The sequence below is a fragment of the Actinomyces bovis genome, assembly GCF_900444995.1.
Taxonomy (GTDB): domain Bacteria; phylum Actinomycetota; class Actinomycetes; order Actinomycetales; family Actinomycetaceae; genus Actinomyces; species Actinomyces bovis.
In genome coordinates this window covers 230,687-288,357 of the sequence record NZ_UAPQ01000006.1, presented here as the reverse complement: position 1 = coordinate 288,357, position 57,671 = coordinate 230,687, and the positions used below count along the sequence as shown (strand labels likewise).

The 57,671-nt window shown below is 64.9% G+C and carries 48 protein-coding genes (2 of these 48 running past the window's edge); 20 read left to right on the top strand and 28 right to left on the bottom strand.

Annotated features, from left to right (window positions below; all coding sequences use genetic code 11):
• Window positions 1–1,078, bottom strand: partial view of a preprotein translocase subunit SecA gene (gene secA, locus DR039_RS04920; protein WP_111836282.1) — the 5' end (the start) only. It extends 1,709 nt beyond the left edge of the window; 1,078 of the gene's 2,787 nt are visible here — the first part of the coding sequence; it begins with the start codon at window positions 1,076–1,078; the stop codon falls past the left edge of the window.
• A 325-nt stretch (window positions 1,079–1,403) separates the two neighbouring features.
• Here secA and DR039_RS04915 point away from each other — a divergent pair, with 325 nt between their 5' ends.
• Window positions 1,404–2,096 (top strand): ComF family protein, encoded by a 693-nt coding sequence (locus tag DR039_RS04915; RefSeq protein WP_170166852.1) that lies wholly within the window; start codon window positions 1,404–1,406, stop codon window positions 2,094–2,096.
• Between the two features lie 187 nt (window positions 2,097–2,283).
• Window positions 2,284–2,910 (top strand): ribosome hibernation-promoting factor, HPF/YfiA family, encoded by a 627-nt coding sequence (gene hpf, locus DR039_RS04910; protein WP_111836280.1) that lies wholly within the window; start codon window positions 2,284–2,286, stop codon window positions 2,908–2,910.
• Between the two features lie 86 nt (window positions 2,911–2,996).
• Here the strand turns inward: hpf and DR039_RS04905 are convergent, their stop codons facing one another.
• Genes DR039_RS04905 through mtrA form a run of 3 tightly spaced genes read right to left on the bottom strand, consistent with a single transcriptional unit; the run spans window position 2,997 to window position 7,450 of the window.
• Window positions 2,997–4,751, bottom strand: a complete 1,755-nt coding sequence (locus DR039_RS04905) for a GerMN domain-containing protein (RefSeq protein WP_170166851.1) — start codon at window positions 4,749–4,751, stop codon at window positions 2,997–2,999.
• Entirely contained in the window at window positions 4,738–6,741 is a 2,004-nt protein-coding gene (gene mtrB / locus DR039_RS04900; RefSeq protein WP_111836278.1) for an MtrAB system histidine kinase MtrB, read from the bottom strand. The genes DR039_RS04905 and mtrB overlap by 14 nt, the downstream gene beginning before the upstream one ends.
• Before the next feature lie 19 nt (window positions 6,742–6,760).
• The gene (mtrA, locus tag DR039_RS04895) at window positions 6,761–7,450 is read right to left on the bottom strand and encodes an MtrAB system response regulator MtrA (protein ID WP_111836277.1); all 690 of its coding nucleotides are present in this window, start codon (window positions 7,448–7,450) and stop codon (window positions 6,761–6,763) included.
• Between the two features lie 104 nt (window positions 7,451–7,554).
• On the opposite strand from mtrA, the gene DR039_RS04890 reads away from it, so the two are divergent.
• From DR039_RS04890 to DR039_RS04870, 5 genes are read left to right on the top strand one after another with little or no spacing between them, the layout of a single operon-like run.
• Entirely contained in the window at window positions 7,555–8,763 is a 1,209-nt protein-coding gene (locus DR039_RS04890) for a glycerophosphoryl diester phosphodiesterase membrane domain-containing protein (protein ID WP_126622191.1), read from the top strand.
• A 21-nt stretch (window positions 8,764–8,784) separates the two neighbouring features.
• Complete coding sequence (locus DR039_RS04885; protein WP_170166850.1) at window positions 8,785–9,480, top strand: DUF4129 domain-containing protein; 696 nt, start codon at window positions 8,785–8,787, stop codon at window positions 9,478–9,480.
• Complete coding sequence (locus tag DR039_RS04880) at window positions 9,477–10,742, top strand: DUF4350 domain-containing protein (RefSeq protein ID WP_111836274.1); 1,266 nt, start codon at window positions 9,477–9,479, stop codon at window positions 10,740–10,742. Before DR039_RS04885 ends, DR039_RS04880 begins: the two co-directional genes overlap by 4 nt.
• Window positions 10,739–11,710, top strand: coding sequence for an AAA family ATPase (locus DR039_RS04875; RefSeq protein ID WP_111836273.1), 972 nt, complete (start codon window positions 10,739–10,741; stop codon window positions 11,708–11,710). Before DR039_RS04880 ends, DR039_RS04875 begins: the two co-directional genes overlap by 4 nt.
• 27 nt (window positions 11,711–11,737) lie before the next feature.
• Entirely contained in the window at window positions 11,738–13,030 is a 1,293-nt protein-coding gene (locus DR039_RS04870) for a DUF58 domain-containing protein (protein ID WP_111836272.1), read from the top strand.
• Window positions 13,031–13,065: 35 nt separating this feature from the next.
• Here the strand turns inward: DR039_RS04870 and DR039_RS04865 are convergent, their stop codons facing one another.
• Complete coding sequence (locus tag DR039_RS04865) at window positions 13,066–14,073, bottom strand: stage II sporulation protein M (RefSeq protein ID WP_111836271.1); 1,008 nt, start codon at window positions 14,071–14,073, stop codon at window positions 13,066–13,068.
• A gap of 26 nt (window positions 14,074–14,099) precedes the next feature.
• Here DR039_RS04865 and DR039_RS04860 point away from each other — a divergent pair, with 26 nt between their 5' ends.
• Window positions 14,100–14,936, top strand: coding sequence for an RDD family protein (locus tag DR039_RS04860; protein ID WP_111836411.1), 837 nt, complete (start codon window positions 14,100–14,102; stop codon window positions 14,934–14,936).
• Here DR039_RS04860 and DR039_RS04855 read toward each other — a convergent pair.
• Window positions 14,902–15,192 (bottom strand): Trm112 family protein, encoded by a 291-nt coding sequence (locus DR039_RS04855; RefSeq protein WP_111836270.1) that lies wholly within the window; start codon window positions 15,190–15,192, stop codon window positions 14,902–14,904. The two genes, DR039_RS04860 and DR039_RS04855, sit on opposite strands and share 35 nt — an antisense overlap.
• On the bottom strand, window positions 15,179–15,619 hold the full coding sequence (locus DR039_RS04850; RefSeq protein WP_111836269.1) for a DUF3499 domain-containing protein: 441 nt from the start codon (window positions 15,617–15,619) through the stop codon (window positions 15,179–15,181). Before DR039_RS04850 ends, DR039_RS04855 begins: the two co-directional genes overlap by 14 nt.
• Before the next feature lie 57 nt (window positions 15,620–15,676).
• Between DR039_RS04850 and DR039_RS04845 the strand changes: the two genes are divergently transcribed.
• Window positions 15,677–16,114, top strand: coding sequence for a metallopeptidase family protein (locus tag DR039_RS04845; protein WP_229116809.1), 438 nt, complete (start codon window positions 15,677–15,679; stop codon window positions 16,112–16,114).
• A gap of 51 nt (window positions 16,115–16,165) precedes the next feature.
• Here the strand turns inward: DR039_RS04845 and DR039_RS04840 are convergent, their stop codons facing one another.
• From DR039_RS04840 to DR039_RS04830, 3 genes are read right to left on the bottom strand one after another with little or no spacing between them, the layout of a single operon-like run.
• Window positions 16,166–17,782 carry a DUF5719 family protein gene (locus tag DR039_RS04840; protein WP_111836268.1) on the bottom strand — a complete coding sequence of 539 codons (1,617 nt, stop codon included), beginning with the start codon at window positions 17,780–17,782 and terminating at the stop codon, window positions 16,166–16,168.
• Window positions 17,782–21,588 (bottom strand): glycosyltransferase, encoded by a 3,807-nt coding sequence (locus tag DR039_RS04835; RefSeq protein WP_111836267.1) that lies wholly within the window; start codon window positions 21,586–21,588, stop codon window positions 17,782–17,784. Before DR039_RS04835 ends, DR039_RS04840 begins: the two co-directional genes overlap by 1 nt.
• Complete coding sequence (locus tag DR039_RS04830) at window positions 21,585–21,899, bottom strand: WhiB family transcriptional regulator (protein WP_111836266.1); 315 nt, start codon at window positions 21,897–21,899, stop codon at window positions 21,585–21,587. The genes DR039_RS04835 and DR039_RS04830 overlap by 4 nt, the downstream gene beginning before the upstream one ends.
• A 242-nt stretch (window positions 21,900–22,141) precedes the next feature.
• On the opposite strand from DR039_RS04830, the gene DR039_RS04825 reads away from it, so the two are divergent.
• Window positions 22,142–22,867 carry a TIGR03089 family protein gene (locus DR039_RS04825; RefSeq protein WP_267489822.1) on the top strand — a complete coding sequence of 242 codons (726 nt, stop codon included), beginning with the start codon at window positions 22,142–22,144 and terminating at the stop codon, window positions 22,865–22,867.
• A gap of 55 nt (window positions 22,868–22,922) precedes the next feature.
• On the opposite strand, the gene manA is transcribed toward DR039_RS04825, so the two are convergent.
• Window positions 22,923–24,113, bottom strand: a complete 1,191-nt coding sequence (manA, locus tag DR039_RS04820) for a mannose-6-phosphate isomerase, class I (protein ID WP_111836264.1) — start codon at window positions 24,111–24,113, stop codon at window positions 22,923–22,925.
• A 116-nt stretch (window positions 24,114–24,229) separates the two neighbouring features.
• Between manA and rfbA the strand changes: the two genes are divergently transcribed.
• The 4 genes from rfbA to DR039_RS04800 all read left to right on the top strand — a co-directional run bounded on the left by rfbA (window position 24,230) and on the right by DR039_RS04800 (window position 27,283).
• A complete protein-coding gene (gene rfbA, locus DR039_RS04815) occupies window positions 24,230–25,102 on the top strand; it encodes a glucose-1-phosphate thymidylyltransferase RfbA (RefSeq protein ID WP_111836263.1) in 873 nt (290 codons plus the stop codon).
• Between the two features lie 120 nt (window positions 25,103–25,222).
• Window positions 25,223–25,984, top strand: coding sequence for a glycosyltransferase family 2 protein (locus DR039_RS04810; RefSeq protein ID WP_111836262.1), 762 nt, complete (start codon window positions 25,223–25,225; stop codon window positions 25,982–25,984).
• Window positions 25,978–26,409, top strand: coding sequence for a DUF2304 domain-containing protein (locus tag DR039_RS04805; RefSeq protein ID WP_111836261.1), 432 nt, complete (start codon window positions 25,978–25,980; stop codon window positions 26,407–26,409). The genes DR039_RS04810 and DR039_RS04805 overlap by 7 nt, the downstream gene beginning before the upstream one ends.
• Window positions 26,402–27,283, top strand: a complete 882-nt coding sequence (locus tag DR039_RS04800; RefSeq protein WP_111836260.1) for a glycosyltransferase family 2 protein — start codon at window positions 26,402–26,404, stop codon at window positions 27,281–27,283. Before DR039_RS04805 ends, DR039_RS04800 begins: the two co-directional genes overlap by 8 nt.
• On the opposite strand, the gene DR039_RS04795 is transcribed toward DR039_RS04800, so the two are convergent.
• Window positions 27,273–28,424 (bottom strand): acyltransferase family protein, encoded by a 1,152-nt coding sequence (locus DR039_RS04795; RefSeq protein WP_229116808.1) that lies wholly within the window; start codon window positions 28,422–28,424, stop codon window positions 27,273–27,275. The genes DR039_RS04800 and DR039_RS04795 overlap by 11 nt on opposite strands.
• A 239-nt stretch (window positions 28,425–28,663) precedes the next feature.
• Between DR039_RS04795 and DR039_RS04790 the strand changes: the two genes are divergently transcribed.
• Window positions 28,664–30,481, top strand: a complete 1,818-nt coding sequence (locus DR039_RS04790) for a hypothetical protein (protein WP_111836258.1) — start codon at window positions 28,664–28,666, stop codon at window positions 30,479–30,481.
• Between the two features lie 72 nt (window positions 30,482–30,553).
• Window positions 30,554–31,402, top strand: a complete 849-nt coding sequence (locus tag DR039_RS04785) for an NAD-dependent epimerase/dehydratase family protein (RefSeq protein WP_111836257.1) — start codon at window positions 30,554–30,556, stop codon at window positions 31,400–31,402.
• A gap of 94 nt (window positions 31,403–31,496) precedes the next feature.
• Here the strand turns inward: DR039_RS04785 and DR039_RS04780 are convergent, their stop codons facing one another.
• The 4 genes from DR039_RS04780 to DR039_RS04765 form a co-directional block, all read right to left on the bottom strand.
• Window positions 31,497–32,732 (bottom strand): lipopolysaccharide biosynthesis protein, encoded by a 1,236-nt coding sequence (locus DR039_RS04780; protein WP_111836256.1) that lies wholly within the window; start codon window positions 32,730–32,732, stop codon window positions 31,497–31,499.
• 5 nt (window positions 32,733–32,737) lie between these two features.
• The gene (locus DR039_RS04775) at window positions 32,738–33,616 is read right to left on the bottom strand and encodes a LicD family protein (protein ID WP_111836255.1); all 879 of its coding nucleotides are present in this window, start codon (window positions 33,614–33,616) and stop codon (window positions 32,738–32,740) included.
• A 117-nt stretch (window positions 33,617–33,733) separates the two neighbouring features.
• Window positions 33,734–34,672 carry a DMT family transporter gene (locus DR039_RS04770; RefSeq protein ID WP_111836254.1) on the bottom strand — a complete coding sequence of 313 codons (939 nt, stop codon included), beginning with the start codon at window positions 34,670–34,672 and terminating at the stop codon, window positions 33,734–33,736.
• Window positions 34,669–36,528, bottom strand: a complete 1,860-nt coding sequence (locus DR039_RS04765) for a phosphotransferase (RefSeq protein WP_407641273.1) — start codon at window positions 36,526–36,528, stop codon at window positions 34,669–34,671. Before DR039_RS04765 ends, DR039_RS04770 begins: the two co-directional genes overlap by 4 nt.
• Window positions 36,529–36,664: 136 nt before the next feature.
• On the opposite strand from DR039_RS04765, the gene DR039_RS04760 reads away from it, so the two are divergent.
• On the top strand, window positions 36,665–38,086 hold the full coding sequence (locus tag DR039_RS04760; protein WP_111836253.1) for a sugar nucleotide-binding protein: 1,422 nt from the start codon (window positions 36,665–36,667) through the stop codon (window positions 38,084–38,086).
• Between the two features lie 86 nt (window positions 38,087–38,172).
• On the opposite strand, the gene DR039_RS04755 is transcribed toward DR039_RS04760, so the two are convergent.
• Window positions 38,173–39,303: a glycosyltransferase family 4 protein gene (locus tag DR039_RS04755; RefSeq protein ID WP_111836252.1), complete on the bottom strand. Its 1,131-nt coding sequence runs from the start codon at window positions 39,301–39,303 to the stop codon at window positions 38,173–38,175.
• 70 nt (window positions 39,304–39,373) lie between these two features.
• Here DR039_RS04755 and DR039_RS04750 point away from each other — a divergent pair, with 70 nt between their 5' ends.
• The 3 genes from DR039_RS04750 to DR039_RS04740 are packed head-to-tail and all read left to right on the top strand — an operon-like array spanning window position 39,374 to window position 42,755.
• On the top strand, window positions 39,374–40,519 hold the full coding sequence (locus DR039_RS04750; RefSeq protein ID WP_111836251.1) for a glycosyltransferase family 4 protein: 1,146 nt from the start codon (window positions 39,374–39,376) through the stop codon (window positions 40,517–40,519).
• Window positions 40,516–41,544 carry a glycosyltransferase family 2 protein gene (locus DR039_RS04745; protein WP_229116807.1) on the top strand — a complete coding sequence of 343 codons (1,029 nt, stop codon included), beginning with the start codon at window positions 40,516–40,518 and terminating at the stop codon, window positions 41,542–41,544. Before DR039_RS04750 ends, DR039_RS04745 begins: the two co-directional genes overlap by 4 nt.
• A gap of 41 nt (window positions 41,545–41,585) precedes the next feature.
• Window positions 41,586–42,755, top strand: a complete 1,170-nt coding sequence (locus DR039_RS04740) for a glycosyltransferase family 2 protein (RefSeq protein ID WP_111836250.1) — start codon at window positions 41,586–41,588, stop codon at window positions 42,753–42,755.
• A gap of 30 nt (window positions 42,756–42,785) precedes the next feature.
• On the opposite strand, the gene DR039_RS04735 is transcribed toward DR039_RS04740, so the two are convergent.
• The 11 genes from DR039_RS04735 to DR039_RS04685 form a co-directional block, all read right to left on the bottom strand.
• The gene (locus tag DR039_RS04735; RefSeq protein WP_229116806.1) at window positions 42,786–44,048 is read right to left on the bottom strand and encodes an ABC transporter ATP-binding protein; all 1,263 of its coding nucleotides are present in this window, start codon (window positions 44,046–44,048) and stop codon (window positions 42,786–42,788) included.
• A 5-nt stretch (window positions 44,049–44,053) separates the two neighbouring features.
• Window positions 44,054–44,917 carry an ABC transporter permease gene (locus tag DR039_RS04730; protein ID WP_111836249.1) on the bottom strand — a complete coding sequence of 288 codons (864 nt, stop codon included), beginning with the start codon at window positions 44,915–44,917 and terminating at the stop codon, window positions 44,054–44,056.
• Window positions 44,907–45,977: an NAD-dependent epimerase/dehydratase family protein gene (locus tag DR039_RS04725; protein ID WP_111836248.1), complete on the bottom strand. Its 1,071-nt coding sequence runs from the start codon at window positions 45,975–45,977 to the stop codon at window positions 44,907–44,909. Before DR039_RS04725 ends, DR039_RS04730 begins: the two co-directional genes overlap by 11 nt.
• A gap of 66 nt (window positions 45,978–46,043) precedes the next feature.
• Window positions 46,044–47,132 carry an acyltransferase family protein gene (locus DR039_RS04720; RefSeq protein ID WP_111836247.1) on the bottom strand — a complete coding sequence of 363 codons (1,089 nt, stop codon included), beginning with the start codon at window positions 47,130–47,132 and terminating at the stop codon, window positions 46,044–46,046.
• Complete coding sequence (locus tag DR039_RS04715; RefSeq protein WP_111836246.1) at window positions 47,129–49,027, bottom strand: rhamnan synthesis F family protein; 1,899 nt, start codon at window positions 49,025–49,027, stop codon at window positions 47,129–47,131. The genes DR039_RS04720 and DR039_RS04715 overlap by 4 nt, the downstream gene beginning before the upstream one ends.
• A gap of 51 nt (window positions 49,028–49,078) precedes the next feature.
• Window positions 49,079–49,921 carry an NAD-dependent epimerase/dehydratase family protein gene (locus DR039_RS04710; RefSeq protein ID WP_111836245.1) on the bottom strand — a complete coding sequence of 281 codons (843 nt, stop codon included), beginning with the start codon at window positions 49,919–49,921 and terminating at the stop codon, window positions 49,079–49,081.
• Window positions 49,922–49,990: 69 nt separating this feature from the next.
• Window positions 49,991–52,027 carry a hypothetical protein gene (locus DR039_RS04705; RefSeq protein WP_229116805.1) on the bottom strand — a complete coding sequence of 679 codons (2,037 nt, stop codon included), beginning with the start codon at window positions 52,025–52,027 and terminating at the stop codon, window positions 49,991–49,993.
• A 10-nt stretch (window positions 52,028–52,037) separates the two neighbouring features.
• Window positions 52,038–52,460 (bottom strand): GtrA family protein, encoded by a 423-nt coding sequence (locus tag DR039_RS04700; RefSeq protein WP_111836244.1) that lies wholly within the window; start codon window positions 52,458–52,460, stop codon window positions 52,038–52,040.
• A gap of 3 nt (window positions 52,461–52,463) precedes the next feature.
• Window positions 52,464–53,519 carry a glycosyltransferase family 2 protein gene (locus tag DR039_RS04695; protein ID WP_111836243.1) on the bottom strand — a complete coding sequence of 352 codons (1,056 nt, stop codon included), beginning with the start codon at window positions 53,517–53,519 and terminating at the stop codon, window positions 52,464–52,466.
• Window positions 53,520–53,713: 194 nt separating this feature from the next.
• Window positions 53,714–57,130: an N-acetylmuramoyl-L-alanine amidase gene (locus tag DR039_RS04690; RefSeq protein WP_111836242.1), complete on the bottom strand. Its 3,417-nt coding sequence runs from the start codon at window positions 57,128–57,130 to the stop codon at window positions 53,714–53,716.
• A 313-nt stretch (window positions 57,131–57,443) separates the two neighbouring features.
• Window positions 57,444–57,671, bottom strand: the 3' portion of a protein-coding gene (locus DR039_RS04685) for a L,D-transpeptidase (protein WP_170166849.1). It continues 201 nt past the right edge of the window; only the last 228 of its 429 coding nucleotides appear in the window; the start codon falls outside the window, past its right edge; the stop codon is at window positions 57,444–57,446.

Genomic DNA, 57,671 nt, shown 5'->3' with positions numbered 1-57,671 from the left:
TCTGCAGGGTGATGGTGGCCAGGGTCTGGTTCTCAGCCTTGATCTCCACGCCCTCCTTGGCCTCAATGGCCTGGTGCATGCCTTCGTTGTAGCGTCGGCCGGGCAGTACGCGGCCCGTGTGCTCGTCCACGATCAGCACCTCGCCGTCGCGCACGATGTAGTCCTTGTCCAAGTGGAAGAGCTCTTTGGCGCGGATAGCGTTGTTTAGGAAGCCGATCAAGGGGGTGTTGGCGGACTCGTAGAGGTTGTCGATGCCCAGGTAGTCCTCAACGCGCTCGATACCAGAGGCCAGGATGCCGATGGTGCGTTTCTTCTCATCCACCTCGTAATCCGTGCCCGCCTCCAAGCGTTCAGCAATCTTGGAGAACTCCTGGTACCACTTATTGACGTCGCCGGTGGCGGGGCCGGAGATGATCAGCGGGGTACGAGCCTCGTCGATGAGGATGGAGTCCACCTCGTCCACGATCACAAAGGCGTGGCCACGCTGCACTAGGTCCTCGGGGCGCTGGGCCATATTGTCGCGCAGGTAGTCGAAGCCGAACTCGTTATTCGTGCCGTAAGTGATATCGCAGCCGTACTGCTTGCGACGCTCGGCAGGAGTCTGGCCCACCAGAATGCAGCCGGTGGACAGCCCCAGGAAGCGGTGTACGCGCCCCATGAGGTCAGACTGGTACTCGGCCAGGTAGTCGTTGACGGTAACGACGTGCACGCCCTGGCCGGTCAGGGCCCGCAGGTAGGAAGGCATGGTGGCTACCAGAGTCTTGCCCTCACCGGTTTTCATCTCGGCGATATTGCCTAGGTGCAGCGCGGCCCCGCCCATGATCTGCACGTGGTAAGGGCGCATGCCTAAGACGCGGTCGGCGGCCTCCGCGACGGCGGCGAAGGCTTCGGGGAGCAGCGCGTCCAGAGTCTCACCGTCGGCGTGACGTTGTTTGAGTTCGTCTGTGAGCTCGCGCAGCTCCTCGTCCGTGAACTCTTTGTAGGTGTCCGCAAGTGCTTCAACCTGGGTGGCCAGGGCATCGAGCTTCTTTAGTGTGCGCCCCTCACCGAGGCGAAGGATCCGGTCGACGATCGACAAGCTGTTTCTCCCTTAGACATCTGCATGGGCCCATACGGCCTAGACCTTGTTAATCGTAGACGAATCAGGGCCCGGTGCGGCCCGGCGGAGACGTATAGCACCGCACGCTCCACAGGACCGTTACCTGCTGGTCCATTTAGCTGACCTGGCCCGTGTGTGACAGACCACTTCCTCAGGCGGGCAAGCTAACTGCATGCGCCGCTTGTTACCCACGCTGACTCGACTGGCCTTGCCTGCCTGCTGTGCCGGCTGCAGGGCCTGGGACACGCTCCTGTGTGAGAACTGCCGCCTGGCGCTGCACCAGCCGCTGCGAAGGATTCCCGGGATGGGTGATTCGGTATGGGCGGGAGCTGATTACGCCGGGGCGGTGCGACACCTGGTGCTCGCGTGGAAAAACGGCGCGCGGGAGGATTTGCAGCCGGTGTTGGCTGAGCGGGGTCGGGAGCTGGGGGCGCTGTGGTGGGAGGCGGCCACAGCAGCGACCTGGGGATCTGAAGCCGCAGCTCTGGCTGCCGAAGGGCCGGAGGCAGCGGGAGCAGCTGCAGGGCAATCGCCACTGGCCAGGCGGGTGCTGCGGCCTCCTGCCCCAAGTAGAGCTGCTCCGCTGCTGGTGGTTCCGGCACCTTCTGGACTTGGGCGGCGTCTGCGCGGACGGCTGGTGACGGCCTCCTTGGCGGATGCGGTGGCGGCGGGCGTGGCGCAAGCAGCCGGGGGCGCATTGGCGGTGTGGTCGGCGGATTTGCTGCGACGCCGGGGCGGCAGCCAGCACCAGGCGGGGCTGGGGGCCGCTCAACGCAAGCACAACCGGAGCCTGCCGCCGCGGGTACTGGCGGAGGTGAGAGGCCTGCAAGTGCTACTGGTGGACGACGTCGTTACCACAGGAGCTACTTTGACTGCCTGCCGCCGGGCTTTGGAGTTGGCTGGAGCTGAGGTCCTAGGAGCAATCGCGGTGGCGGCGGCCCTCGCTCCAGGCAGTGCTCCCCGTTGCGGGCGACAGCCTGCACAATTGCCCACATAGGACTGAGCACATGGTGTATCTTCTGTGGCACAACACACAGATGCGTGGTGTCCTGTCATGGACGACGGGTAGCTAAGAGCATGAAGGAGGCGGTCAGTTCCTTCCAGAGCCCGCCGCGTAGTGCGACGGGTGCAGTCATCAACGCCCCAGTTGGGGCGCGCACTCCAGAGCCCAGAAAGGGTGAACCATGGACATCACCGTCGTTGGTCGCAACGCAGAGATCAGTTCGCGTTACCGGGACTACGTCGAGGAGAAAGTCACCAAGGTCGAGCAGTACGACCCGCGTGTGCAACGCGTGGAGATTGAGGTGACGCATGAGCGCAACCCGCGTCAAGCGGACACCGCCGAGCGGGTAGAACTCACCGTCATCTCCAAAGGTCCGACTATCCGGGCCGAGGCCTCCTCCTCTGACCGCTTCGCTGCTTTCGACATCGCCATGGGGAAGCTCACTGAGCGCCTGCGCCGAGTGCGTGACCGCAAGAAGGACCACCACCGCTACGCCGTCGTGGTGCCAGAGGAACCGCTTGAGACCACGCCCGTAGCCGAGGAGGAAGAGCCGGAGGAAATCAAGCCAACGGTCCCCACCACCAAGGGGGTGGCGGTGGAGTCCCAGCTAGGCGATTCCCCCGTGATCGTCCGCCAGAAGCTGCACGACGCCGTGCCGATGACCGTGGACGAGGCCCTGTACCAAATGGAGTTGGTAGGCCACCCCTTCTACCTGTTCATTGAGAAGGAAACCAAGCAGCCCTGCGCGGTCTACCACCGCCACGGTTGGACCTACGGTGTGATCCGCCTAGACGCTCAGGTCCTCTGAGCACTCGCTAACACAGACCGGTGCCGGTGGGATTCATAGACCCCACCGGCACCGTCATACCTGAGCTTTAACTCTCCTCATCCCCGCTAGGCGCCCGGCAGCGGGTAATAAGGATCGGAGCAAGCGGCGTCGATCTCATGCCAAGTAGCTCCGCTGCGACGCCACAGCACTGAGCGCGCGTCACAGGCCAGGATCGTGCCATTGGTACGCTCGCCAGCCAGCACCGTAGTGTCTTTGACGGCGGCTACATCCTCATAGGAACCGCCGACGACCTGCAGACGCAGCGTGCCTCCACCTGATTCCTCCGCCATCAGCACGGCCACGGTCATCAAGTCGGCCCAAGCCACCTTGGTGGCTCCAGGCGCCACCAAGTACTGCGGCTGTACGAGCGCAGCGGGGTGAGCGTCCTCGCCTTCACGCTTCACGGCACACACGGCCACGCGCACCCCCTGGTTCGTGGAGGCCACCACGGCCACCCGCCCACCTTCTGCAGACAGGTCAAAGGCAGTGATCTTGCCTACCAACCAGTCAGTCTTGAGGTTGTGAGCCGCTCCCTTGGCGTTTACCACGGAAAGCTGGCCATCACGCCCGGTCCAAACCCAGCCGTCGGCGTCGACTACGGGGGGCAAGAGCGAGTCGCTGCCGCCTTGGGGATTTGCCGTTGAGTAGATGACCGAGGCGGAGTTTGCGCCAGCGGCCAACCGCAGGAGGCTGCCACCGTTGAGGGCGTAGACGCTGTTGTCAGGCCCGACGGCGGGGGATCGCAGCTGTGAGCCGCCCAAGGAGGCGAGGTCGGCCAAGGCTACGCGCGTGCCACCCACACCCCGCACCACTGCGCTTGGGGTCAGCAATACCACCTGGCCGGAGCCCTTGAGTGGATTTGGCAGCTTGGAGTCAGCGGCCACCCGCTCTCCATTGACCACCACGTGGACCTCTGTAACGGTTTCCAACACGGACAGGCTCAAGGTGATTTGGGAGGCGAGCCTGGAGAGCAAGCCCGCTGGCTGGCGGTCTTGGGAACGCAGCCCCACGGTTACCAGCCCGTTGACGGCGGTAAGGCCCGCCTGGTCCTCCATCTCCATGCCTTCCAGAGCCAGCGCTGTAGCTACTCCCTTCAACCTGTCAGAGGGTCCGCCCAGGATGCGGCTGACCACGCGGCTGACGGCATTGCGTGAGGGAACCCAACGGGAGTCAGCCACCCAGTGAGTGCCATCTGGTCCTAGGAAAAACACTGGTAAACACTGGAAGTTAGAGCTGAATGAGGAGACTGGCAGCATCACGCCGTCAGGCACCGCGGCTATGCGCCACTCATTTCTGGCGTTGCGGGTCAGGGTGTAAGACACCTGAACCGGATTGTCTTCAGCCACCACCTCATAGTTGCCCTCCGCATCCAACTGCGCCTGCACCGGCACGCTAACCTGCACCGCGCCGCTTTGGTCTTGGACGATGCTTGTGGAGTCGAGGTGGGGGTAAACACGGACTGTGCGCTCTGGCCACCAGGAGGAGGCCACGGGCCCCACTAGGTAGCGGCGAGCGGCAGCAAAGTCGTCACTGGGGCCGGAGGCACAGGCGCGCAGGAAACCAGCCACGATCTCCGTGGGCTCAGCTCCCACCAAAGGAAAGTCTGCGGTCTGGATCAGCGAGTCTGGCCGCTGATCGCGAACGTCAGCGCGCTGCACCTTGCCGCTGCTGGGCAGAGTCACGCAACCGCTAAGCCCCGCAGTCCCCGCCGTTGCCAGGGCGAGCAGGAAGCTGCGGCGAGCCGGGCCGTATTCCGCTGCCCGGTTTGGCCCTGCCGCTCCTGCTGGCAGGCGTCGCTTATGAGCCTCAGCGCCGGTCACGGTGCACCTCCGGGTCTTCAGGGGTGGGGGCATACTGCAGTTCACGGGGCGCCTGGTTGGATGCGGGCACTGCAGTTACCCCGTGGCTGCGCACGGGCACGCGCAGGTGATCTGCCGAGCGGGCTTCTAGGCCAGCAGCTTTGAGCAAGCCTTCTACGGCAGCCAGGGTTTCATCTGTGTCGTCGATGGGCTCGGCGGTCACCACCACGGGTGGGTTGACTCCGGTGGCATCGGCGTAGCGGGTTACGGGGCCCCGTGACTGCTGGCGGGGCGGGGGCACGATCTCTGGACGCGGGTCGACAATCGGTTTCGCGGCTGCCTCACCATCCCGGGTGCTGCTGACTGCTTTGAAGGCCCGTTTGGTGCGCGCCTCCGCGAGAGCCTCAGCGGGAGCATCGTCTGGGATGAGTTCGAGGGGCCGCTTGTCGATGGGTTCCCCAGGAACGCGCGGCAGAGTGAGCAGGAAGGAAGAGCCTGCTCCCGGCCAGCCCCAGGCTGTCAGCTCACCACCGTGGAGGGTGGCGTCCTCCTGGGAGATGGACAGGCCCAGACCGGTGCCGCCGGTGGAGCGCTTGCGCGAGGGGTCAGCGCGGAAGAAGCGGTCAAAGACGTGAGCCACCACCTTCTCGCTCATGCCGATGCCGTGGTCGCGCACGCGCACTGCCACTGCCCCAGCGTTCTGGGCCACGGTGACATCCAGGGGTTTGCTTTCGCCATGCTCTAGGGCGTTAATGACCAGGTTGCGAACGATTCGCTCCACGCGGGTGCGGTCCAGGGCCACTCGCACGGGTCCGTCTGGCACGTGCAGACGCACATCCGTGTTCTTCTCTGCAGCCAGGGGTGCAGCCATGCCGAGCACGTCACGTACCACCTCAACCATGTCCACTTCTTTGAGATGGAGGGCGGAGGCGCCGGCGTCGATCCGCGAAATGGTGAGCAGATCCTCCAACATGGTTGCGAAGCGCTCTAGTTGCCCAAAGAGGATTACGGCGCTGCGCTTGAGCACCGGATCATCAAAGTCCTCTCGGGCTGCGAAGATCTGTTCGCCGGCCAGGCGGATGGTGGTCAACGGGGTGCGCAGTTCGTGGGAAACGTCGGAAACAAAGCGCCTTTGGAGTTGGGAGAGTTCGTCGTAACGGCTGATCTGCTCCTCAATATTGTCTGCCATGGTGTTGAAGGAGCGAGCTAGGACAGCTAGCTCATCGGCGCCGTGCACGTCTAGGCGTTCGGTCAGCAAGCCGCGGGCTAGGCGCTGGGCTGCCAGTGAGGTCTGGCGCACTGGCATCAGCACGCGCCAAGCCATGGTGGAGACCATGAGAATCAGCACCGTGGCAAAGCCAATGCTGGCCACGGTCATAGCGCGCGCAGTCACGGTAAGGACCCGCTGCTCTGGGGCCAAGGTGTAGATGAGGTAGAGATTGTGTTGCCCGGCCATGGGCAGGTTGATCTGGGTGCCTACTATCAGCCCCGGGTTGGTCTTCCCTGGGTTGGCCTTGTTGCTTGAGGGCACACTAATCGACTGCCAGTGCTCGACTCCTGGCCCGGAGGCCTCCACTTGGGCCGCCAACTCTGGCGTTACCAGCCCGGAGAGGTTCACATCAGTGGCCAGATCGTTGATGACCGTGCCGGAATCCTCATCAGCGGCTCGGTTGAGGACTACGCCGATTCCGCCAGCTGCAGCGAAGGAGTCCCTGATGCGGGAGATTTCCTTCTGTACGGTGACGGCGACGTCCTCGCCCGAGGAGATGGTTGCGGAGTCCAGATCCACCTGCGCCACCCGGGCGCGAGTGTGTGCGTCCTTCAGGACGGCATCGCGTTTGTTGTCAAAAATGTCGCTGCTGATGTGACTGGTGACCAGGACCAGCAGCAGCACGATCATCAGGCCACCGATTCCCACCGCCAGAACCGTCAGGCGCATGGTGACGGAGTGGCGCAGGGATTTGACGACCGAGAGGTTCCGCCAACCTCCCCGTTGTGCCTCAGGCGTCATTTTTGGATGCTGACCGCCGTCACCTCGAGCCACCGGCACGGTAACCAATACCGCGCACGGTCATAACAATCTCGGGGTGCTCCGGGTCGTGCTCGATTTTGGCGCGCAGGCGCTGAACATGGACGTTGACCAGCCGGGTGTCCGCCGTGTGGTGGTAACCCCAAACCTCAGCGAGCAGTTCTTCGCGGCTGAAGGCCTTCCACGGAGAACGGGCCAGGGTGACCAGCAGGTCAAACTCAAGCGGCGTAAGGGAGATGATCTGCTCACCACGGCGCACCTCGTGGCCAGCCACGTCGATCATGAGGTCGGCGACCTCCACGCGCTCAGCTCCGGCGGCCGCCGGGTCCAGAACTCGGCGCAGGCGAGTGCGCACGCGGGCCAGGAGCTCCTTGGAGCGGAAGGGTTTGGTGACATAGTCGTCAGCGCCCGCTTCCAAACCGGCGACGACGTCCTCAGTCTCCGTACGGGCGGTCAACATAATGATTGGCACGTCAGACTCGATACGAATCTGGCGACAGATTTCCACGCCGTCGACCCCGGGGAGCATGAGGTCGAGAAGTACTAGGTCTGGGGAAACCTTGCGGAACATGCTCATTGCCTGCGCTCCATCCGCGCAGAATGAAGGCACGTAGCCCTCAGACTCGAGCATGATGCCGATCATGTCAGCAAGGGCTGTGTCGTCGTCAACGACGAGTACGCGGGTATCCATGGGACCATCGTGCCACCTACTTGCCACGGCAGGCGACACTTGAAGGCAAATAACTCCTCCTGAAGGCGGAGGTGATTGCCACAATTGCCTGCAATGATTGGGATATGAGCACCGACCCAAATTCGGCATTTGATCCTCGGGACACGCCGCAGAGTTTCGGTGGCTGGCAGCCGCCTACAGCCAACCCTCAGCCACAGCCGCAATCCGCGCCAGAGCCACAGTTTGGTGCCTACGGTGCTCCCCCGGCAGGTAGTTATGGGCAGCCAGCGGTCGACGCTGGTAGCCAGCCTTGGCAGCAAGCTCAGCCGCAGTATCCCGGAGGCTTTGGGGCGCCTTTCACGGTGGCCCCGAAGCCGGGCATCATTCCGCTGCGCCCACTGACCTTCGGCGAGATCCTAGAAGGTTCGTTTCAAGCGCTGCGCGTGAATCCGAAGGCCATGTTTGTGCCAGCCCTGCTGGTCATGGCCGCCATTGGCGTGCTGGCCGCCGCAGTCAATGCCTTGGTCCTGCGGAACTTTGACCTAACGGCGATGTTCGACCCGAGCCGCGCCGAAACCATCAAGCCTGAAGACAGCCTCATGAGTTCTTTGGCCATGCAATCAGGCTCCCTGCTAACAGCATTCCTGAACCTATTTGCCACAGCAATTCTTTCCGGTCTCCTTATAGTCGCAGTCTCGCGCTCGGTGTTGGGGCGGGTGGCAGATCTCGGCGAGACTTGGCAGCGCACCAAGCGGCGTATCTGGGCGCTAATCGGCCAGACCCTACTAATTCAGCTAATCGTCATCGCCACGGTCTTGGTCTGCGCTCTGCTCGCAGTGGCGATCCTCACCGCAGGAGCCGGTGCCACCAGCGGTTTTGATAATCCCTCGGTTGCCACAATCATCGCGATCGGCCTGTCCATCATGGTGTTGGTCGTGGCTGTGATCGCAGCTGCGTTGTTCTTCCAGACCCGACTGCTGGTGGCACCTGCAGCTCTGATCCTGGAGGACGTCGGCGTCATCGATTCAATCAAGCGGTCCTGGCAGCTCACCAAGGGCTCCTTCTGGCGAGTGCTGGGCATGAACCTTGTGATCTCCATCCTCGTGTCCATTGTCAGCGGCACCCTGGGAGGGATTTTCGGCATGGCCGGGGGCCTCTCGATAGTCCTGTCACCCAAGGCATTCGCGCTGTTCTTGTCACTGACCACCTTCCTGACCTCCGTGGTAACCGGCCTGGTCTTGCCCTTCCAAGCTGCCGCCAACGCCTTGATCTACATTGACCTGCGGATGCGCAAAGAGGGTCTGGACGTGGACCTGCGCCGGTCCGCTGCCTGAGCTCGCAGAATGCTCCCACCCATGCTCCCGCACCTGCTGCTGCCCCTGAGCGGGGCGCCGGCCACGCCGGATGCAGACTCGGCCCGTCAGGCGGCGCAGGAAGAGCTAGCCAAGCCCGTTTATCACCCCCGTCCCAGCCTGCTCCAGCTGATCTGGCGGTGGTTCCGCAAGCAGATTGAGAACTACGACCTGCTCCCCGACAGCCTGCCCACCTGGGTGTCCATGCTCATCGTGCTCGCGGCGACGACGCTGCTCTTGGGCGTTCTGGTGATCCTGCTGAGCCGTTTTACGCGGGTACGCCGCAAACGCCGCTCGGAGGCCTTATTTGACGCAGACCTGCGAGACGCCGCCACACTGACCCGGGACGCAGATGCCGCGGCCCAGGCCAGCGACTTCGCCACCGCCGTGGTTGAGCGCTTCCGTGCCATCATCCGTTCCCTTGACGAGCGCGGCTTACTGGAGGACTACCCCGGCATGACGGCCCATGAGGCAGCCACGCTAGCCCGCGAGGCACTCACTAACGCGCGCTCCAAGCATGGGGCCCGCCTAGTGTTGGACCACCAACTCCAAGAGGCAGGCAACCTTTTTGACGCGGTGCGATACGGGGAGAGTGCGCCCACCAAACAGCAGGACCAGTGGATGCGTGACCTGGCAGCGCAGGTTGAGTCCTGCCAGGTGCCACAGCCCGCTGCCTACCATCTGGTGGTGCCCCAATGAGCAATCCCCAGGCAAGCACCCAAGCGCTGGCTGGGCCCCCCACAGACACGGTGGCGACGGCGTCGGCCCCACCTGCGGGCTCCGCTGCCTCGCAGTCAAACCAGCCGACCATACGCGAGCGGCTGCGACGCGCCCGTCCCGTTGTGCTCGCCCTGCTGCTCCTAGCGGTGGTAACGCTGATGACCAGCAGCTCCGTTGGCACTGGTTCCAAAGTGCCCCTGGCCCTAGACAACATCAAAGGCGACGGCGCCCGCGGCTTAGGCGAGGTACTGCGCAGCTACGGGATCCGTCCCTACTCCGTGCAGACCATTGAACAAGCCATGACGGCCGTGAGCTCTGACCCGCATAACACCACCCTGGCATTGGTCGGCGTCGGCTCCCTAACTGACGCTGACCGCGAGGTGCTGACCTTGCTGGGTGCAGACATCACGGTTGTGGGCACCACCTACCAGGACCTAACAGGTATGGGGCCACTGCAAGCTTCCGGCCAGTCCGCCCCCGCCGGCACAGCGCTCTCCCCCAGTTGCGACGACGCCGACGCGCAGGCCGCGCAGGCCCTCGATGGCAGCCGTGGTTCAGTGACCCTCCCCAAAGGCGCCACAGCCCCAGCACAGCTGCAGACCTGCTTCCCAGTGGGCACTGGCTTTGCCTACGCCTCCATGCACCTGCCCGCGGGCGGCACCTTGCGGCTGATTGGTGACGCCTCAATCGCCACCAATGCCAAATTAGCCCAGTCAGGCAACGCCGCCCTAATGGTGCGCGCCTTGGGGCACCACAAGCACGTGGTCTGGTTCGACGCCGAGCACCCCGGCACTCGCTCAGTCTGGGACGCAGTATTCCTGCCGCGCTGGGCACCCGTGCTGATGGCACTGTTGTGCGCCGCCGCCGGGGTGCTAGCCCTAGCCAAGGGACGCCGCATGGGCCGCCTGGTCCGCGAGGACCTGCCGGTGGAAGTGCCTGCCGCAGAGACGACCATCGGCCTGGGCCGCATGTACCAGCAAGCTAAGGACCGCGAGCATGCCGCGCGAGCCCTGCGCATCGGCGCCGCACTGCGACTAGGCCGCCGTCTGGGCTTGGCACCTTCGGCTGATGGCGCCGTGCTGCTAGACGAGCTAGCCCGCCGCTGCGGTACCCAGGAGGGGCCCGCCTTACGGGCCCGCGCTGACCTACTCCTTTACGGCCCACCCCCAAGCAACGACCAGGAGCTCACTGCCCTGGCCGATCAGCTCGACCAACTCGAGAGCGAGGTTCAACACCGATGAGCACCCCCACCACCCCCACGCCAGACCACCGTGCCCGCCTCGTAGATGTGCGCTCAGAGGTCGCTAAGGCCGTCGTCGGCCAAGACGCTGCCGTCACTGGTCTGATCCTGGCAGCTCTGGCTGGCGGGCACGTCCTGCTGGAGGGCGTGCCCGGTGTAGCCAAAACCTTGCTGGTGCGCTCCTTAGCCACAGCTCTAGACGTAGACACCAAACGCATCCAGTTCACGCCCGACCTCATGCCCGGCGATGTCACCGGTTCCTTGGTCTACGACTCCCGCACGGCCGAGTTTTCCTTCCGCGAAGGCCCCGTGTTTACCAACCTGCTCCTAGCGGATGAGATCAACCGCACGCCTCCTAAGACCCAGGCAGCCCTGCTAGAGGCCATGGAGGAGCGGCAGGTCTCAGTGGACGGGCAGCCCCGCCCCTTGCCGTACCCCTTCATGGTGATCGCCACCCAGAACCCGGTGGAGTATGAGGGCACCTATCCTCTGCCAGAGGCCCAGCTGGACCGTTTCCTGCTCAAGCTGGTGCTGCCGCTGCCAGAGCGCGCGGAGGAAGTCGAAGTGCTTTCCCGGCACGCCTCCGGCTTTGATCCGCGCAATCTGCCCGGCGCAGGTCTGCAAGCTGTAGCTAGCGGCCAGGACCTGGCGGAAGCGCGCGAGCAGGTGCGCACCGTCGGCACCTCCCCTGAGCTGCTGGCCTATGTGGTGGACCTAGTGCGCGCCACCCGTAGCGCGCCCAGTGTGGCCCTGGGGGTGTCGCCCCGTGGCGCCACCGCACTGCTGGCAACCTCCCGCGCCTGGGCTTGGTTGTCTGGCCGGTCTTTCGTTACCCCGGACGACGTCAAGGCTTTGGCGCTGCCGACTCTGCGCCACCGCATTCAACTGCGCCCCGAGTCGGAAATGGAGGGCGTCACCACCGAGTCGGTTATTACCGGCGTGCTGCGCTCCGTGCCGGTCCCCCGCTGAGCCGCCTAGTTTCCGGAAGGAGGCCCCGTGTATCTGTCCGAACGTGCTGCCGTGTTCATGCTGCTCGGGGTTGTCCCAGTGCTGATCTGGCCCCGTCCTTTGACGGTGGTGCTCTGGCTGCTGGCGCTTATGCTGCTGGCCTTATTGGACGTGGGGCTGGCAGCCTCCCCCTATTCCTTGCAGGCCGGGCGCAAAGTGGATCGCGCTGTGCGCTTAGATGAGACCACGACGGCGACCCTGACGATCTCAAACCAGGGAAAAAAGGTGGCTAAAGGCCTGGTGCGTGACGCGTGGGTGCCTTCTGCTGGCGCTAGCAACACCCGCCATCGGCTAAACCTGGGGCCAGGACGCCGCACTCGCTTGCACACTCAGCTGCGTCCCACCCGCCGCGGAGACCGCGTCGCGGACCTGGTTACCGTGCGTCTGGCGGGCCCTCTCGGGCTGGCAGGCCGCCAAGCCTCCCTGCAGGCTCCGGCCCGACTGCGAGTCCTGCCTGCCTTCACTTCACGCAAGCACCTGCCCAGCCGCCTGGCCCGCCTGCGGGAGATGGATGGGCGCAGCGCCGTCATGGTGCGCGGGGCGGGCACTGAGTTTGACTCCTTGCGCGAGTACGTGGTGGGCGACGACGTGCGCTCCATCGACTGGCGCTCCACTGCCCGTCGCGGCGGGGTGGTGGTGCGCACCTGGCGTCCCGAACGGGACCGGCGCGTGCTACTCATCCTGGACACCGGGCGACTGGCCTGTGCGCGGCTGGGGGACGCCACCCGCATGGATGCACAAATTGAGGCCGCTCTGCTCCTATCGGCCTTAGCCTCGCACGCCGGTGACCGGGTGGACGTCGTCGCCCTGGACGAGGAATTGCGCGCCCAGGTGCGGGGGCAGTCTGGCGCGGCGCTAATGGCAGAGCTGGCGGATAGCTTGGCCCCGGTGGAGCCGCGGCTGGTGGAGACCAGTTGGCAACTCATCACCCAGACGGTTGGGACCATGCTCTCCCAGCGCGCACTGGTGGTGGTGCTGACCGCCGTGGATCCGGGCGCCACTGACTCTGAGGCGCTGCGGCACCTAGCCTCATTGGCCCGGAAGCACACCGTGCTGTTGGCTTCAGCCACCGATCCGATGCTGGGGCAGCTGCGCCAAGAGCATGGGCAAAGCGACCAGACCTATGTGGCTGCGGCAGCCGAGCACACGCTGGCCCAAAATGAGACCGTGCGCGCCCGCCTGAGCCGCAGTGGCGTGGAGGTCGCTGAGTCTGAGCCAGACCGTCTGGCTCCCACGGTGGCCGACGCCTATCTGGCCCTCAAGGCAGCGGGGCGGCTATGACCGCCCGACGCCGTCGGTCCCTGGAGGCGCGCGGCTCAGCCAGCCACAGCTACCCGAGCGCCGGCATCCTCCGCCTCCAGGTCACCAACCAGAGCGTCACCGGTGGCACTGTCCTGCGCGCGGGCGCCAAGCACCAGTGTGTAGGCCAGGAACAGAGCCAGAGCCAAAACCCCCAGCGTGATCTTGAAGGCCCAGGGAATCGAGGCCCCGGTTACAAAGCCCTCGATCAGTCCGGCAACTCCCAACGAGATAGTCAGTGCCACGGCCACCGTGATAACGGTGCGTCCCTCCTCCGCCAGAGCGTCGGAACGACGCCGGTGCCCGGGCACCAGCAGGGTCCAGAAGAGTTTGAGGCCTGCCCCTCCAGCCACAAACACACTGGTGAGTTCCAGCAGGCCGTGAGGCAGAATCAGCGCAAAGAACTCCCAGGTCAGGCCGTGGTCGATAAGCACCGCGGCGCTCTGCCCCAAGACCATAGAGTTGCTGAGCATTACCCAGGCGGGGATCACTCCGGTAATGCCGCTGGCCACGCATATCGCAGCGATGCGGGCGTTGTTGGTCCACACCTGGCCGGAGAACTCCTGCGGCGCATAGGTGGTGTAGTAGGCGGCAAAAGCGTCATTGGCGTGGGAGTCAAGCTCCTTGGGCGTGCCCATGGCACTCATCGCGGCAGGGGTGCGCAGGGTCCACCAAGCCACCACAGCTGCCACCAACAAGCAGGCCACAGTGGTCCACCAGCTCCACCAGCGCACCCGGTACAGGGCAGCTGGCATAGTCGTAGTGACGTAGCGGCGCAGCACAGACCAGCCAGACCGGCTGGTTCCAGTGACCCGACTGCGGGCACTGGCTACCAGGGAGGAAAGCTCTGCCACGACTTGTGGGTCCGGGGCACTGGTGCGCACTCGCGACAAATGCCCGGCAGTCAAGCGGTAAAGGGACACCAGTTCATCGGCTTGCTTCCCCGTCAGGCGCCGGATGGCAGCCAACTCCCGCAGCCGATCCCACTGATGCTGGTGGGCGGCAACAAAGGCATCAATATCCACAACCCAACTTTGACACGGCGGTGACCATGGAGACCTCATCCGAGCGGAGGATCGAGCAGGAACGAATGGTGACGGGTGAGGCCGTCGTCTTGGACGTGGTGCCTGCGACTGTCGGCTCACGCCTGCTCAGTGGGGCGATTGACTACGGCATTATGGGCGCTGGTACCGCGCTGTCACTGGCCACATTTATATCGCTGGCGCCAGCGAACACTACTGTCGCCGCAGCCACGACCATCGCGGCCTTAATCATGGTGTTCTGGGCGGTGGCCGTGCCCGTGACGGTAGAGACCTTGAGCCGCGGCCGCAGCGCTGGCCGCCTGGTGGTCGGCACCCGGGTGGTGAGGGACGACGGCGGGGCAGTGCGCCTGCGCCACAGCCTGGTGCGGGCGCTGGTCGCGGTGGTGGAGGTGGCTTTAACCTCCGGCGTTCTGGCGATTTGTGCCTGTATTGTGGCGCGCCGAGGCAAGCGCCTGGGCGATCTGCTGGCAGGCACCTATGTGATTCACGAGCGGGCCACGGCCAAAAGCGCCCCGCCCCTGCTGATGCCACCTGAGTTGGCCGAATGGGCGCACGGCACAGACTTGCATGCGCTACCGGGGCACCTAGCACTTGTGACCCGTAGCTTCCTGCAGCGCACCACCACCCTGGACCCAGTGGCGCGGCAGCGAATCGCCACCTCGCTGGCGCAGCAGGTGCTGCCTTTGGTGGCACCGCCTCCGCCTGCTTCCACCCACCCTGAGCGCTTCTTGGCGGCAGTGCTGGTGGAGCGGCGCAATCGGGAGCTGGCTCTGGCGCAACGGGACCTGCAGTTCGAGGAGCGGCTGCGGGCTAGCGAGTCAGCGCCCGCTTATTCACTGCTCTGAGCAGTTTGGCGGGACGGCAGTAGCTTAGACCTTTCGCTTCATGCGGCAGGAGCACGGGCACGCCGTCACGCACGGGGTAGCTCAGGCCCGCACTGGGAGACAGCAGCACTGGAGCGCCGTCGGAGTCGATGCCGTCTGCCAGTTCCTCACCGGTGACGGGGCACCGCAACTGCTGGCGCAGCCAGGCGGGCAGCGCCGCAGGCCGGGACTCACAGCTTGCGGATTCAGCGTTCTGGCCGAGGTTAGGGCTGGTCATCATGCTCCTGATTCAGGTCCTTTTCCCCACGCAAGACGCGCAGGTGACCGCGACGGGTGATCTCTCCATCCCCGGGTGCGGCCAGCAGGGAGGCCGGATGTGGCAGGCTGCCAGCCCGGCTTAAGCGCTCCGCGGGCACCGGTGCGGGCCGGGGGGCGCGGGAAGCCTCCCGGACGGCGTCGGCCAAAGCAAGCAAATCGTCCTCGCTGGGAGCTGCCGGCTCGAACTCAACGTTCAGGCGAATCACCTGCCAGCCGCGCGGGGCGGTAAAGGAGGCGACGTGGTCGTCGCACAGGTCATAGGCTTCGGGTTGGGCTTCTGTCGCCAGAGGTCCCAAAACAATCGTCTGGTCCGCGTACACCGAGGTCAAGGTAGCCACGGCGGGGCGGAAGCACCCGGACCGGCGGCAGTGGCGGACTGTTCTCACGGGGTGAGGCTACCGCATCGTGGCCGCCTGCCTGTCTTGGCGTCTAGGCTGCCGCACGTGAGTTCTGTGCCTTCACCAGTCCCCCAGCCGACTCGCCGTCGTGACCGCCATGGCCGGGGTCTGCGCGGTCCGCTGTTGCCTGCGGCCCTGCCTGCCTGGCGCACTCCTTCGGAGCGTTTTGATGAGCTAGTTATCCGCGTGGTACAGGACTTGAGCCGACAAGTGCCGCAGGTGGAGTCGATCCAGTTTGCGGTGGAAGAGGTGCCGCCTTCAGACCCGGCGCCCTGGGAGCGAGGGATTGTGCTGGGGCGTGGTTTCGCTGCGGAGCCAAAGGCCGGTTTGCCCGCGCGAGTGGTGATTTACCGGCGTCCGGTCACCTCGCGTGCGGCTGATCGGGGGGAGCTGGTGGAGCTGGTGCATCGGGTGGTGGTGGAACAGGTAGCCACCATGCTGGGGCGGCGCCCGGAGGAGATCGACCCGCAATACCCGCTGTAACTGGGTATTGCAGCCAGGGCCCTGCGACTATAGGGCCCTGTGCCTGGGCGTCTAGTGCAGCAGTATGTTTCGGGCCGCCTGGGCTTGTGCGCCCGGGACGGCTGGCACTGCGGAGATTAGCGTGCCTGCTTCCTCACCGGTCACCTCCATGGTCACGACGGCGGCCGCGCTGCAGCCTTCGCCGTCGGCGCTGATCTGCAGGACCGAGAGGTCTTCCGGCAGGCCAGTAACAGTGGTGGTGGTGCCGGAAGCCAGGGTGACGTCCTGGGTCCAAGTGCCGTCGAGGCTGCGCAGGGTGACCACGCGGCTCGCCTCCGCAGAGTTACCTATAACCAGCTGCGATTCGGCACCCCAGTGTTTTGGCAGGGTCAGATTGCCGCCAAGCTCCAGGTTTGCGTTGGCGGCTTGGAGCCAGGTGCGGTCGTGCAGGAGGGCGCCGGAACGCTCGGGGAACTCACCGGCAGACCGGACCAGTTGAACGGCGGCACCCACCGGCATATCTGAGGTGGTGTGCAGGGTGTAGGTGCCGGGTTCCACCCCGGCCAGGGACACGTCAAAGACTGCACCGGGGTCCACGACGATGGCTTCCGCACCGGCCAGAACCTGTTCACCGGTAGCCCCCAGCAGGCTGACCTGCACTGTTGCGGAGGAGGTTGAGGGGTTCACCAGACGCACCAGGGGCTGGTCTGAGGATGCTGCTGAGCCAGTGCCCTGCCCCTGTTTCTCAGGCTCTACGAGGACCACGCCGGGCACCACCTGCTCGGTGGCTGGGTCTGCCCCAGGCACGATTACCTCCACGCCTGCAGGGGTCTCACCGTCCAGGGTCTCTTCAACTAGGTCCACCCCCACGGCCCCGCCTTCCGCGACGACCTGCACGGCCAGTCGGCCATCCGCAGTCACCGAGTCAGAGGTGCCCAGGTAGACGGATTCTGTCTTTCCGGGAGCAATAACCGCCTGTCCCCCACCGGGGAGGTCCACGAGCCCGGTAGCGCCGTAGGCGGTAACTGAGGCGGACACAGTGGTGGTTCCCGGGTTGGTCAATCGCAGTTCGGTGTAGGCGCCGGGACGCGAAGCCCCAGCCACGATCCAAGCGGCAGTTCTGGGTGCCGTGCAGGGCGCTATAGCCAGGCCCCTTAGGTCACCGGATTCAAAGAGAGTGGCGGTGTGGCCAGTGCCTTCGGCTAGGGCGGTGCCGCTCTGGGCAATGCTCAGCAGGCCGCCTTCGGCGCTGTCTAGCTCGTAAAAGCTGCCGCTTTCCAGCGCCTCTTCCCGGTAGCTGGCTTTTGCTCCGGGGACGACCGCCACTGCGGTGGCCTGCTTGGCGGCGTCGTAGTTAGCCACCTCTAGGCCGTTGCTGGCGGCCTGTGGGCAGATCAACTGGTGGTCTTGCTTGGGCGCAGCCAGGGGCTGGGAGTGGACCGGGCGGACCGGATCCACAGGAACTGCTGGGTTGATTAGAGCAAGCCCACCCAGGCCGGCCAGCATGGCCAGGCCCGTGACGGGGCCTAGCGCTGCTTTGAGGGTTTTGGGTGCCGCCTGCCGCAAGGAGCCGCGTGTGTCCTTCCAGATCTTGCCGATGCTGGGGCGCTGTGAGCCTGGGCGAGAGCGGCCCGTGCGGATGCGTTCGCTGCGGGTGCGTGAGGTGCGGTATTTGCGGGGCTCTGCCATCAGTCGTTCCTGGGACGTCGCAGGGGCAGGGCAGCCAAGGCGGTGATGCCGCAGACCACCCAGATCGAGAGGGTGAGCAGGCGGGAGACCAGGCTGGTGTGGCCGAGTTCAAGCTGTCCGCCGGTGGCGGGGAGTTCGAAGGCCTGGCGCCAGCCCGCAGGGTCGGCGATGGGCTTGAGTGGCTGGCCATCTAGGGTGGCGCGCCAACCGGGGTCGGAGCGCTCCGCCAGATAGAGGGTGCGCTTGGCCCCGTCGGAAGCGGCGGGTAGCTCCGCGCTCAGGTGCTGAGAGTTCCAGGGCAGGAATTGCGCAGCGCTTTGGTCGCGTCCCTGGATCAGTGCGCCGGATACCTCTGCACCGTTGCCCAGGCTAACCCGCCAGGCTTTACCCACTTTGGTACTGGCCAACTGCTCTAGGCCCGGGGTGGCGGCGATGCCTGCGGCAGCTTCGGTGGTGCGGGAGGATAGATCAGTTAGCAGCACCACGGCAACGCCGTGCCGCGCCAAACCGGCGGCCGCATTGTCTTGCTGGCCGGCGGTCAGACCGACGACGAGTTGGGCTAGATCCTGGGTGGCGGCGTCCGAGTTGAGGGTGACGGCGGGGCCAGCCTGGCGAGCTCCGCGCAGCAGCCCGGTATTTGACTTGGTTTGGGTCACAGTGGTGCCAGTCTCTTTGAGTCGGGCTGCGTCAGCGGAGGTAGCGGCGGGAAGCACATCCGCCAGCATCACGCCGTCGCCCCGCCATAGGGATGCAGTCAGGCCTTGAGCATCAGTCCCAATCGCCAGGACCCGCCCACCAGTGGTCCGCTGCGTCTCGGCGGCGATGGCGGGCACCGAGCGGCTACCGCTGTGCAGCATCATGAGGGGGCCGCCGGAGCCCGCATGGGTGCTCCAAGACCAGGTGCCCAACAGGCAGGCGGCGAGCAGCAACGCTAGGCCGTTGAAGAAGCCCACCGCCAGGTGCCTCCAGTCAAAGGTGTGTCGCACCAGTTGACTGTGGAAGCGGTCAAGCAGCACCACTGCGGATAGCAGCAGCCCGGCCTGCATCAGGCTCACCCCGGCGCCAGCCCAACCGGGGACGGTCACCAGTTGGCCGGAGCCCGCACCGGTGGCATCAGTGCCGATGCCGGTGGTAGCTCGCAGGGAGAGCATGGCGCAGCACACTCCGCCCAGCGCCAGGACTAGGCCCACGCGGGCACGGCGGCCGTGCCGCCCAAGCAAGGGCAGGGACAGTGCCACCAGCAGGGGCAGGAACAGCAGACAGGCCCGCGTGATGGAGGTGGCAATAGTTCCGAGTCCCAGGCTGTGGGGGTCTGCCGGAATGCCTAGCAGCAGGTCCAGCGAGCTGGGTGCCGTCACGGCAACCGGCGCGCCGGTGACGGTTGCCAACGTGTGCGCGGCCTGTGCGAGGGCGCGAGTCGAGAACAGGGAGCCCGTGCCTCGGGCGGCCTCGAAGGCGGCCCACCAGGTGGGCGTCAGCAGGGCGACGGTGGGCACGGCAGCGAACAGGAGCCGTGCGTTTAGGTGGCGAGTGCGCAGGAAGCCAAAAACAATTGCTCCCAAGAGCAACAGCGCCACCATGGAGCCCACGCCGGCGTCTGCGGAAGCGATCACCGCTAACAACAGCCCGGCGGCGGCAGCCGCAGTGGTTGACCCAGGGCCGTATTGCTCGGTGGCGGCAGCGCGGATGCGGGCACCGCGCCTAGTGGAGGCTGAAACGACGACGCCGGTGGCGTCATCCATAACCGGTGTAGCGGGGTCGTCGTCTACCGGGCCGCGCGGCTGGCCGGTCTTGAGGCTGGCAGCTTTGCCGGTGGGCTCAGCGTCTCGGGATTGTGCCCCGGAGCGAGCCAACTTGGCTAGCTCAGCGCTGCGCTCCGCCTCGAAGGGCTTGGACTTGCCGCGGTCGGCGCTGGAGAGCCGTTGCGCACCAACCATGCCGGAAAGGATCACGTCGCGGCGGTCAGCACCCAGCGCACGGGCTAGAGCCAGCATGGCCCACGGCAGGGTCAGGTGAACGATGACGGCGGGCAGGCGCCCCTGCCCCACCCCCAGGAGCAGTGCCGGTGCAGCGGCCCAGCTAATCGCGGCCCAGGCACGTACTGCGGGCCGACGGCTGATCGCTCCGGCGGCATACCAGGCACCGAGCGCTGCCAGAGGGACAGCCAGATGTAGGAGCAGGCTGATAAGCGTTTCCGCCTCAATCCCTAGGGGGCTGAGCCCGGCCAGCGCCACTGCCAAGACGGCTAGGAGCGGGTTGGGGGCGGTGGGCACGCCGTCGCCGGTAAAGGCCCAGGTGCTCCAGGCGGCAGACCAAGCTTGCTGCCAGTCCAGGCCTAAGGCGGTCAGTGCGCCTCCGGCCAGATTGCGGGTGACCAGCACTCGTGACAGGGCAATGCCGCCGGCCACTGCTGCCAGAACCAGAACCAGGCCAAGCACAATCCGCCGGGTGGTCTTGATGGCCGCTAGCTCGCGTACCTCAAGTTCGCTGGGGGCGGCGGCGCGGGCTGCGCGTTCACGCTGCTGGCGGTTGTGGTCGCGGCGCTGCGCTTGGATGCGGTAGGGGGTGGTGTAGAGCTCGGAGAGGAGGGCGCCGTTGGCGGTGCCGATTCCTGCCAGCCGACTGCGTTCTGCGGCGATAGCTTCCCGACGGTCAAGCACCGCGCGGGCGGCCTTGAGTTCGTCCATGGCCAGACCAGGATCTTTAGCCAGCAGGCGCCACAGGGCCCGCGCTCCCGCTAGCACCAGGAAGTACGCCAGCAGCAGGCCTAGGGGCTTGCTGGAGAAGGAGGCCCAGGAGCTGAGCTGTGCGGTGCGGCGGGCGCGGAAGGAACGATCGGCGTTAGGCTCAGCGGGCCTTGTGGGGGTCGCGGTTCCCTGTGGGGCCTCAGTTGTTAGCGTCCTTGGTGGGCGCAGGCCCAGGTAGCTGGCGCGGCGGTGGCGCAGGCGCGCCTGTGGGGCGACGACGACGCGGTGCCCGGCAAGTCTGACGGCCCGCGAGAGTTCCAGGCCGTCCCCGAAGATCGGGAACATTGGGCTGGGGCCGCCGAGCTTCTCCCAGACGTCGCGGTCGATCAGGGCGCCAGCGCTGCCGACGGCGAGCACGTCCGAGCGGTCGTCCAGCTGCCCCTGGTCAATCTCTCCTTCAGCAATGTCATTGGCACGCCGGGCCGATGCGGTGGTCACCAGGCCGACTTCTAGGAGTTGCTCTGGGTGATCCCAGTCCACCTGCTTGGGCCCAGCTAGGGCCACAGAGCGGGAGGTAACGATGGCCTCTACCAGTTCCTCTAGGCAGTTGGGCTCGGGGGCGCAGTCGTCGTGGAGCAGCCAAAGGCGGGAGTGATCCACGCCGACGGCGGGCACGGCGCTTTGGGCTACCTGTACGCGCTCTTCTTCGGTGATTGGGGACATGGCGCCGGTGGGACCGCTGAGTGTGCCTTGGACGCCGATGCTGGTGGAGGCTCCGGCACGTTTGCGCCAGCGGTTGCCTGAGGCAACCAAGGTCGCATAGGCCTCCAGACCTTGGCTGACGGCTTCGCGGAAGCCGCGTGCCTGGGGGCAGCGAACGATGCGAACGAGTGTGGCTTGGTCGAGTTCGGCGGCTTCGACCACTTCTTCTACTGGGGTGCCGTCACCTAGACCGTTCTCCCGTGAAGCAATATCCACTAGGAGTACGACGTCTGGCGCCAGGGTCTGTGCAGCTAGGGCACGCAGAGATTTAGGCAGGTAGGGCGTTACCCCGGCGCAGACGAGGACCGCGATAGTCCCAGTCCGCGGCAGCGATCCTTGCTCGACGGAGCTACTCATACCGCCCGGCGCTTGAGCTTGCGGCGCTCGCGCTCGGACAGTCCACCCCAGATACCAAAGCGCTCGTCATTGGCTAGGGCGTACTCGAGGCAGTCCTGACTGACAGGGCAGTTGTGGCAGACTTGCTTCGCTTCGCGGGTGGAGCCACCCTTCTCCGGGAAGAATGCTTCAGGGTCGGTCTGGGCGCACAGCGCCCGCTCCTGCCAGGCCAGGGGGCCATCGTCCTCGGCACCGAAGATCGACAACAGCTCGGCGTCGTCATCGACAGTGCTAGGACCGTTGATCGGCCCTTCGCCGAAGATGTTCCACATGACGCCTCCCTGGCGAATCACTCATATCTGACTCTGCAAATTACACGTGTGTCGTCCGGCCCAGTCAAGCCCAAAAGTGGTAGCTAACTTACATAGACACCAGACCGGCAAGCCGCTTGCTAGCAGCATCCTAACGAGAGGTTCCACAAGACTCCGCCGCAACAGCCTTGCAAAATCGCCAAAACCTTAAAGCCGTCAACCGATCCACATCTTACAGCTAAGCCTCAAGAGGAAGGTGAGAATTGTTAGGGAATCGCAATCTTAATGCGATCCTAGAATCTGCATATTCTAGGAAGGCAGCCGCGCTGACTTGGTATGACCCGGTGGAAAGAATCGAACTGAGCGGGCCAGTGCTGGGGAAATGGCTTTCGAAGGTCGCTGCCATGGTCACCATTGAGGCGGGAAACGGTAACGATTTCGGCCTGCCGGTGGTTCATCTTGCACTCCCGGTCCACTGGCGAATGATCGTGTGGGCCTGCGGCACCTGGCGAGCCGGCGGCACAGTGGAGCTAGGCACTCCCGCCAGCGACGCCGTCGGACTCTCAGTGGCCTCCGCCCCTGAACACCTCTTACCTAGCGCTGCAGCGCAGGTGCTGCTCCCCTTGCCGTCCCTGGCCCTGCGCTGGCCGGGAGAACTTCCCCCGCTGGTCCTAGATGGCGCCGCCGACCTCATGACCTACCCCGATCAGTTTCCTGCCGTAACCGCTCCCCCACAGGCCTCCGCCCTGGTCACTAACAGCCCGGAGTCGGCCACCTGGACTTGGCAAGAACTATTAGAGGCAGTACAAACCGCTCTTCCCACCGCCTCCCACACTCCCCTGCTGGTACATGAGTCCACGTCGCAAGCAGCACTGTTGGGTTGCCTGCGGGCCTGGGAAAGCGGACGCCGCGCAGTGCTGGTCTCGCCCGATGCCGATGAGGCAATCCTGGAGGTAGCCCGGAGACAGGAAGGCGCCACCCTGACTTAGGGAAGCTCCGCAGCAGATGCTCCGGCGCAGGCCCATCGGCCCGCGCCACCTGTGTTCAAGGCACATCCACCTGCAACAAGGTGCCCGCACCCTCGACCCGCAGGCCCTTCTCATCAGCACCCGCGAAGGCACCCTGGCCACGTTCTAAGCGCAGCGACCCTGCGGAGGTGGCCACCGTCATACTGCCCTCGACCACCAGCAGCAGACGAGCACCACCACCGGGCACCGGCAAAACACCATCCTCCGCAAGCAGCTGGGTCACCAGCAGTTCAAAGTCATCGACCGGCGCGTAATAGGCGCGAGTTGCCCGGGACAAGTACTCAGGGGCAGGCCGTACCGGTGGCGCAGCCACGTAATCCACACAGGAGAGCATGGTGGGCACATCCACATGCTTGCTGGTGAGGCCCGCCCGCAGCACATTGTCCGAGGAAGCCATGACCTCCGCGCCCAGGCCCGAGATATAAGCATGCACTGAGCCAGCCGGAATGAACAGCGCCTCCCCAGGCCGCAGGGTGACAGGGTTGAGGAGCAGCGCGGCGGCCACCCCCGGGTCCCCAGGAAAGTCACGGGCCATGGCCACAGCCGTCCGGTAAGCATGAGCCGAGGTGGCTGTGCCCTGCTCTAGGCGCCAACCCATCTCCTGCACGAGTTCCTTAAGCTCCGCAGCAGACGGACGGGTCTCAGCGGAGACCAGCTCAGTAAAAGCGCTGCGGATGCCATAGCGAGTGGGGTTGAGTCGCAGTGTGCGCCGCATGCGCCGCGCTACTGGAGCCTCCAGCCCTGCCAGCACCTCAGCCGCACGACGGGGTGCCCGGAAGCCCGCCACAGCCTCAAACTCGGTGAGGGCCAGCACCATCTCGGGCTTGTGGTTGGTGTCGCGGAAGCATCGCTGCGGCGAGTCAAGTGGAACGCCGGCAGAGTCCTCTGCGGCGTACCCTGCCGCAGCCTGCTCCAGGCTGGGGTGGACCTGCAGGGACAGTGATCGATCCGGGGCAATTAGCTTGAGCAGGAAGGGCAGATGCGGGCCGAAACGCTGGACCACGTCAGCTCCCAAAAACCGCTCGGGTCCACTCTCAATAAGTGCACTCAGCGTGCGCCCGTCGGCGAGCTGCGTGGGTCCAGCCGGATGGGTGCCAAACCAGAGCTCAGCCCAGGGCTGCCCATCTGGCTCCACGCGCAACAACTCTGGCAATGAGGAGCGCGAACCCCAGTCATAGCTCTGCCTGGCAGCTACAAGGCGCTCCACGGGTGACTGTCCTCCTCGGTCCTAGGTGAGGGACTGCACCCAGGTGATGGTCTTACGTTACAGGCACAATCACGTTGCGCGCCCCATGAGGCGCCGGAATAGGTCAGACTGTGCCTATGCGAGGCATCATCCTGGCCGGAGGCTCCGGCACGCGACTCAACCCGATCACCCTGGGCACTTCCAAGCAGTTGGTGCCGGTGTATGACAAGCCGATGATCTACTACCCGCTGAGCACCCTTATGCTCGCGGGCATTCAGGACGTGCTGGTCATCACCACCCCCCACGACGCCCCCAGCTTCCACCGTCTGCTGGGTGACGGCTCCCAGCTCGGGGTGAATCTGTCCTACACCGTGCAGGAGCATCCCAACGGTCTGGCACAGGCCTTCGTGCTGGGCGCAGACTTCATTGGCACTGAGTCCGCTGCTCTGGTGCTGGGCGACAATATCTTCTATGGCCCCGGTATGGGCACGCAGTTGCGTCGCCACACCACCCCCGACGGCGGCGTGGTCTTCGCCTACCAGGTTGCCGACCCCACCGCCTACGGCGTTGTGGAGTTTGACCAGAACTTTAAGGCCATCTCCATTGAAGAGAAGCCTGCAAAACCCAAGTCGGATTACGCAGTGCCGGGCCTGTACTTCTATGACAACGACGTCGTAACCATCGCCCGGGACCTCAAGCCCTCCGCTCGCGGCGAATACGAGATCACCGATGTCAACCGCACCTACCTGGAGGCTGGCCGACTGACCGTAGAGGTCTTGCCGCGCGGCACCGCCTGGCTAGACACCGGCACCTTTGACTCGCTAGCTGACGCCACCGGCTTTGTGCGCACCATCCAGCACCGCCAAGGTCTGAACATCGGATGCCCCGAAGAGATCGCCTGGCGCATGGGCTTTATTGACGACGACGGCTTGCGTCAGCGCGCCGAGCCTCTGGTCAAATCCGGTTACGGTCAGTATCTGCTAGACCTGCTGGCCCGTGAGCGGCGCTGAGGCGCTTCTAAGCAGCTAGGTGAAGTGCAGCCAGCCCGCCTCCGCGCCCGGAGCTGGTCTGCATCTCATCTAGCCGTCCACTTAAGATGACTGCGACATCCATGCGCCCCAAGGAGACCCATGCCGAACGCTGCCCCTAGGACCCTGGTGATCATGCCAGCGTGGAATGAGCAGGAGGTTATCGGCTCCACCATTCACGAGTTGCGCAAGGTGGTCCCTGCATACGACCTGCTGGTAGTCAACGACGGTTCCCGCGACGACACCGCCGCGGCAGCGCGTGCTGCTGGGGCATTCGTCCTGGATCTGCCATACAACCTTGGTGTGGGCGGCGCGATTCGCGCCGGCTACAAATATGCGCGTCGCTTCGGCTACGACCGCGCCATCCAAGTTGACGCTGACGGTCAGCATGACCCCCGCGATATCGACAAGGTATTGGCCGGGCTGGAGCACACCAATATTTCCATCGGGGCGCGCTTTGCTGAGGCTGGCAGCTACAGCGTGCGCGGCCCACGTCGCTGGGCAATGGTCCTGCTAGCCGCCATTGTTGGCCGGATTAGTCGCACCAAATTGACGGATATCACCTCTGGGTTTCGCGCTGCAGATCAACGAGCTATCGAGCAGTACTGCGAGTACTACCCCGCCGAGTACCTGGGTGACACCATCGACTCCCTGGTTATTGCCGTTCGCTCAGGCCTGACGGTGAGCCAGGTGGGGGTCTCCATGCGCCCCAGGCAGGCCGGCATGCCCTCAAACAACCCTTGGAAAGCAGCGGTTTACCTGCTGCGTTCTATGTTCGCCTTGTTCATCTCCCTCACTCGTCGCCCCGTTGCCTCCAGGCCTAGCCACGCCACGCTCAGCAGTGAGGAGACCTCTCCATGCTGAATCAAATGTTCTTCGTCGTCATTGCCCTAGCGATGATGGTTTTCATTCTGTCCTTCCTACGCTCCCGGAAATTGCGGGAAAAGTACGCAGCCTTGTGGATCGTGGTTGGAACCGCCGTGCTGATTCTCGCGCTCGTGCCGCATTTACTGGAGATGCTGACGCAGCTAGTCGGCATACAAGTGCCCTCGAACCTGCTGTTCTTGCTGGCGATTCTGCTGCTGCTGGGGGTTTCTCTGCATCTTTCCCTGGCGATCAGCCACCTAGAGGAGGAGACCCGGGTGTTGGCTGAAAACGTCGCTATTCTCAACTCAATCGTGGTGGCCAATAAACTAGATGCAACCGTTGGCACTGCAACTCAGGATCAGACTGCTTCCAAAACTGTGCCGCAAGAACCGAATACTTCCTCGGAGCCCGACCATGCTTGACATCATGCTGCCCTTCTGGGGGGAGCCACACTATCTCTATGAGACCGTACAAGCTGTGCTGGGCCAAACTGACCCACGCTGGCGCCTCACCGTGGTGGACGACTGTTACCCGGACCCAGAGGTCGCTAAGTATTTTGAGGCGCTCGAAGACGAGCGGATCACCTATGTGCGCAACGAGTCCAACCTAGGGATCACGCAGAACTATCAGAAATGCCTTTCTCTAGCGAGCGAGGAACACCTGGTCTTCCTTGGCTGCGACGATGTTCCACACCCGGGCTACGTGGCGCGGGTTCATAAGTTGCTTGAGCACTTTCCCCAGGCGACCATCATCCAGCCAGGGGTACAGATCATTGACTCGAATGGCTCGGTGGTGCGCCCCCTGGCCGACGTGGTTAAGGAACTGGTGGCGCCGTCCGCTCGTAGCCCCAGGTTGCTTGGTGGCGAGTCTTTGGCGGTCTCGTTGCTGCACGCTGACTGGCTTTATTGGCCGTCCTTGGTGTTCCGCCGTGAGGTTTTGGAGCGCACGCCTTTCAGGCCCGGTTTCCCCATCATCCAGGACCTGGCCCTGGTGCTGGATATCGTGATCGCCGGCGGCACCTTGCTGCGGGATCCCGAAGTCACTTTCAGCTACCGCCGCCACTCAGGTTCAGCGTCTTCAGTAGCTCTGTTTGATGGCCGACGCTTTTCCGGTGAGCAGGAGTATTTTGCGCTGGCGCAGAAGCTGGTGCGCAAGAACGGGTGGAAACGCGCGGCCCGGGCCGCCAAGCTGCACTCCACCTCGCGTCTGCACGCATTGACGCTTCTGCCGACGGCGCTGCGTATGCGTGACCGTCAGGCTTTGGGCACGCTCAGCCGCCACGCATTCAAACCCTGAGTTCGGCACCGCGCCGAACAAGCGGTGCTGACAGGGCTAAGCGCTGACTAATGGGCGCTGCGCCGCGCCGCAGGTCCCCCCACGGTTTGCGGCCCCTGACCCAGCGCATGGCGGCGCGCTCGATCCCGAACCAGCTCGCCGTCGCCATGATGAGCGTGCAGAAGCTGGCCACCACTAGCAACAGCCAGAAACCATGCTTATGCAGTCCCAGCAGGATCAAGAACTGCACCACGGGGAAGTGGAAGATATAGACGCCGTATGAGACGTCGTGGATCTTGGTGAATCCAGGGGACGGCAGCACGGCCCCGAGCCAGAGGAAGATATAAGCCATCAGCGGCGAGGCAAGCTGCTTGCCGAAATCGGGGAAGGTGTGAATCAGCAGGAAGCTCCCGATTGCGCAAAGCACAGAGAGCCACAGCCGCATCGGCAGGTACTCCCGGCACTGATAAATGAGGGCCCCACCCATGAAGTAGGGGAGCATGAAGAGCAGCAGTCCCAGGGACGAGTTGCTCTGGATGTATGGGTTGAGCCAGTCGATTCCCGCATGCGCAGCAAAACTAGCTAGGAACAGCAAGGCAGTGGGCCAGATGCGTGCCCGCAGGTAGCCCCAGGAGAGGAATACACCGATGATGATGTAGCACCAGAACTCGTAGTAGAGGCTCCAGAGGGACCCGTTCCAAGCCTGCCCGTAAGGAGTGCCTGACAGGGTGGTGCCGATGGAGTAGCTGGAGATCTGTAGAAGACTGTTTCCCCAGAGGTAGTTGAGCGGGGTCACTGGGGTGGTCAGGTAGCCGTCGAGGCTCCCGGTCTCAATCCAGTGCGCTGCGGGGCCAAAGCCAAAAGCGACCACTACCAATGCCAGCAGGTAGCCCGGATAGATACGGGCCACGCGGTTAATCAGGTACTTTCCTGCACTTGAGCGCTCACGGGCACCGGTGATCAGGTATCCGGAGATCGTGAAGAAGCCCACGACCGCCCAGCTGCCAATGTGTTGCCCCTCCCAGACGACTCCGTTCCCCACGCCAGCCAGGATGTGGGTGTGTGAGAACACCACGAGCAATGCGAGCACGAGCCGGAGCAGGTTCAACGCGTTGTCTCGCGACCCCAGATCGCGCGGCTTGAAAATACTTAGAGACGGCACAGGGCAGAGCATAGCCACTGCCTCACGGCCCCTTGAACAGTGGTCGCTGGGCGGAATCAGTGTCATGCCCCACCTCTGCCAGGCCTTGCAGCTGGTCATTGTTCCGGCCCGCGCTGTCTGCGGTAGCATGCGAGCCGCATACCTCGACCGGCTTTGGTTGCCTGGTGAGCCTTATCTTGTTTCCCTGCCCACTCCTAACGGCACTCAGTCGTAGGGCCGATCTGAAAGCGTCTCCAGCCTTGACCTTCCTTTGTCTTCGCAATGCTGCGAAGGTAATCGCGTCCACCCTGCTCGCTCTGGTCGCCACCACAGTTCTGGCTCCCAGGCTGGGACTAGGGCGCCTAGGACTGGTCTTCTGGGCTGGTGTGCTGACCCCACTGGTCCTGGGCGGTCTGCTGGCCCGGCGCCGATTGCAACCTGCTAGCAAGGTAGACGGAGCGGCTGGCTCTGACGCAGCAGCTAGAGGTGCCACTGCCGAAAAGCACCTGTGGAACCGTGTGGCAAGCTGGCCCTGGCTGACCATCAGCGCCATCTTGGCACCAATTCTCGTGGGCACCGCGGATCTGTTTCTGGTGACACAAAGCTATGGCGTTCTGCCTTTACCTTTTATGCGCAATGACATGGTCATGAACACCATTGAGGGGCTGACTATTCACCTCAACGGAGGCCAAGGCACCGGAGACGAGATCAAACCGGTCTTCCTCACCGCTGCGATCGAATCTATCTTTTATGGGCCCGGCACCGGCAACCCCTCACTTCGCACCATGCTCATGGGCAATGTGGTCGCATTAGGGGTCATTTGCGCCACCGCTAGCGGGCTACTCACCTGGACCACCAGCGCCCTTATGGGCGGAGTCAAGACACCAGCCCGGGCAGTAGGACTGATAATCATCGGCTGGATTCCATACTCCGGGGCTTTGCTAGGTATCGCTGCACGCAATGGCTATATGAATATCGCCGCGATATTCCTGGTCCTGGTGACGACCTGGGTGCTGTACCGCACCCTTGAGTGTGGGGAGTCGCTGCCCTGGTTGTCTCTGATGATCCTGGTCTGCCTGGCCACCTGGTCAGTCGCTGCACTTATTCCTGGGATGCTGCTGCTGGCACAGCTCATGCGCCGTCTGCGCGCCCTGCCTAACGCACCGCTAACCAGCAGAGAAGTCCTGTTGACCGGGGCATCTTGGGCACTCCTGCTGCTCTACTGCATCTTTGTGGTGCTGCCGTCCATTCAGACCAGCGGCGACTACCTGACATCTGGACCAGCCTTCACCCGAAACTTCGTTGACGGAAACATCCTCGCTGGCATCGTCGTATTGTTCCTGCTATTGGCATTTACTCTCCTAGCTCCGCACGCAAACCGGTTCGTTGCGGTGGGCTTGGGCGGAGTTGCCTTTGGCGGCTGGGCCGCGATCGCGATCTTGTTGTTCCTACGCGACGCCAATGACAAGCAATGGGGCTACTACCCAGTCAAGATGCTGTTCATTGCTTCTATTACCACCGCTGCACTGCTTGCCTCCGAGGCTCTGAGCGCAGGCGCACGAAGTTCTCACGGTTTAGCGGCGAAGCAGAGCCGCTGGTTTCGGGCGCGTCAGGGCCTGACCGTAGCCTTGGCTGCCGCAGTTCTTGTGGGCGTCGTTCTGGAACCGGCGAACTCTGGCGCTTTGCGCCCTGCACTGGCACCGCTACACAAGATTGAGCGCTGGGATGTCACCCCAGAGAATCTGGACCGCCTGGCCTACCAAGAGTTGATCGAGGTCTATGACGCCAATCCCGGCGGGACTCAAGTCTTTATCCGCCAGTCTGAAAGCTTCGAGACCGACGCTGACCGCAACCGCTTCCTGATTCAATTCTCCGCACCCACCAGCCACAATGTGCGTAAGCACGCATACGCCAAGATTGACGCCCGCTACTACGAGCGTCTGCTATGCCCTTTGCTTGCCGACTGGCAGAAGGAGGCTACGGTCATCACCTCAAAGGCACATCTGGCCCAGGTCTCTCAGGAGGTGCAGGACTGCCAGCCCAAACACCAGGTCAATGTGATCGCTCTAGGTGACTGACTAGGAACCTTGCTTCCACGCCATCCCAGTGTGGAGGGCAGCCGGCCAAATGCCCTGGTAGCATCAGGTCCCATGGGCAAGAGCGTTGTCGTTACAGGAGCCGGTGGCTATATCGGCCGTCACGTTGTCTCAGCCCTCTTGGGCCGTGGGCTGGAGGTCAAGGCCCTAGATGTGCACTTGGAAGGCGTTGACAAACGCGCTGAGCGGCTGGATCTAGCCCTGTTCAGCGGAGATCCAGACATCTACGCACAGATGGGCCGTCCTGACGCTGTCATCCACCTGGCCTGGCGCGACGGATTCAAGCACAGTTCTTCCGCACATCTGGACGACCTCCCCAAGCACTATCACCTAGTGAATAACCTCTACGCAGGCGGTCTCAAGCAGCTGGCGGTGATGGGCTCCATGCACGAAGTCGGCTACTGGGAAGGTGCCATAGATGAGCATTCACCCTGTGCCCCGGCCTCACTGTACGGCATCTCCAAGAATGCTCTACGGGAGATTACTCGTTTGGCCGCTCAGGCTAATGACGCAGTGTTCCAGTGGATCAGGGCTTATTACATCGTCGGCGACGATAAGTTCGGCAGCTCAGTCTTTTCTAAGCTCCTGGCTGCGGCCCAGGAGGGCAAGCAGACCTTCCCCTTCACCTCAGGCAAGAACCGATACGACTTCATTTCTGTGGACCGCCTGGCAGCCCAGATCGCCGCGATCGTAGACCAGGACGCAGTCACCGGTGTGATCAACGCCTGCACGGGCGAGCCTATGAGCCTGGCAGAGCGCGTAGAGACCTACATCAAAGATAATCATCTCGACATCCGGCTCGAGTACGGGGCCTTCCCAGACCGCCCTTACGACTCCCCTGGGGTGTGGGGAGATCCAACTAAGATCCGCGCCATCATGGCTGCCGACCGTCTGAGCGACTAAACCGCAGTCTTGCTTCCCCGTGCCAGAGGCTGCCTTAGCAGCGCCATATCTTTACCGTGATCATCCCCAGACAAGACCCGAAGTAAACGCGCTGTCAGCGTCGTCCTTTGCGCGTATACCAAATACCAGTCAGGAAAGCGAACACCAGTGCAGCCATCGTTAAGGCGTACCCCATGCAGGCACCCATGAGCCCGCCAGCAGGCACCAGGAGCGCCATAGCCCCAGTAGACACTAAAGCGCAGACGACGTAGCCGATGAACACCAGCCGCTGGAGGCGCATAGTGGTCAGGGCGTAGTAGAGGATCACCGAGGCGGCATTCAGGGCACCACCTGCCACCAGCACCATGAGTTCAGGCACAAAGGCGGACACGTCTTTGCCAAAGACAGCCCCCAGCAGGGGGGCACCAATCAAATAGGTAACCACCGCCACCACCACGGAGGCCAGCCCAACCGTCAACAGCCCACGCCGGATGATCGCCTTGAAAGCTGTGAGGTCGCCACTGGTCCAGCGCTGCGCCATCGTGGTGAGCAGTGGCCGGAAAACCATCAGGGAGACCAGGTTGACCACCATCGCTGGCATGAACAAGATCAAGAAATAACCTTGCTGGGCCTCACCCAGGTACAGATCAATGGCGTACTTAGGGGCGTTAGCCAAATAGGTGGCAATAAAAGAGCCCAGGAAGAGTGGCAGGCAGTCGATTAACAGCCGCTTCATTTGACTCCGGGACCACTGCGGCCGCCAAGGCAGCACTCCACGCATAGCGGGGATGTAAAGCGCCAGAGTGGTCACAGCGGCAGTGAGCAGACCCGCAACCGCCCCGAGCCACAAGGAATGGCCTAGCGCGAGACCAGCGCAGAAAGCAACGGTGGTAAGCAGCATGCGCCAGAAGCAGGCGCGCGCCCCCACATGCAGCAGCCCTACCCGCTGGAACTCTGTGTAGATAACGTCCTCAAATGCTTCAAAGCATTTAAGCGAGGCGATGAGCACCACCACCAAGGCGCTACCCCTGGCGCTGGGTGAAGCCAGGACCGCCCCGAAGATGCCCAACAGCATGAGGGCGACCGTCAAGTATCGGGTGGACAGGTACACCCCGAAGGGCAGTCCATCGCGTAGGTCAGTAGCCTGGTAAGTGCGTACTTCGTAGGCCCCTAGGGTCTGGAACTGCTGGCCCATGGCTAGAGCCAGGGAGAACACGCCGGCAGCTTCCAAGGTGCCCATTCGGGCCACCGCCATGCCCATGATGACGGTGGCTGCCGCGTTCATCAGGGAGGAGGCCGTATTCCAGAGGTAGTCGCGTTTCAGGGAGGCCCTACGCGTCTCAGAAGCCATCTGCTCTAGGCCTCAGGCTGTGGGTCTAGGTAGGGGCCGAGCTGAACCTCTACGGGCTTGTGGTTTCGGCGCTGTTCCAGCGGCGGTAGCTCCATGTAGTCCCCGTAGGTGCGGCGCATCATGGCGTCGTAAGCGGGAGCGACCTGCACGGTGATGTTCTCAAAAGGCATATCCAGCGGGGGCTGAATCTCCTCTAAATCCACCGCCCAGTTCTCCGGGTCCCGCATGGAGAAGTCGGTGAAGCGCCCAGTGGGCTCCTGGTTGTGCCGGGTGGCCGCACGTTCCCACAGCTTTTGAAGCCGCCGGGGAGTGACCCGGGCGAGCCGCATCCCCCAGTAGGCCAAGGACGTGGCGGTGTAGATAGCCCAGCGCTTAGGGCCATGGGTGTTGATGAGCATCGGGGTGGGGGTGCCCGTGAGGAACAGTAGGCGGCCCCACAGCCAGGTGGCTCGGCTCTGGGAACGGAAGGCGGCCGGGTCTTTAGGCACCGTATCCAAAGGCAGAAGGTCCATGCTCACCGGCATGCGGTACTTGGCGTTGCGGGCAAACTCCGGAATCAGGAGGGTGTCAACCAGGCCGAGCTTGGTGAACATATAGGGGTATTCAGGCAGGGAGCGGGTGTTGTCAAAACGGTAGGAGCTTCCCATCACCGCGGGCGCCTCCCGCAGGAAGCGCTCGTAGTCCTCCCGGGTCATGAGCACGTCCACGTCGTCGTCCCAGGGAATGAATCCCTGATGTCGAATAGCGCCAATCATGGTGCCGCCGTAAACCGAGTAGGGGATGCCCAGCTGGCGGCAGGCGGCATCAAAGTCGCCCAGCATCTTGAGTAGCAGCTTGTGGATCTGCGCCAGCAGCTCTGGGTCATGCACAGCATCAGACGCCATTAGGGCACCCTCCTAGAGGTAAATGGGTTGGGTACGGGAACCAAAGGTGCCGCTGGCCCAGCAGGTCGCACGGCGTCGCCAATAAGGGTCATTCTGGCACAGGCTGTGCAGCCGACCTCAGGCCTGGCGGAACTGACGGCCGAGGCCCAGATCACGCCAATTGGGGGTGGCTGCCAGCACTGTGCCCACCAGGAGCACCACGCAGCCGCCCACCTGCAAGATCGTGGGAACACTGCCCTGAAGCAGGAAGGCGAACACCACCGCCCAAGCCGAGTAGGAGATATTCAAAGCCATGCCACGTGAGGCCCCAATTGTGCCCAGAGCCTTGTAGTAGAACAAGTATGAGGTTGAGCCTGCCAGGGCGGCCAACACTATGACGCCGGTGGCTGGGGTTAGGGCTGCTTGGAAGCTGAAGCCTAGGACCCCGGTCAAGGGGGCCACCACCACCAGATAAGCGAGCGCGGAGGTGGTCTGACGTATGTGCAGGGCCGTCTCATTGTCCACGGCGTCATCCCGCATGCCCCAGGTGAGCACCACGGCTTCAGAGCCCCAGCCCACCACGCAGGCCAGTGCTCCCGCGATACCCAGCCAGGCGTTGCCGTGGGTGGCATCGTTGGAGGAAGACCAGCCAATGGCGATTATGGCGCCCAGGGCCACCAGCAGCGCCACCACTTGGTGAGGACGCAGGCGTTCCTTGAGGAACACAAAGGCCAGGAAGGTGCCTACGGCTGGGTAGAAGGTGGAGATGATGGCGGTGTAGGCCGGGCCAATATTGTTGATGGCCACCAGATAGCCACTCATGCCCACTGGCCCGCCCAGCAGTGCCCCTAAGACCACCACTTTGCCACTGCGGGTGCGCAGGGCAGCCAGGCTGTGGGAGAGGCGCCCGCGCAGACCCATATAGGCCAAGAGGATCAGGGCACTAGCTAGGTCGTGCACCAGGGCGCTGGCCAGCGGTGCCTCAGAGGCTCCTAGGAAGGGGGCCAGGGCCACGGCCATGGCCAAAATGACGGTGTCAAGGCCCCAGGTGGCGCCGGAAAGGATGCCGTACCTCATGCCTGGACCTCCGTCTTGGAAGCGTTATCAGCCAAGTCCTGCGCCCGCTCGTAGCGGGTAAGTAGCTCGTCTAGGCCACCGGTGGCGTGCCGGTAGTAGACCAGCAGCCATTCGCCGACGTCGTCGCCCTCACGCTCTTTGAGCAAAGACCACACATACCAGCACCAGCCGGCAAAGATGACGTAGGCCCGGTAGTGGCGTTCTTCCACCGGAGTGGCTGGGCGTCCCAGGTAGGCGCGCAGGGCTCGCTCGGACAGTTCCTCGTTGAGTTCGGCACAGACCACCATGGTGCCGTAGTCACTGGCTTCATCAGACATGCCAGCGTATTCCCAGTCGATCAGGTCCAGCTTGCCGGTGGGGTCTACCAGGAAATTAAGTGGGAAAAAGTCGTTGTGGCTGGGTACGAGCGCCAGTCCGTCTGCGTCTGCTAGTTCCTTGAGCCGCAGCACCTTGGTCCGTAGCTCCTCATAGCCGGGTACGTCGATGGGGCCGTGCCCCTTAAGCAGGGATTCGTACCGCAGTCCCTCAGTCACAAAGTCGAAGCTCCGGGACAACTGCCTACCAGATTGGTGAACCTGGCGGCACATGCGCATGGCGTCCTCCAGTTCCTGGGCGTTGTTGGGGTCCAGGTTGCGGGCCTCGGGGATGAAGCGGGAGATCTTCCAGCCTTTGGTGGGATCACCGACGACGAAGGTGGAGTCCACTCCCAGTTCCGAGGCCAGCCCTAGGGCCTCAAACTCGGCCTGGCGGTCCACAATCTGTTCGGTGCCAGCCCCCGGGTGGCGGTAGACATACTCCTGGTCACCCACTGCGAAGTGGCAGGAGAGGTTGGTGATGCCCTGCTTGAGTGGGTAGAAGGCGGTGATCTCTTCCGGGGAGCAGCCCAGCGCCGTGGAGATATTGTCGAAGACCTCAGAATCCAGGTTCTCCAGGAAGTGGGGGTCGAAGGCTCGCAGTTCATCTAGGGAGTCAAACTCGTTTATGACCCCGTCAGGGTACTTGCGGATGACCATGTCGAGTTCTTTGATGTGGTCCAGGTAGATGGCTTCCCACAGTTTGGGAGCGGTCTGCGGCTGGTGATAGACGCGTTCCAGGATCTCGCGGAACTTGGTGGAGAAGGCGTGGTCGAAGTAGACGTGGCCGAGCATGGTCCAGGCGTCTGCCCCGCCTACGGTGGCGCCGGTGATCCGCCCGCCAGCGCCGGTGGTCAGGCACCACTCCTCGGTGGGGCCGGAGGCGTACTGGGCCGAGTAGTAGGCCTTGTACACGTGCGACTCGAAGGGGTTGACGGTGAAGTAGTCGTCTGAGGAGCACACGTAGGTGTTGCCCAGCTGCTCGCGCACCAGCCACAGGGAGCCGTTGTTGTTGCGTGAGGCGTACTCCCGGTTGACCACGAGCTTTGCCCCGTAGCGTTCGGCGAGCTGGAAGAAGTACTCCTTCTTGTAGCCGACGACGATGGTGACGTCGGTTATGCCCGCCTCCTGGAGCTGGCGCAGCTGGCGCTCCATCAGGACCTCGCCGCGCACCTTGAGGGTGCCTTTGGGGCGCTCGTAGGATATGGGGGCGAAGCGGCTGGACATACCCGCGGCCATGATGACGGCGTTCTCCACGCGGTAGGGCTCCAGGGCGGCCCGGCCTGCCGGGGTCAGCTGCCGGTCCCTGACGAGCCCGGTGGCCTCCAGCGCCCGCACCGTGGTGTTGACGGCTCCCAGGCTCATGCCGGTGGACTGGGCCAGCTGGCGCTGGGTGAGGGCGGCCTGGGTGCGGTGGAGCGCGTGCAGGACGTCGAACTGGCCTTGGCTCAGGTCATTGGGCAAGGAGAACCTCACGTTCAGGTGCGGCAGAGTCATCAGCATGTTCGAATATAGACCATGAACCAACATCCATGAACACCAGGTGGGTCATACCCCTGCGGAGCGCTCCCGGCTAGAATCACGGCGTTCCCCTGCGCCCGCGCACGGGCGCTAGCAGCAACCACCTGAGGACCAGCCAATGACCATGACCCCCAAGCCCCTGAGGATCGAGACCACGCCCATCCCTGGCTTCCTGCGTATCGACCTGACTGTCCACGGGGACAACCGGGGCTGGTTCAAGGAGAACTGGCAGCGCGAGAAGATGCTGGCGCTCGGCCTGCCGGACTTCGGGCCGGTCCAGAACAACATCTCCTTCAACGACGAGGTGGGCGTGACCCGCGGCATCCACGCCGAGCCCTGGGACAAGTTCGTCTCCGTGGCCACCGGCCGTGTGTTCGGCGCCTGGGTGGACCTGCGTGAGGGCCCTACCTTCGGTACGGTCTACACCTGTGAGATCGACCCCTCAGTAGCCGTGTACGTGCCCAAGGGCGTGGGCAACGCCTACCAGACCCTGGAGCCCAACACTGCCTACACCTACCTGGTGAACGACCACTGGTCCCCCGAGGCCCGGTATACCTTCCTGAACCTGGCTGACGAGACGGTGGCCGTGCCCTGGCCCATCCCCCTGGAGCAGGCGATCCTCTCTGACAAGGACAAGGCCCACCCGCGCCTGGAGCAGGTCACGCCCTTCCCCGCCCTGCCCGCCCGGGGACGCCGCGTGCTGGTCACGGGGGCCAAGGGCCAGCTGGGCCGCGAGCTGATGCGCCAGCTGCCCGCCGCCGGGTTCACGGCCACCGGCGTGGACCTGCCCGACTTCGACATCTCCGACCCCGCCACCGTGCAGGCGGTTGACTGGTCTGCCTACGACGTCGTGGTCAACGCGGCTGGCTGGACCGACGTCGACGGGGCGCAGAGCGCAGCCGGACGTAGCCAGGCATGGCAGGCCAACGCCACCGGCCCGGCCCACCTGGCCCGCGCCGCCAGCAGGCACGGCCTGACCCTGGTGCACGTCTCCAGCGAGTACGTCTTTGACGGCAGCGCCGAGACCCATCTGGAGGACGAGGCCCCCAGCCCGCTGGGTGTCTACGGGCAGTCGAAGGCCGGGGGCGACGCCGCTGCCACCGCCTGCCCCACGCACTACCTGGTGCGTACCAGCTGGGTCGTGGGCGAGGGCCGCAACTTCGTGCGGACCATGGCCGAGCTGGCCCGGCGGGGCACCAAGCCGCAGGTAGTCTGCGACCAGGTTGGGCGCCTGACCTTCACCAAGGACCTGGCTGCAGGCATCATCCACCTGCTGTCCACGCAGGCCCCCTACGGCACCTACAACCTCTCTGGCACGGGCCCGGCCGCCTCCTGGTACGAGGTTGCCAGGCTGGTCTACCAGCTCACCGGGCACAACCCGCAGGACGTCTCCCCTGTAACCACCGCGGAGTACTACGCAGGCCATGAGGGTATCTCCCCCCGCCCAGCCCACAGCACCCTGGACCTGAGCAAGCTGACGGCCACGGGCTTCACCCCCGAGAGCTGGACCGAGGGCCTGGAGCGGTACCTGGGCGAGTAGCAGGTCTGAAGACCTGCTGGCTGGCCCGAGGAGAAGATTCTTGGCATCCCCGGCCCGCCAGCCCAGCCACTGCACCGGGCGGCACCTCAGCCCCGGGCCAGTGCCTCCTGGTAGGCGGCAACGTGTGCCCGGGCTGAAGCACGCCAGCTGAACTGCTCGGAGCTGGCCCGTTCCTGGGCGGCACGCCTCAGCTCGGCCCTCCGGCCAGCGTCCACGTGCAGCTCCACCAGTGCCCGGCTGATAGAGGCCGCGTCCAGCCCGCAGTAGGCCACAGCCTGGCCTCCCACCTCCGGCAGGCTGGTCTCGCGCGTGGTCAGCACTGCCGCGCCGCAGGCCATGGCCTCCAGCACCGGCAGCCCGAAGCCCTCGGCGATAGAGGGGTAGGCCAGCACCTCGGAGCCGGACAGGAAGCCCGGAAGGTCCTCCAGCGGCAGGTAGCCCGGACGCAGAACGGTCATGTGCTTGGGCACGGCCGCGAGTGCTGGCTCCGCCTCCTGGTCCCACCCCTTGCCGCCTGCCAGCACCAGGGCCGGGGCCTGGGGGTCGTCATGGAAGGCCTGCACCCAGGCCCGCACCAGGTTGGGCACGTTCTTGCGTGGCTCCAGGGTGCCCAGGAAACCGATGTAGCTACGTTCTGCCAGTCCCAGCGCCCTGCGCACCCGCTCGCGCTCGGCGTCGTCCACCGGGTGGAAGACCTGCTGGTCCACCCCGTGGTAGGCGACGTGGAACCTGGATGCCTCACCCCCCACGTACTTCATGGTCTCGTCCCGGGTGGCGGCAGAAGGCACCACCAGGGCGTCCGCCCCGGCCACCGCCCGGCGGATCGCCGTGGTGAAGAAACGCTGTTTCAGACGCCCATGAGCCTGCGGGTGAGAGAAGAAGGTAGCGTCGTGCAGGGTCACCACCACCGGCACCTTGTGCAGGGAAGGAAAGGTGTAGTGCGGGCAGTGCAGCACGTCCGGCTGCAGACGCCGCACCAACGCCGGTAGCCCGACCTGCTCCCAGGCCAGGCGGGCAGCCCGGTTCTCCAGGACCGGTGGGACCGGGAACAGATGCGCGCGCGGCACCTTGGCCGAGAAGTGGGCCACGTCCCGCTCCTGCACCGCGAGCGCCAGGTTCACGCCCTCCTTAATGAGCTCAGGGACCAGGTCGTCCACGTAGCGGCCCACACCGCCCAGGTTCGCAGGGATGGCGGTGGCGTCAAGGAGTACCTTCATGCCCGCAGACTAGCCTCCCGACCCCCGCTCCGGGCCGATAAGCGGACTGCTGAGACCGTAACCTGGGTCCATGAGCAAGACCGCACCACTCCCTGACCGCTCCCCAAAGGTCGCCCTGGTGATCGAGCAGCTCTGGCAGCCGGTCCCGGGTGGCTCCGGCACCTACATCGTGGAGCTGGCGCAGGCGCTGCACGCCCAAGGTGCCCGGCTGGCGGGACTGGCCGCCAGGCACCAGCCCTCCCCCACCACCGTCGACCTGGGCCTGCCCCGGCTGCCGGTCAGGTACTCGCTCCTGCCCCGCACGGCCCTGTACGAGTCCTGGAACTGGCTCGGGCTGCCTAGGGCGGAGTCGGTGGTACCTGGTGCCCAGGTAGTGCACGCCACCACCTGGGCCGTGCCGGGGACCCGACTGCCCCTGGCCGTGACCGTGCACGACCTGGCCTTCCTGCGCTCCCCGGAGCACTTCACCCGTCGCGGCAACACCTACTTCAAGCGTTCCCTGGAGCGGACCCGCCAAGAGGCCCGGGTGGTTATCACCCCCTCCCGTGCCACTGCTGACGACTGCGTGCGGGAGGGCATCCCCGCCAGCCGCATCGAGGTGATCCCCCACGGTGTGCGTACCCTACCCGTCGAGGAGGCGGCAGTAGCCCGCTTCCGCGCCGCCCACGGCCTGCAGCGCGAGTACGTCCTGTGGACCGGCACCCGCGAGCCACGCAAGAACCTGCCGACGCTGCTGCGGGCATTTTCTCTGCTGTCCCCCCAGCACCCTGACCTGGACCTGGTGCTGGTGGGACCGCAGGGCTGGGGCAGCGACGCGCAGGAGCAGGAGCTGCTCAGGGAGCTGCCCGGGCGGGTGCACGTGCTGGGCCGTCTACCCCAGGAGGAGCTGGCCGCGGCGTACCGGGGAGCTCGCGTCTTCGCCTTCCCCTCGCTCTGGGAGGGCTTCGGACTGCCGGTGCTGGAGGCCATGGCCTACGGCACCCCGGTGGTCACGAGCGCAGGCACCTGCCTGGAAGAGGTCTGCGGGGAGGCAGGCCTGCTGGCTGCGCCGCAGGACCCTGCCGCCCTGGCCACCCAGCTGGATCGGGCCGCCGGGGCGGAGCATGACGCGCTGGCCCAGGCCGGGCTGGTGCGCGCGCAGGGCTTCACCTGGCAGGCCTCGGCAGCCGCCCACCTGGAGGTGTATCGCTCCTTGGCGGCGGGAGAGCGCCGGTGAGCGCCTTACAGGTGGAGGCCGCAGCGGGCGGGACGGCCCCTGATCGGCCCTCCGTGCGGGTGGTGGTCGTGAACTGGCGGCAGGCTGGGCTGACCATCCGGGCCTGCGAGTCCCTGCGGACGCAGCTGCGCCCCACCGATCGGCTGCTGGTGGTGGACAACGCCTCTGGGGACGGCTCTGCACAACGCCTGCGGCAGGCTGGGCTGGAGGTGGTCCAGTCCGGGCGGAACCTGGGTTTCGGAGCGGGGGTGAACCTCGGGGCGGCAGGGCTGGAGGAGGAGGTGCTGGTCCTGCTCAACAACGACGCCGTAGCCGCGCCTGGCTTCCTGGACGCCCTGACCTCTCCCCTGGTGGCGGCGGGGGCCCCGGACCTGGCGGCCACAACCGCCCTGATCCTGCTGGCTGGCCGGTGGCGTCCCGCCCACGGCGACGAGTCCGCCTTGACGGGCCTGGACGGACGCCGTTGGCACCGGGTCGGGCAGGCTGCTGAGTCCCGCGGGGAGGGGCTGGTGCTGATCAACTCCACCGGGAACCTGGTGGACGGCACCGGTAACGGTTATGACCGGGACTGGCTGAGCCGCGCCGACCGGCTCAGCGCCCCCCGGGAGGTGTTCGGGCTGTGCGGTGGGGCCTGTGCGATCCGTGCCGCCGTCTGGAAGAAGCTGGGTGGCTTCCGGGAGGACCTGTTCATGTACTACGAGGACACCGAGCTGTCCTGGCGCATCCGGGAGGCAGGCTGGCGGGTGGAGTTCGTGGAGTCCGCTGTGGTGCACCATGAGCACGCAGCCTCCTCAGGCCCCCAGTCCCCCATGTTCCTGCGGGTCAACACTCGCAACCGGCTCCTGGTCGCGGCGGTCCACGGCCCGCGCAGCCACTTCTGGCGCGGTCTGGCGCGCACCGTGCTGCGGGCGGCCCGCCACGGCTGCCGCGGCCCGGTGGCCCAGGGCCTGGGGCAGGCGGTGCGGGAGCTGCTGCGCCAGTCTGCGGCAGCTTCCCGGGACGGGCACCGATCACTGCAAGAATAGGTGCGGTAGACGGCCGCATCGCCGAGCGAAGGAGCCCCAGCATGACCGCACGCGTAACCATAGTCACCCGCACCCGCGACCGTGAGGTCCTACTAGCCCGCTCCTTGGCTTCGGTGCGGGAGCAGAGCCTGACGGACTATGAGCTGGTCGTCGTGAACGACGCCGGGGACCCGCAGGTGGTAGAGCGGCTGGTGGCAGAGCAGCCGGAGGTCTTCCGGGCCCGGATCAAGGTGGTCCACAACCTGCGCTCAGCAGGCAGGGAGGCCGCCCTGGAGTCTGGTCTGGCGGTCTCCCACGGCGAGTTCTTCGCCATCCACGACGACGACGACACCTGGGCCCCGGCCTTCCTGGAGCGTTGCGTCGCCACGCTGGACGCCCACCCGGAGTACGGGGCGGTGGCCACCCGCTGCGTGGTGGTCCACGAGCACCTGGAGGACGGCGTCCTGGTGGAAGACTCCCGGGAGGTGCTGGCGGCCACCACGCACAGCTGGTCCTTGCTGGACACGCTGGTGGCCAACTACGTCCCCCCGATCTCCCAGCTGGTGCGCCGGGACCTGGCTGATGAGATCGGACACTGGGACGGGACCCTGCAGACGCAGGCCGACTGGGACTTCAACATCCGGCTGCTCACTCGCACGGCAGCTGGCTTCCTGGCGGAGGAGCCGCTCGCCTTCTGGCACCAGCGGCCCCCGCAGGGCGGGACCTTGGGCAACTCCGTCGTGGATGACGCCCGGCAGCACCTGGTTGACAACACGACCATCCGGGACCGCTACGCCCGGCAGGAGGCAGCTGAGGGCGGTGTGGGCCACCTGCTAGTCTCAGCCGCCTACTTCCAGCGCCTGCACGACGAGCTGCAGCACCTGGCGGGGGACCTGGGACGCCTGGAGCAGCGGGTCAACAGCGTGGACGCCGCCGTCCACGCCCAGAACCCGGTCCTGGAGGCCCACACCCGGAGCATCGCGACCATTGAGCACGGCACCTTGGGCCTGAGCGAATCAGTCCGGAGCCTTCACGACTACCTGGGGAAGCTGCTGGAGTCCCTGCTGGCCGTGCACCAGGGCCTGGGTCAGAACCTGCAGAGCACTCAGGAGATCCACGACCAGCTGCGCTCTACGCCGGGGGCACTGATTGGCGGCCAGGTGCGCAAGGTAGCCAGGAAGGTGGACACCGTTACCGGGCTGCGTGCCCGCCTGCACCGCCGCCTGCGCTGAGCGGCTGGCTGGCCCGGGCCAGCGCATGGCTCACAGGGAGAGGTCTTCCACGGTGACCGGCTTGGCGGCCCGCACCGGCACCGCCACCATCTGCTGAGGCGGTTCCAGGTTGCCGAACTGGGCGTCCAGGGCCAGCACCCCCCCGGACTCCATGCGGGGCCCGGGAGCGATGTCAAAAGCAGTGGCACGCTGCAAGGCGTCGATAACGCTGGTCAAGTGGGGCGGCTGGATAGAGCCGGATATGACGTAGGTGTTGGGCCGCAGCATGAGGCTGGGAATACGCACGTCCACCGAGCCCTTCCCCGGGCCGATCTCCTCCGGCTGGAAGCCAGCGTCCAGCCCGTGCAGGCCCCAGACGAACATCCCGTCCCGGGTGTCGATAGAGGCGCCGAACACCGGGCGCTTGACCACCTGGTCCGCCTGGTAGTGCAGGCGGATAGTGGCCTGGTCGCCGGTGGACAGGCGCTTGGCTGGCAGCCCGTCAGGACCGAGGATCTCAATGCGCTCGATACGCGCCTCCCCAGAGCCGAAGCGGGTACCACCCTCCCGGAGCTCCTGGGCCCCGTGGGCCACGTCGGAGTACTTGTCGACAAGCGGTGCCGCTGGTCCTACGTCCTGCAGCACCCCGTGGTCCAGCCAGGCGGCCTCGTCACAGAAGGTGCGCATCTGCTCCAGCCCGTGGGACACGACCACCACGGTGCGGCCCTGCTCCCGGAAGTCCGCGAACTTGCCCATGCAGCGCTCCTGGAACTCCATGTCCCCGACCGCCAGGACCTCGTCGACTAGCAGGATCTCCGGCTCCACGTGGATAGACACGGAGAAGCCCAGACGCACGTACATGCCTGAGGAATAGTTCTTGACGGGCTGGTCGATGAACTCGGCCACACCGGAGAAGTCCACGATGTCATCGAACTTGGAGTCGATCTCCTTGCGGGACATCCCAAGAATCGCGCCGTTGAGATAGATGTTCTCCCGGCCAGACAGCTCCGGGTGGAAGCCGGAGCCTACCTCTAGCATGGCTGCCATGCGGCCGTGGGCCGTAATGCTGCCCCGGTCTGGGGTGAGGATCTTGGCGATGCACTTCAGCAGCGTGGACTTGCCGGAGCCGTTGTGCCCGAGCAGCCCGAAGGTCTTGCCCTCCGGGATCTCCAGCGACACGTCCCGCAGGGCCCAGAAGTCCTCATGGGTGCCACGCCCACGCTGCAAGAAGGCGCCCTTGAGGGACTGGTTACGGTTCTTGTAGATGCGGAAACGCTTAGAGACCTCATCCACCTGGATGGCGGTTGCTGGCACGTTCCTCAGAGCTCCTCAACGATCCGGGCGCTGTGGCGGTGGAAGAAGACCGTCCCAGCCGCAAACACCCCTAGGCTCCAGCAGATGCAGGCCGCCCAGACCCCTGCTGAGGGCACAGCGAAGTCGTACAGGCAGGAGCGGAAGGCTTCCAGGAAGGTCTCAGCAGGGTTGAGCCGGAATATCGTGGTGATCGGAATAGGCTGGCCGTTAATGGTCCACCCCTTCTCCGCCAGGTCGTTCTGGACGCTGTCCAGCATGGCTAGGGAGAAGACGACCCCGGAGGCGTACATCCAGACCTGGTTGAAGATCTGCCACAGGTGGCTTATGTCCCGGAAGTAGACCGTAGCGATGGACAGGATGAGCGCCATCCCGGTGGAGAACAGCGCCGCCAGGGCGGTGACGACCAGCAGCACCGGTACCATCAGCAGCACCTGCGGCCCACCCACCAAGCCGCAGATGACCACCAGGACGAGCAGCTCGAAGGCGAAGTCCACCAACAGCGCCAGCACAGCGGAGTAGACCAGCACCTGCCGGGGAAAGTACACCTTCATGAGCAGCCCGGCGTTGCCGACCAGGGCGTTCATGCCGCTCATGATAGCGCCGGACAAGAAGCTCCAGCACAGCACCCCGATGCCGATCCACAGGGCGAAGGAGTTAATTCCCGAGTTCCGTCCCGGCTGCACACCTCCCCGGAACACCACCCCGAAGATCAGGGCGAACACGGCGACCGTGGCCAGGGGGTTGATGAAGGACCAGACCCGTCCCAGCGTGGTCCCCTTGAACTCTGAGGAGACAGAGCGCTGGGTCAGCCTCAGGGTCAGGTCCAGGACCCGTTTGCGGTCCTCAGCCGCAGCCTTGTCACTGGCCATAGCCGTCCTCCAGCTCCTTGTCGATCCAGTCACACAGGCGGCTGAGGCCCTCAGTGACACTGACCTGCGGCTCCCACCCTAGGCCGGTGCGGGCGGCGGTGGTGTCAGCCCAGGCCGCACGCACGTCCCCGTCACGGAACTGGCCAGTCACGTGAGGCTCTGGGGCGCCGTAGCGCTGGGCGATCACCTGGGCGATGTCCATGATGGTGGTGCGCTCCCCCAGGCCGATGTCGTAGGGGGCGGTCTGCGGCCCAGGATGCAACGCACCTGCCACGACGGCGGCAGCGACGTCGTCGATGAACACGAAGTCCCGGATGATCTGGCCGTCCTCGTACACGGGAATGGACTTGCCTTGCTTGGCCAGGCGCACGAACAGGGAGACGATGCCGGTGTAGGGGTTGATCAGCGACTGTCCAGGACCGTAGACGTTCTGCAGGCGGAAGAGCACCGGGGTGACCCCGAAGGAGCCGCACCAGGAGGCCACTAGGTTCTCCTGGCAGAACTTGGTGGCGGCGTAGACGTTGGCAGGGTTGGCCTGGACCTGGCTGGACTGCTGGGCGGTGGGGGTAAGGCCGGGGAAGTCCCACTGGCCCGCCTCCAGCATGGCGTGCGTGCGCTGGCCCGGGTAGCTGGTCCGCCCTTGGGCGTCCACCCACATACCCTCGCCGTAGGTGGCGCGGGAGGAGGTCAGGACGATCCGCTCCGGCAGGGCCTCGTGACGTACCAGGGCGTCCAGCATCTGGGTGGTGCCGACGACGTTGACCTGCGCGTGGCGGGTGGCCTCCGTCAGGGACTGGCCGGTGCCGGTCTCGGCGGCCAGGTGGATGACGACGTCGGGGCGCACGGCGGCAAGCAGCCGGTCCCAGTCGGCCGCGCGGGTCACGTCGGTCACCTGCATCTGCACGCGCGCATCCAGTGCTGCGGGACGCTCCTGGGTGGCGTGCACCTGCGGGTGCAGGTTGTCCACGGCCACAACCTGGTCGAAGGTCTCTGCCAAGCCCTTGGAGATCGCGCAGCCAATGAAGCCGGCTCCGCCGGTCACCAGGCAGGTGCGTGTCATCAGATTCTCTTCCCGTTCGTCTTCCTGTGCCAGGGCAGCCGCCAGCCTACAACGCCGTCGTCTGCCTCAGCGCTCCGTGGGAGCGACCTGCGCCACCCACCACCGGCCCTGGAAGCACCGGGAGCAGAAGGCCACCACGGCGTTACTGACCCGGTCCAGGGCCAAGGCCAGCAGGAAGGTCAGCGCGCACACGGCCGCGAGCATCACCACCCGCTGGGTCAGGAGGAAGCCGGTGGTGTCGATCTTGGCGTAGAGCTCCATGATCACCACGTGGTGGACCAGGAAGATGGGGTAGGAGTACTTGGCCACCAGGGCTACGCCCTCACGCACCGGAGCGATCGCCACGAAGCGTCCTGCCACTACCAGGCACAGGAAGGCGCTGATCCCCACAAAGGTCGTGGCCAGGTCCTCCGGGACCTGGGTGGGCAGCTGGGCAGAGACCGCCATGACGGCCATAGCTGGCAGCACCACCGCCCAGTGGACCCGCCGCACGTACTTGACGAACAGCATGCCGAAGACCAGCTCGGGCAAGCGGGTGGGCAGGATCACCGCTGAAGGTAGGCCCGGGTGCGTGTAGAAGTACCACAGGCTCAAGGCGTACCCCCCTATGACCACGGCGGCGGTGGCCACCGGGAAGCGCTCCACGCCCCACAGGAGCAGCGGGAAGACCAGGTAGAACAGGACGATGAAGCCCAGGAACCACTCCCCCAGCAGGTAGGTGGTAGGTACCTGGAAGTTGGCCAGCAGGCCATCCATACCGATCACAGTGAAGACGACGTTACGCAGCGGAGCCGTGATCGGAGGGAAGCCCTTGGTGTCAACGAAGTAGTACAGGACCGCACCGACCCAGGCGATCCAGTACATCGGGTAGATACCTTTGAAGCGCTTCCAGTAGAAACGGCGCAGGTCCAGCCGCCCACGGCCGCCGTAGGTGTAGGTCAGGGCCGCCCCGGAGATGATCAGGAACAGGGACACCCCCAGCCCGCCCACGTAGATGCCGAAGGGGGTGTTGGTCAGCAGGTAGCCCTGCTGGGTGAGGTAGGGGTTGTTGAAGTGGGTCAGGACGATTATGAGCGTGGCCAGGGCCCGCACCAGGTCCAGGTAGAAGATCCTGGCGCGTGGCGGGGCCTTCGCCACGGCGGACCCGTCGCTCACCTGACTGCCTTACGGACGGTCCCGTACAGGGACTGCAAGGGCGGGTGCAGCCTGGCGGGCACCCGGCGCTTGACCACCCGCTTAAGGCCCCTGACCAGCTCCCGCTTGGCACTGACCTCGCCCAGGCGCTCACCCATGCGGGTGATCATGTCACGCTGTGGGCCAGCCCACTCCAGACGGCGGTGCACCTCACCGGTGTACTCGCGCATGTAGAAGGCCAGGGAGGTCAGCTCGATGCGGGCGAAGCGGTCCGAGAAGAGCCAGGCGCAGAAGTAGCCTGCCCCTTGGGCCACGTAGCCGTAGGCCCGCTCGATCGCGTGCAGCAGGGTGCCGTCGTTGTTGTTGGGCTCAGGCGGGAAGTGGTCCCACTGCCAGTCGTAGTCGAAGAGCTTCTCCAGGGCCTTGGGGCGGAACCAGAACATGGTGCCTAGGGGGGCGATAGGCTCCTTGCTGCTGTCCAGCGGAACCTGCACCCCCAGCTCCTTGAGCAGCGAGGCGGTGAGGCTGAAGTTCGGCCCCCAGGCGGCGGTGTACACAGGGAAGTAGTCGCCGTGGTTAGGGGGCGTGGGCATGAGCATGCCCAGGCGTGGCTCCTGGTCGAACTTGGCGATGACGTTCTCCACAAAGGCCGGGGTCGGCAGCAGGTTCTCAAAGCACTTGAGGGCGAAGCCCTCGCCTTTGCTCTGCATGTCCAGCTGGGTGACTTTCTTGTCGTGGACGAAGCACACCAGGTCGTAGTCCATGATGACGTCCTTGACGCCGACCAGCAGCGCCGAGACGTCCCGGCCCCGGTTCTCGATCAGCCGGACTTCTACGTGGTAGGGCAGCTCGTCGCAGGCCTGCTTGACCAGCCGGGCCTTCTCGGCGGAGCCGACGGTCAGGAACACGTCACAGCCCTCGGGCATGGAGCGGATGTACCCCAGGGTGGATTCCAGCAGGTCCATGTAGTACAGATGCGCCACCAGCGCGACCTTCTGGGACTGCGGGGGCCGGGAGACGGTCTCCGTGGGCAGCACGTAGGTGAGCTGCAGGTTCTTGACGGCGTCTGCCATGTTCACAGACCGGGTCACGTTGTCCCAGATCAGGTTGGTGTCAAAGCTGGTGTGGTCGCGCAGGTACTCGTACAGGTCCACGGTGGCGTTGCCCGCACTCTGCGCCACCAGGTCACCGTAGCTGTGGAAGAAGGAGCGACGCTTGAACACCGGGCAGCGCTTCTCCTCAATGAGCTTTCGGGGGGCGAAGAGTATGGGCTGGTAGGTGAAGCCCTCCAGGTCCTCGGTGTTTACGTAGACGTCCGAGACGAATCCCAGCCGCTCGAAGCGCTGGGTGAAGGGGGCCTCGTGCATACCGACCGAGTACTCGTAGCCGTTGATCATCGGCATGTTGTCCCAGTACTCCTGGAAGGCATGGGAGGTGACCAGGGAGCGGCGGTAGGCGTGGAAGTGCGACTGCAGGTGGCGCGGGATGTAGCCCTCGGGGAGGGTGCCGAAGGGATCTAGGTCAGCCTGGTGGAACCAGGTGATGCCCCAGAAGTCGACATCCCTCCGCCCCATCTCCGTGTACATCTCCGCGAAGGGGTACACCGGCCCCATGATGGTGAAGTTGAACAGCACCACCTCGTCGAACTCGGAGAGCCTCTCCCAGCCGTAGGACTCCATGGCGGTCTTGTAGGCCCAAACGTCCAGGCCCACGTTCTCCCGGACGATGATCTTGTCCGTGAAGGCCGCCAGCTTGCGGTAGCTGTTGGCGGTGAGCAGCCCGTTGACCACGACCGTCAGCTCGGTGAGGTTCTTGACCATGTCGGCGAGCATGGTCTCCACGTAGGAGTCGACCACCCCGTCTCCGTCGTAGAAGAAGAAGATGCCGAGACGTTTGGGGGAGTCGCCGAGGATCATGGGGGTCCCTTCAGGGCTGTACTGGTTGGGGAAGCTGAGGAGCAGGAGCGCTCAGCGCTGGTCCGCAGCCATGATGGCGCGGATCTTGGTGGAGTCCCCCCACACTCCGGGCGAGTCGTAGGGGCGGTCCGGGAAGGCGCCGTACTCCAGGGTGATGTCCAGGCCGTGCTCCTGGATGTAGTCCTCCACGCGCTGGGCCAGGGTAATAGGTTCCCCGGTACAGGCGTTGATGACCCCGCAGACATCGTCCTGGTCCACGATCGCCGCGATCTGGGCAGCCAGGCCGTCCACCGAGATGAAGTCGTACTGGTTCCTGCCGGTGGTGAAGGGGAAGGTCTTGCGCCCCTCCTCAGCGGCAGCGAGCAGCTTGGAGAAGATCGAGCTGCCGAACTTGTCGTCCCCGACGATGTAGTAGGCGCGGATCCACTGGAAGGCCGCCCCGTTGGCCTGGGTGGCCAGGCGCGTCAGCTCCCGCAGGGCGTTCTTGGAGATGCCGTACAGGGAGGCGGGGGCACAGGGAGAGTGCTCGTCGATAGCCCCCTCCCAGTAGCCGACCTCGTGCATGGTGCCCATGACAGCCAGGTGCTTGAGGCCTCCGGCCAAGAGGTTCTCAATCAGGTGGTAGTGCTTGGCCAGGTCGTCGATGTGGGCGGGCGAGTTGTGCTTGAAGCCGTCACGCCATGCCATGTGCAGGACGACGTCGGGACGCCCCATCTGCTCGTAGATGTCCGCGTCCCCGGAGAACAGGTCCACCGAGAGCCGCTCAGCCCGCTCGTCTACGCCGTCCAGGCGCAGGTCCAGGGCCTTTACCGACAGGCCGCGCCCCAGGAGCGCAGTGACGACGTGACGACCGATGTAGCCACCAGCCCCGGTGACGAGAACAGACTTTGCCATGACCTCAGATCATAACAGCGCTGGGCACAGACCTTGGGCGGCAGCGGGCTCCTGCCGCCCCAGACGCGTTCACCTGACTGTGCCTGAGACGACAAGCACCAGGTCGCCGGGGACCTCGGCCCCGTTGTAGGTGGTGCGGTTACGGTCCAGGTCAGGGTTGATCTGGACGCGGGCCAGCCCGCCCTCGGTGTTCTGACTGGTTATCCGCAGCGTGTAAGGGGTGCCCGCCTCCAGGAGCAGCCCTGAGGTGGGCAGCTGCGTGACCTTGTCGCCCAGGCTGTTGGCAGGCATGGTCGTCGTGAAGACCTGCCTCCCGCTGCTGTCTGACAGGGAGACAGTGATGGTGGAGGAGTCGATCCACGGCACCGTGGAAGCCATGAAGCCCACGCCGATCGACTCGGTCTCGGTGCTCTGCTCCAGCTGGAAGGTCTCGCTGAGCTCTGCCCCCGGGGCCAGCAGGTTGCCCTCCCCCGCCGTCGGGGCGGCGTGGGCGCTGGTGTAGACGACCGGCACGGCAGGCACGAAGTAGGTGACCAGCAGCAGCCCCGCGAAGCCGAGGGGGGCCAGCAGCCTGGTCCAGGCCACCGAGCGGGGCAGACGCTCAAGGTTACCCATCTGCTCCAAGAAGCCCCTACCCGGGTAGTTCAGCACCAAGAATGACGCCACTGCGGCTACGAGTACCCCGATGATGAAGGGGGTCCCACCGCCTAGACCCATGTCGATCAGGACGTCGTTGGGCGTTGGGTAGCGGGGGTACTCCGCCCCCGCTGTCAGGTGCGGCAGCAGCAGCTGCTCGAAGATCGCTCGGTTGTAAATGGAGTAACCGATTCGCATGTACAGCATTACCACGCCGCCGCTCACCACCATCTCCAGGAGGGTGTTGAGCACCAGGTGCCGCGGGTTCAGGAAGACCATGAGCACGGCGAAGGGGGACATCAGCACCACCCAGTAGGGGTTGAGTGGTACGACCGCCATGAAGACCGCGTAGACGGCCAGGCACAGGTAGATGGCCACGGCGTTGCGCTCGAGGTCGTCAACAGGCCGCTTGGCGTAGGCGAACACGGTCAGGCAGACCATGAACACGACGAACAGGGGGATAGGGGCCCCACCACCGATCCAGCCGATGTGGGTGGCGACCAGGCGGTCCATCATGCCGTCGGTGAAGCCGCTGGTGGCAGCCGCGTAACCGGCGTCCCCGCGGTACAGCAGGCGGCACAGCGCCAGCGGCACCATGCCGGCTACGAGCTGCCCCACCACCACCCGCAGGCGCTTCTCCCGCAGGAGCAGCAGGGGGATGAAGATGAAGACCGCGAAGAGCTTGAGGGTGTTGGCCAGCATGAACCACAGCAGGAAGCGGCGCAGGTCCCCGCGCACATAGGCACGCATACCCAGCAGGACAGTCAGGACCAGCACGATGTCGTACTGGACCACCACGAAGACCGGCATAAACACGGCCATGGAGGACAGGAAATAGAAGGCCACCCACTTGGCCCGATCCCGACCGACCCCCAGGTCACGGGCCAGGTCTGCCAGGACCTTGGCGCAGGCGACTGCGGCCACCACCATCATGGTCTTGAGCCACAGCTGGGCCGGGGTGGAGACCAGGTACTCATAGCCGGTGAGCTTGTACAGCACGTAGGTGGGCAGGTTCCACAGGGCGAATACCGCGTACAGAGGTATGTCGTAGACGGCGGGGTGCCCGGTGGAGGTGTTCTGGATGGAGATTGTGTAGAAGTCACGCAGCCTGCCCGATAGCACCGCGTCCAGGAAGTTGAAGGAGTGCTCGAAGGTCGCGCGCACGTCGCCGTACAGGAAGACGACGTAGGCCACTGCCAGCAGGACGGTCAGCAGTGCCCAGTCGACCCGGCCCGGAGCCGCGGTGGCGGTCCACCACCGCCCCAGCGAGGAGGCGGTGACCGTGCTGGCCAGCCGGTCACAGTGGCCACTCAGCCGGTCACAGAGCAGGTCGAGGCGGGAGGAGCCTGCGGCCGGGCCCGCCTGAGCGGTCTCCGGGCCCTCCTGCACCGGGCTGGCGGGGGCTGCGGCTTCAGGCTCACGGCCGGTTGCCTGGGGTCGAGCAGACTTCGGGGACTTCATAGGAGGCATGGGTACTTCTTCAGGAGGGTTGCGGTGAGCGCGGACCGGGGCCCAGGCGCTCGAGGAGCAGCTTGCGGGAGATGAAGTTGTAGACGAGCACGATCGCGGTAGCCACGACCTTGCCCACGAAGGGGCTCGCCCCGCCCAAGTTGGTGCAGAGGTACAGCACCAGGGTGTTGAGCCCCAGAGCGACGATGTTGAGGCTCACGTAGGCGGTGAACTCGCGGGCCAGGTTCACCCCCTCGTTGGTGTCAAAGACGTACCTGCGTGAGAGGGCGTAGTTGAGCACCAGCGAGATGGTGAAGGACACGGCGCTGGCTACCAGGTAGGGCACGCCGAGCCAGTACAGCAGCACGAACAGGCTGTAGTCGACGCTGAAGGACAGTCCCCCCACCACCAGGAAGCGCGCGAACTGGTTTATGAGCTTGCGGTGCCGGTCCACGGCTCAGTCTCTGTCCACGGAGCCGTCAGCCGGCGCCGTCGTCGCCCGGGGATGAGACGCCACGGCCGGGCCGCCAGCCTCTGCAGCCGTCTCCAACGCGGGTGCGGGGGCGGGGGCGAGACCGAAGCCGACCCGCTCCCCGACGACAACCCGCGGCTTACGGACGATACGACCGTTGATGTTCAGGATGTACTCACCCAGGATGCCGATGAAGAAGAGCTGTACGGCCCCCAGGAAGAACAGCCCGACGGTCCGTGAGGCCTCGCCGACCGGGTAGGCGTTCCAGTCCACCAGCTTCTTGACCAGCACGAAGAAGGCCAGGCCCAGGCACACCAGGCCCACCGCCGCGGCAATGAAGGTGGCCATGCGCATGAGCAGCTTGGTGGAGGAGGTGATCCCCTGCATAGCGAAGTCATAGTTCCGCAGGAAGTTGAAGTTGGACTTACCGCGCGAGCTCTGCGCCTGGTCGTACTGCACGATCTCCAGGCCGATGCCGTACTCGGCCACGACCGCCTTCAGGAAGGGCTGTATGTCCCCAATGTCCTTGAGCACCTCCACGAACTCCCGGCTGTAGAGGCCGTAGCCGGTGAAGCGGGCGATCTGCGGGGTGTCGGAGAACCAGTCGATGAGCTTGTAGTAGAGGTGCCTGCAGGCGGTCATGATCCAGCCCTCGTCGGAGGAGCGGCGCTGCCCCACGACCACGTGAGCCCCGGCCTCCCAGCGGGAGATGAACTCTGGCAGGTTCTCCGGCGGGTCCTGCAGGTCCCCGAACAGCATGAAGGTGGCGTCGCCGCTGCCGTAGGTCAGGGCCGAGAAGACATTGCGGTGGAAACCGAAGTTGCGCGCGTTGAAGACGCCCTTGACCCGGCTGTCCTTCGCGGCCAGGGCACGCACCTGCTCCCGGGTGCCGTCAGTGGAGAAGTCGTCCACGAAGATTATCTCGTAGTCGTAGACAGGCAGCTGCTCACGGAAGACCTGGTTCAGGCGGTCGTACATGGCCTGAACGCTCTTCTCCTCGTTAAAGCTCGGGATGACGACACTGATCGTCTTCGACGTCACTAGGACTGCTCCTTCACTGCTTCCGACACCTACAGCACGTCAGTAGGGTTTACCTCCAGGCACCCGGCCTGTAGTCCTTCACTATGCCACAGGCGGCACCTCCCCTGGACCGGCGCCGGGCTCGTACGTGAGCACTTGCACCCTGCCCCGAGCAGCCGGGACGTCTCAGCGAGGTACCGCCTGTGGCTTGTCTCTCAGCGCCGGCTCAGCCGGAACCAGGAGTTGTAGGTGCGCCAGAAGTTCCGGTTCCCGTAGGCCGAGCACGAGTCGCCCTCACCGTCCATGTTGCGCAGCGCCGCCGCGTTGGGCTGGTAGGGAGTGTAGTTGTACAGCGCCGCGGTGGCCCGGTTCTGGATGGTCACGGGCGCGGAGCCACAGCTACGGCGCGGATGGTAGGCGATCTGGTAGGTCCCCCCGGACCGGTAGTTGTAGGCCCAGGGACGCTGCCCGTACTCGACCAGCCCGGAGGCACCGTAGTACAGCTGCGTGGCCAGGCCGGAGTAGCTGGGGTTGCACTCCGCGAAGTCCGGGCAGCCGTAGCCCATGGCCTTGGTGTAGCGCGTGGTGGTCAGTGCCGCCCCGGAAGCCGTAACCAGGCCCTGCTCCTTCTGCAGCATGACGACCAGCACCTTCGGGTTGATCCCACAGGCGTCAGAGGCTTTGGTGATGATGGTGGCCACGTCCTCGTTGGTGCCAGCCTCGTAGGGCTTACAGTAGGCGGTGTCCATCCGTGCGGTGCTGGCCCGGTAGTCCTTCAGGCAAGCGACCCCACCCGGCCCCGGGGTGCAGTGAGGGTTCTTCGCGTGCAGGAAGCTGCGCAGGGTCTGCACGGACAGTATGCCCGGCTGGAAGAACTCTGCGTCAGAGATGATGTGGCCTGCCTGGAAGGACCTGGTCCAGGCATCAGGGCCCGCGGGCAGCGGCTGGCCGAAGCGCACCCCTGACGCGGGGGTCCAGTAGGCGACGCCGTTGGCGAAGCGCTGCTGGGCACCGTCCAGGTAAGGCCTCTGCCTGTCCTGTGGCATGCCCCAGGGGGAGCGCTCCCAGCCGCTGCGCGCCCAGGCGTTGAGGATCTCACCGGAGAGGAAGACCACCGGCTCTCCCGTACGCCAGTAGGCGATACCGTGCTCAAAGACCTGGTGACGCGTCCCGTTAGGACCGTAGGCGCCGCCCGAGACGGGGTAGCCCATCTCACCGTCCTGCCACCCGTGCCCGCCCCAGGCGCTCAGGACCGGCTCACCCACGAACTGCACGCCCGTGGACTCAGACCAGTACGCCACACCATGGGCAAAACGCTGGTAGAAGCCCCCACCAGAAGAGTCACGCTTCCGGTCCACCGGCATGCCCCAGAAGGCCGACTCCCAACCCAGCTCCGCCCAGGCGTTGAGGATCTCACCGGAGAGGAAGACCACCGGCTCTCCCGTACGCCAGTAGGCGATACCGTGCTCAAAGACCTGGTGACGCGTCCCGTTAGGACCGTAGGCGCCGCCCGAGACGGGGTAGCCCATCTCACCGTCCTGCCACCCGTGCCCGCCCCAGGCGCTCAGGACCGGCTCACCCACGAACTGCACGCCCGTGGACTCAGACCAGTACGCCACACCATGGGCAAAACGCTGGTAGAAGCCCCCACCAGAAGAGTCACGCTTCCGGTCCACCGGCATGCCCCAGAAGGCCGACTCCCAACCCAGCTCCGCCCAGGCGTTGAGGATCTCACCGGAGAGGAAGACCACCGGCTCTCCCGTACGCCAGTAGGCGATACCGTGCTCAAAGACCTGGTGACGCGTCCCGTTAGGACCGTAGGCGCCGCCCGAGACGGGGTAGCCCATCTCACCGTCCTGCCACCCGTGCCCGCCCCAGGCGCTCAGGACCGGCTCACCCACGAACTGCACGCCCGTGGACTCAGACCAGTACGCCACACCATGGGCAAAACGCTGGTAGGCACCCTTGCCTGACGGGACCGGCCCGGAGGCAGCCCCCCCGACCATCGCCGAGTGCGCGGCCGCGAAGCGCGCCAAGGCGCTGCGCACCGACTCGTTCACCGATGGGGGCACGTGGTTGGAGCGGGTGTTCGTGGAGCCGGTCGAGCCGCTCATCTGCCTCTGGGCGATCTGCCGAATCTGCCCCATCTTGGAGTAGCCGCGCTCCCCCGGGCAGGCGGTGTAGCCGACGTCGCGGTGGGCCAGAATCACCGGGAGGTTCACTGACTGTCCCGCCCGGTAGCGCTCGGTGATCTGAATTGCCAGCGGAGCGTTGCCGCGGGCGTCCTCCACGCCAGCTCGGCCCAGGAACCATCCCGCCAGCTTGCCTACCTTGTCCAGTTGGGTGGAGGTGGGGTCGATATTCGAATAGTCCCCCATCATGGAGATACCCATAGAGCCGGTGTTGACTCCCCGAGCGTGAGCCCCGGCCACCATTTGACCAGCCGCCGAAGCCAGGGTGCCGTAGCGTCCTTCAAAGACCTGCCCGAATTTGTCAACCAGGAAGTTATAGCCGATGTCGCCCCAGCCGAGAGTCTGCGAGTGGTAGTAGTAAATCCCGCGGACGATCGAGGCGGACTGGCTGGCGGTGTAGGCGTTTGAGCCTGCCGTGTGGTGCACCACCACGTGCTTGGCGGGCGCATAGTTCCGGTCCCACTCCATGAGGCTTTCGTTGGCGCCCCAGTCGGCACGAGTGTTGACCTCAACGGGCAGGCCGCTAGCCCCCACCACTGCGCGTTGCAGCGTATTGGTGGTCAGGCCCACCGCCGCGCCGCCACTGGTCCCCGCAGGCAGCGGGGCGCTAGTCGCACTACTGCTGGGGCCATCCTGGGCGCTGCCATCCGACGACGTCGCTTCGGCGTCTTTGGTGGCCGCATCTGCTGGCTGGGAGAGCGCGTCATTATCCTGCTCTTCTGCGACAGCAGTTTTTTCTGCCCAAACCGTTGGCAAGTCCGCGCTTTGTTTGGCCTTCTCACCCTCAGGTCGGGAGGGAACGAGCACCAGATGCAGCCCCTTGGGTAGGTTGCGCAGCTCGGACACTGACGGCAGCACCACAGAGGCCTGCACGGCGTCTGCTCCTGCCGTCACCATCTCTTCGGTGCCGCGGGTGGGAGCGCTATCTGGGCCAGCTGAGGCATCTACCTCATTGCGGAACCACTTGGACCAGGTGCCGTGCTCGCGCACCCGCAGGAAGACCTGTGCGCCTTCGGGCAGTTCAGCTCCTTCATTCCACGCAAAGCCGGCAACCAGGAACTCATCGACCTCCATAGGCTTGGTCAGCAGAGTGGCGTCAGCTTCTGGATCTACTGGGCCAGCCTTGCCGCTAGGTGCGAGCGCCTGCAGCAGCCGGGTGCGCATCGTCGGGGAGATGGCTGTTCCGCCGCTGTTTGAGGCAGGCGCCTGCGTCTCACTCTCTTCGACCGCTTCCTTCTGCTCCGCCTCAAGTCCAGCTTTGGCTATTTCCGTCGTCGTTCCGCTGGAGTCTGTGAGGTCTAGCAGCTGCACTGGCGCTGGTTGCTCCGCGTCTGGCGTTGCGAGCACCTCGGCTTGTGCGAGGACCGGTGGCTGGGCCAAACCGGCGGCACAGGCCAGCGACAGCGTCGCAAAGGAGATAACCGCCGTCTTGAGGTTCATGAGAGTCCTTCAGAGTCGGGGTGAGACGTCACCAAAGTGACACATGAGCCTTAAGTGACACATGTGACTGTTGTTAGCAGACACGCACGCTACCCTATTGCTATCGCTAATGGAAACCCGTTTGATGCATCTCACCTAATTACAACGGGGTATTTCAGTAGCGTTTCCTGTCGGATGCCTGCATCAAGCTGCTCACTGAGCGCAGATAAACTCACCTACGAACAAATCGGAGGTGGTTTAGCCTGCGTTGGTGGGCCACCCTTATGGGTCAACCTGAAAACGACCTGAAGTCCAAATCAATAGTTCACGACAATTAATAGACCAGCACGGTCGTGCCCCGAGGCACGTTGTCGTAGATCCACTTGGCATCCTGGTATCGCATCCGCACGCAGCCATGCGAAAGATGGCGCCCCAGGCGTCCATCTTGAACTTGCAAGGTTCCCTGGTTGTAGAGGACCGAGTGGAACAGGTAGTCCCCGTAGAACTGCGTCCACCAGTAGGCGGTGTAACCGCGACCGAAGGAGTACCCCCGGTTGCCAAT

Coding starts and splice junctions, on each gene's coding strand:
- DR039_RS04915 (WP_170166852.1), top strand. CDS start 1,404: ATGGGTGATTCGGTATGGGCGGGAGCTGATTACGCCGGGGCGGTGCGA.
- hpf (WP_111836280.1), top strand. CDS start 2,284: ATGGACATCACCGTCGTTGGTCGCAACGCAGAGATCAGTTCGCGTTAC.
- mtrB (WP_111836278.1), bottom strand. CDS start 6,741: ATGACGCCTGAGGCACAACGGGGAGGTTGGCGGAACCTCTCGGTCGTC.
- mtrA (WP_111836277.1), bottom strand. CDS start 7,450: ATGGATACCCGCGTACTCGTCGTTGACGACGACACAGCCCTTGCTGAC.
- DR039_RS04890 (WP_126622191.1), top strand. CDS start 7,555: ATGAGCACCGACCCAAATTCGGCATTTGATCCTCGGGACACGCCGCAG.
- DR039_RS04885 (WP_170166850.1), top strand. CDS start 8,785: ATGCTCCCGCACCTGCTGCTGCCCCTGAGCGGGGCGCCGGCCACGCCG.
- DR039_RS04880 (WP_111836274.1), top strand. CDS start 9,477: ATGAGCAATCCCCAGGCAAGCACCCAAGCGCTGGCTGGGCCCCCCACA.
- DR039_RS04875 (WP_111836273.1), top strand. CDS start 10,739: ATGAGCACCCCCACCACCCCCACGCCAGACCACCGTGCCCGCCTCGTA.
- DR039_RS04860 (WP_111836411.1), top strand. CDS start 14,100: ATGGAGACCTCATCCGAGCGGAGGATCGAGCAGGAACGAATGGTGACG.
- DR039_RS04855 (WP_111836270.1), bottom strand. CDS start 15,192: ATGACCAGCCCTAACCTCGGCCAGAACGCTGAATCCGCAAGCTGTGAG.
- DR039_RS04840 (WP_111836268.1), bottom strand. CDS start 17,782: ATGGCAGAGCCCCGCAAATACCGCACCTCACGCACCCGCAGCGAACGC.
- DR039_RS04835 (WP_111836267.1), bottom strand. CDS start 21,588: ATGAGTAGCTCCGTCGAGCAAGGATCGCTGCCGCGGACTGGGACTATC.
- DR039_RS04830 (WP_111836266.1), bottom strand. CDS start 21,899: ATGTGGAACATCTTCGGCGAAGGGCCGATCAACGGTCCTAGCACTGTC.
- rfbA (WP_111836263.1), top strand. CDS start 24,230: ATGCGAGGCATCATCCTGGCCGGAGGCTCCGGCACGCGACTCAACCCG.
- DR039_RS04810 (WP_111836262.1), top strand. CDS start 25,223: ATGCCGAACGCTGCCCCTAGGACCCTGGTGATCATGCCAGCGTGGAAT.
- DR039_RS04805 (WP_111836261.1), top strand. CDS start 25,978: ATGCTGAATCAAATGTTCTTCGTCGTCATTGCCCTAGCGATGATGGTT.
- DR039_RS04800 (WP_111836260.1), top strand. CDS start 26,402: ATGCTTGACATCATGCTGCCCTTCTGGGGGGAGCCACACTATCTCTAT.
- DR039_RS04785 (WP_111836257.1), top strand. CDS start 30,554: ATGGGCAAGAGCGTTGTCGTTACAGGAGCCGGTGGCTATATCGGCCGT.
- DR039_RS04780 (WP_111836256.1), bottom strand. CDS start 32,732: ATGGCTTCTGAGACGCGTAGGGCCTCCCTGAAACGCGACTACCTCTGG.
- DR039_RS04775 (WP_111836255.1), bottom strand. CDS start 33,616: ATGGCGTCTGATGCTGTGCATGACCCAGAGCTGCTGGCGCAGATCCAC.
- DR039_RS04770 (WP_111836254.1), bottom strand. CDS start 34,672: ATGAGGTACGGCATCCTTTCCGGCGCCACCTGGGGCCTTGACACCGTC.
- DR039_RS04765 (WP_407641273.1), bottom strand. CDS start 36,528: ATGCTGATGACTCTGCCGCACCTGAACGTGAGGTTCTCCTTGCCCAAT.
- DR039_RS04760 (WP_111836253.1), top strand. CDS start 36,665: ATGACCATGACCCCCAAGCCCCTGAGGATCGAGACCACGCCCATCCCT.
- DR039_RS04755 (WP_111836252.1), bottom strand. CDS start 39,303: ATGAAGGTACTCCTTGACGCCACCGCCATCCCTGCGAACCTGGGCGGT.
- DR039_RS04750 (WP_111836251.1), top strand. CDS start 39,374: ATGAGCAAGACCGCACCACTCCCTGACCGCTCCCCAAAGGTCGCCCTG.
- DR039_RS04740 (WP_111836250.1), top strand. CDS start 41,586: ATGACCGCACGCGTAACCATAGTCACCCGCACCCGCGACCGTGAGGTC.
- DR039_RS04730 (WP_111836249.1), bottom strand. CDS start 44,917: ATGGCCAGTGACAAGGCTGCGGCTGAGGACCGCAAACGGGTCCTGGAC.
- DR039_RS04725 (WP_111836248.1), bottom strand. CDS start 45,977: ATGACACGCACCTGCCTGGTGACCGGCGGAGCCGGCTTCATTGGCTGC.
- DR039_RS04715 (WP_111836246.1), bottom strand. CDS start 49,027: ATGATCCTCGGCGACTCCCCCAAACGTCTCGGCATCTTCTTCTTCTAC.
- DR039_RS04710 (WP_111836245.1), bottom strand. CDS start 49,921: ATGGCAAAGTCTGTTCTCGTCACCGGGGCTGGTGGCTACATCGGTCGT.
- DR039_RS04705 (WP_229116805.1), bottom strand. CDS start 52,027: ATGCCTCCTATGAAGTCCCCGAAGTCTGCTCGACCCCAGGCAACCGGC.
- DR039_RS04690 (WP_111836242.1), bottom strand. CDS start 57,130: ATGAACCTCAAGACGGCGGTTATCTCCTTTGCGACGCTGTCGCTGGCC.